Origin of the sequence: Nocardia jiangsuensis (assembly GCF_042650385.1) — a bacterium.
Taxonomy (GTDB): Bacteria; Actinomycetota; Actinomycetes; order Mycobacteriales; family Mycobacteriaceae; genus Nocardia; species Nocardia jiangsuensis.
In genome coordinates, this window is sequence record NZ_JBHSAX010000017.1 from 3685 (window position 1) to 59702 (window position 56018).

The following is a 56018-nucleotide window of genomic DNA, read 5'->3' on the forward strand; positions in this document are numbered from 1 at the left end:
GGTGGCGCTGCCCGGTGGCGGCGCGGGAAACGAGCCGTCCGAAATCTTATCGCGCTGGCGCCGCGCGGACCCGACGGATCAACCCGCGAGCGCCGCCGGACGTCCGGCGAAGCCGCCGTCGGTGGCCCGCGCGGCGAACTCCAGGATGGTCGGGCGGGAGTCGTCGGCCCGCCAGGCCACCGCGAGTTCGCACGGGGGCAGCCCGGCGACCGGCCGCGCCGCCAGCCCCGGCCAGCGGTACATCGGCACGTTGTTCTCGGCGAGCAGGCAGACCCCGAGGCCGAGGCTCACCGCCTCCAGCCGATCCTCCGGGGTGGTCGCCTCGGCGCCGATCCTGGCCTGGCGGCCGTGCCTGGCGTCGTTGCCGACCCAGAAGTCGCGCACCGCGCCCGCCTCGGCGGGCAGCGCGACGAAGATCTCGTCGGCGATGTCGGTGAACTCGATCCGGTCCTGGTCGGCGAGCGGGTGCGTCTCCGGCAGCAGCACCCAGCGCGGCTCGCTGCGCAGCACCTGCCAGCGGTACCGGTTCGGGTCGGGGAGCGGGAGCCAGACCAGGGCCAGATCGGCCTGTCTGCCCGCGAGCCCGCTGGAGCCGTCGGTCCAGGAGGCGGCGTGGAGCGCGAGCCGATGCCCGCTCGCCGATTCCAGCTCGTTGAGCAGGCCGCGGCCGAGCGCGGACTGGATGCCGACCCGGAGCACCTCGCCGGCCTCCTGCAGCGAGGAGTTGGTGTTCTCCCAGAGCTCGAGGATCTTGCGGGCGCCGTCGAGCAGCTCCTTGCCCGCGACGGTGAGCGCGACGCTGCGCTGATTGCGATCGAAGAGCACCACGTCGAGCTGACGTTCCAGCTGACGGATCTGACGCGACAGGGTGGGTTGAGCGATGTGCAGCCGCTGAGCGGCGTTCGTGAAATGCAATTCCTCAGCGACGGCGACGAAATACCGCAGATCGCGCAAGTGCGGGTCCATAGCTACTTGCTATCAGAATTCGTGTCCGATTTCCAGCCTAATCAAGCCTCGAAGTTCGGACTGACTCAGAAAAACAGTCGTCAGGTTTGTTAGCTACAGCATATGGCGTATAGCGGTCGCCTGCACGCCGCGCCGGGCGAATCGATGGCATTCGGTCTTCTGTCCAACTCGGCGTCCTACTGTGCGGTATTGACCAGGCGGAATGTGAAAATCTGCAAAGTCGCACGGCGCCTGCGGCGGTCGCCGTGGGAACCCTGGCGACCGCTCAGTGAAGTCCGGCGATGTGGCACCGTTCCGGAAGTGGCCCAGCCCTCTGTGATATATATCACAGGGGGCTGGGGCTGGACGGGAGCGGGTTCAGACCGTGCGCGCGCGGTCCTCGTACGCCTTGCGCTGGGCGCTGTCGACGTCCTCCAGGAAGGTGTGCGAGGCGCCGAGCGAGCGGGCGATGGCGTCGCCGACCGGCTCCGGCAGGAAATTGACGAATCGGGAGATCGCCCCGGCGACCTTCGTCACCCGCACCTTCGACCTCGGCTTGACGATCAGCGCGGCGATGGCCGCCGCGATGTCCTCCGGCTCGGCCGGCGGCATCACCTTCGGCGTGCTGACCCCGGAGCCGAGCTCGGTCTTGGTCAGCGTCGGCAGCACCGAGGAGAAGTGCAGCCCGGTGCCGCGGTACTCCTCGCGCAGGGTGTCGGTGAAGCCGAGCACCGCGTGCTTGCTCGCGTTGTAGGTGGCGAGCCCGGGGATGTGCGATTCGCCGGCCAGCGAGGCGATGTTGATGACGTGGCCGCCGCCGCGCGGCAGCATCCTGGCCGCGGCCAGTTTGGAGCCGAGGATCACGCCGTAGACGTTGATGTCCAGGATGCGCCGGGTGAGCGCGTCCGGCTCGTCGACGAGCCGGCCGGTCGGCATGATCCCGGCATTGTTGACCAGTACGTCGATCGGGCCGAGCTCGCGCTCCACCTCGTCCAGGAACCGGGTGAACGACTCCTCGTCGGTCACGTCGAGCTTGCCGTAGACCTCGAAGTCGTGGTCGGTGCCCGACTGCTTGACGGTGGTCTCGTCGATATCGCCGATCGCGATCTTCGCGCCCTGCTCGCGCAGCGCACGGGCGGTGGCGAGGCCGATGCCACGCGCCCCGCCGGTAATCACGACGACCTTGCCGCGGACGGCACTGCTCACTTGCTTCCTCCTTGGATCTTGCGGACTCCTGCCAGGTCGAACCGGCGCTTGCCGCGGGCGCCCGCCGCGCGCATCGCGCCGAGCGCGACCATCAGCTTCGGCATCTGGTAAGGGAACCAGGTCAGCTCCTTCTGCGCGGTCGGCAGCAGCGGGGTGGTGATCGCCTTCTGCCTGCAGTACTTGCGCACGCCGGCCGCGCCGCCCCAGCGGGCGCCGATCCCGGACTGCTTCCAGCCGCCCATCGGCAGCGCGAAGTTGAACAGGTTGGCGAAGACGTCGTTGATGTTCACCGCACCGGCGTTCAACTGCCGCGCGACCCGCTCGCCGCGGGCCTTGTCCGCGGTCCAGACCGAGGCGGAGAGGCCGTACTGGGAGTCGTTGGCCAGCCGGATCGCCTCGGCCTCGTCGGCCACCTCGACCACCGGGAGGGTCGGACCGAAGGTCTCCTCGCGGATGCAGGCCATGGAGTGGTCCACGTCGAGCAGCACGGTCGGCTGGAACAGCGTGCCCTGGCCGGTTCGCTTCCCGCCGGTGGCCACCCTGGCGCCCGCCGCGACCGCTTCGTCGATGTGCCGCTGCACGATGGCCACCTGCGCCTCGTTGGCCAGCCCGCCGACGTCGTGCTTCGACTCCCTGCCGTCCAGCCCCTGCCGCAGCGCGGCGACCGCGTCGGTGAGCTTGGCGACGAACTCGTCGTACACCGGCGCCTCGACGTAGACCCGCTCCACCGAGATGCAGACCTGCCCGGAGTTGAACATGCCGCCGAAGGCGACGCCGTGCGCGGCCCGGTCCAGGTCGGCGTCGGCGAGCACAATCGCCGGGTCCTTGCCGCCCAGCTCCAGGCTGTACGGCACCAGCCGCTCGACGCAGGCCGCCGCGATCTTCTTTCCGGTCGCGGTGGAGCCGGTGAACTGGATGTAATCGGCGTTCGCCACCACCGCGGCTCCGGTCGCGCCGCCGCCGGTGACCACGGCGAAGACCGGAGGGGCGCCGATCTCGGCCCAGCCGCGGGCCAGCTCCAGCGCGGAGAGCGGGGTCACCTCGGAGGGCTTGAGCAGCACGGCGGCGCCCGCGGCCAGCGCCGGGATGACGTCCAGTGCGGGCATGGCCAGCGGGAAGTTCCACGGGGTGATCACACCGACCACCGGGTACGGCGAGTACACCGTGGTCAGCCGCTTGACCCTGGCCAGCGGGCTGTGCGGGGACGGGTGGTCGTCGGCGAGGAACTTGCCCGCCCGGCGCGCGTAGAAGCCGATCAGGTCGGTGGCGAAGGCCGGGTCGATGAGGGCGTCGGCGCGCGGCTTGCTGGTCTCCGACTGCAGCACGTCGGCCAGCTGCTCGGTGTTGTCGATGATCCAGTCCTGCAACTTCATCAGCCATTCCTTGCGCCCGTCGGCGCCGATGGCCTCCCACTCGGGCTGGAACAGCCGCAGCTCCCTGACGGCCGCGGCCACCTCGGCGGCGGACTGGTCCGGCACGGTGCCGACCAGGTCGCCGGTGCCCGGATTGCGCACCTCGATCGCCGGTGTCTCGGCCTCGATATCGGTCACGGCTGTACTCCCACTCCGTCGGGTACTGCGGAAAACGCTGTGAATCAGCTCACTGACCTATGAGGGTGACACAATCGGAGGTGACATTCTTGGCCCGATCCGTCAACGGAGTGGCGCCGGGTTGTGTCAGCGGCACAAAAGAGGGAGCGGCGGATGTCTTCCGGCACGCGCGACGAGATCGTCAGGGACTGGCTGGCCGAGTACGCCTTCGAGACCATGCGCACCCAGACCCTGGACCAGGTGGTCGAGCGGCTGGACGCGGTGATCGTCGACCGGGTGCCCGAGCTGCGCGACCACGACATCCGGCGTGATCTCACCGCGAGCACGCGGGCGCACGCCCGGCTCATGCTCGGCGGACTGACCAGCGACAGCTTCGACGTCCCGCTGCCGGAGGAGGTGCACGCGCTCGCCAGGACCATCGCGCAGCGCGGCTACGACCTGCGGCTGCTGCTCCGGACCTACCACGTCGGGCTGGAGGCGGTGCTCGACTACCTGCGCGAGCTGTTCGACGAGCGGCGGGCGCCGCCGGAGATCGAGCGCACGGTGCTGGTCCTGACCTTCGAGCGCGCCACCCGATGGGTGAACACCTCGGTGGAGCTGCTCACCGAGACCTACCTCGCCGAGCGCGAGCAGGTGCTGCGCGCCGCGCTGAACCGCAGGGCGGAGACGGTGCGCGCGCTGCTCGCCGGCGACGACCTCGACCCGGAGCAGGCCGCCGTGCGGCTCGGCTACCGGCTCAATCAGCAGCACCTGGCCTTCGTGCTGTGGAGCGACGAGCCCTTCGGCGGCGAGGGCGACGTGATCGGCGGGCTGGATCGGGTCGCGCACCGGATCGCCGCCGCGCTCGGCACCAACCGGCTGCTCACCGTCGCCTCCGGGGCGAGCGGGATGTGGGCGTGGGCCGGGCTGGACGACGGGCAGGCCGCCGGGCTCGCCGGGCCGGAGGAGCCGGTGCTGCTGGCCGAGCGGGAGATCGAGCCGCCGGTGCGGGTGGCGTTCGGGGTGCCCGCCCCCGCCGTGGCGGGCTTCCGCCGCGGGCACCGGGAGGCGGTCTCGGCCAGGCAGGTGGCCGAGCGTTCGGGGGCGCAGGTCACCGGGTACCGGGCGGTGGAGATCGCCTACCTGGCCGGGGTGGACCGCGCGGCGATGCGCGGGCTGGTCCGGCGCGAGCTGCGGGCACTCGCCGGGCGGGACGCGGCAACGGCCCGGCTGCGCGAGACGCTGCACGCCTACCTGCGCAACCAACGCAGCCCGGAGGCGACCGCGCGGCAGCTCGGGGTGCACAAGAACACCGTGCGCTACCGCATCCAGCGGGTCGAGGAGCTGCTCGGATACCAGGTGCAGGAGCGCGGGCTCGCGCTGGAGGTCGCGCTCACCTGCGTCGCCGCCTACGGCCCCGGCGCGCTGGACTGAGCTATTCGGCGGCGTTCTCCGCGGTCTCGCGCGCGGCGATCCGGCGCAGCGGCGGGTCGGTGCTCGGCGGCACCCTGCGGTCCGGCAGCTCGGCGAGCAGCTGGGTGGTCGCCGCGGCGATGGCCGCGACCGCCCGGTCGACCGCAGGTTTTGTGGTGCTGCTCAGGCCGGAGACACCACCGACCTTGCGCACGTACTGCAGTGCGGCAGCATAGATCTCCTGCTCGGTGGCGGCTGGTTCCAGGCCACGCAGGACGGTGATGTTTCTACACATGGATGCACGATAGCCCCCTGGCACGCCCGGGGTCAGGCCAAGAAGCGCAACTGAACCAGCGACCTGTAGGGGAGCCCCTAGACTCGGAGTATGCCTTCCCGCGGTAAAGCGACGTTGACACCCTTTCCGTACGAGGAGCTGGACAATCGCGAAGAGGACCACTGGTCCGGGGCGCAATTGGACGACGACCGGTTGCGGGCGCTCGCCCTCGGTGCCTTCTACTCGGCGCGCTGGGACGCCTTCCACGACGGGCTGCTGCTCGGCCCGGAGCGCGAGCACCCGCTCGGCGACCGCCGCGAGCTCGCCATCGACACCCTCACCGGCGCCTGGGGCATCACCGACGGCACCGAGGCGCAGGCATCGATGGAGCAGCTGCTCAAGGGCATGCACGCCCCGCTCTACGCGCTGGTGCACCCGCTGGTCACCGCGGCGCTGACCGCGGGGGAGCGGGACCGCTTCGGCGAGCGCGCCGACCGGCACCGCGCCTTCCTCCGGCAGGTGGCCGCCTTCCGCGGCATGGAGAACCCGGAGGCGCTGGTCCGCGACTACGACATCTGGTGTCAGGCGATCAAGATCGGCTTCACCTCGCACCTGGCCCGCCCGGTCGCCACCTGCATCCACGCCTGGGACCTGGCCAGGGTGACGGCGGTGGCCAGGATGGCCTACACCGCCGGCTACCTGGAGGCCGACGTCGCCTGGAGCTACATGGCCCGCGCACTGCCGCTGGCCCAGCGCAAGTACCGGAACTGGCGCCAGTTCGGCGACGCCTACCTGGCCGGCTGGACCTACTGGCAGGCCTGCGAGGACCTCGCCGTGCTCAAGGACGGCGGCGTCGACCGCAGGATGGAGCTGCTCCGGCTCTGGACCCGCCCGACCAGCCCGTGGCGCCGGATCGAGCTGCACCCGCGCGCGGCGGCGAAGGACCTCTCCGCCTAGCGGCTCAGCAGCGGTCGGGCAGCGAGCGCAGGATCCCGCGGCCGAACCGCTGGAACTGGCTCTCGTCCACCATGCCGAGCGAGTGCCGCTCGACGAGCAGCTCCCACTCCGCGTAGAGCGTGGAGACGCCGGGGTCGGGCGGTGCGATGGCGCCGTGCGCCGCCTCCAGCCGGACCGCGAAGTTCACCGCGCGCGCCATCCGCTCCAGGTCGGCCCGCTCGCCGGCGACGAACTCGAGCGTCAGGAAGCCGTCGTGCACCGAGAGCACGGTGCGCAGGTCGTTCTCCCGGTCGGTGCCGGTGCGCGCCCAGAGCACCGCCGGGACCGGCAGCTCGTGCGCGACCCGCAGGTCGAGCGCGATGAAGAGCAGCCTGGTCGTGGTCGCCGCGAGCAGTCCGTGGCCCGCCTCCGGCACCCGCGCGGCGACCACGGCGGTCTCCAGCAGGTACTCCTCCGGCGTGACGTAGCGCTGCAGCGCCGCGATCGCCTGGCTCGCGCCGCGCCGCGGCGTCATCCGCTGGGTGGCCGTGTCGACATCGGCCCGCTCCGGGCCGGTGCGGCCCCAGGTCGGGGCGGGCGGCTCCAGCTCGGGCTGCTCGATCTCGACCCGGCGCGCGGCCAGGATCTGGGTGTTCAGCTGGGCGACGATCTCGGTGGCGGCCGGCACGTCGTGCTCGGCGATCAGCACCGGCAGCGGGGTGCGGTCCGCGGGGACGCCGACCAGCAGCGGTGCCGGGTCGCGCAGGTAGATCTCGATCACGACGGCATCGTCCGCGCGCCGGTTCAACCGTGCCTTGAGCAGGTCGGAGATCGGGACGTCGAGGACTGCCTCACCCTCGGTTCCCGGTCGCAACACCACCAGCCGGCCGCGTCCGTGCCGCAGGATCGCGGTGGGCGTCCGTAATTCGACTATGTCCATACCCCCTGCGCTCGTTCGATTCGATCGCGCGCCCGGGTTACTTTTCGGCCACGCGATTCGCCGCTCCGGCCGGAGGGCGGTGAGGCTGTGTCGTCGCTCACCATAGGCCGGACATGCCATGATTGTTGCCACTTGCAATAAGCCGGACGGGGCTCCTCGGGAACCAACGCGGCGCCCCGGCCGTTGACCACATCGACTGCACCAGCAGCCGAACTGTGCATGTATGCGAGTAGACCGTACGCGGTAACGTGGCATATCCGCATCCGAACCCGCCCGCCAGCGGTGGGTGGAGCGGGGTGGCGCGCGCGAAGCCCGCATCGCTAGGCACAACCGGAGACACCGGAAAGGACTGGCCGCCCGGCCTACGCTCTATGAACCGCAAGACAGTGTTCCGCACCCTGGCCATAGTCTCGGGCATTCTGCTGGTCGTCTACGCGTTCAGCTACTTCGGTAACGACACCCGCGGCTGGAAGAGCGTCGACACCTCGGTGGCCCTCAGCCAGCTGGCGGACAAGCCGAATGTCAAGAACGTGCAGATCGACGACCGGGAGCAGCAGCTCCGCATCGAGCTGAACAGCGGCAACGACGCGACCGGCGGCGAGTCGCGGATCCTCACCAAGTACCCCGGCGGCAGCGAGACCTCCGCGCAGATCTTCGACGCGGTGCGGCAGTCCGGCGCCCCCTACAACACGGTGGTCAAGCAGGAGAGCTGGTTCACCCAGATCCTGCTGTTCGTGCTGCCGATGGTGATCCTGCTCGGCCTCTTCATCTTCGTCATGGCGCGCATGCAGGGCGGCGGCCGCGGCGGGATGATGGGCTTCGGCAAGTCCAAGGCCAAGCAGTTGAGCAAGGACATGCCCAAGACCACCTTCGCCGACGTCGCGGGCGCGGACGAGGCGGTCGAGGAGCTCTACGAGATCAAGGACTTCCTGCAGAACCCGGTGCGCTACCAGGCGCTCGGCGCGAAGATCCCGAAGGGCGTGCTGCTCTACGGCCCGCCCGGCACCGGTAAGACGCTGCTGGCGCGCGCGGTCGCGGGCGAGGCCGGGGTGCCGTTCTTCACCATCTCCGGCTCGGACTTCGTGGAGATGTTCGTCGGCGTCGGCGCCTCCCGGGTGCGCGATCTGTTCGAGCAGGCCAAGCAGAACAGCCCCTGCATCATCTTCGTGGACGAGATCGACGCGGTCGGCCGCCAGCGCGGCGCAGGCCTCGGCGGCGGCCACGACGAGCGCGAGCAGACGCTGAACCAGCTGCTGGTCGAGATGGACGGCTTCGGCGACCGCACCGGCATCATCCTGATCGCCGCCACCAACCGGCCCGACATCCTCGACCCCGCCCTGCTCCGCCCCGGCCGTTTCGACCGGCAGATCCCGGTCGGCAACCCCGACCTGGCCGGTCGCCGCTCGATCCTGCGGGTGCACTCGCAGGGCAAGCCGATCGCGGCCGAGGCCGATCTGGACGGGCTCGCCAAGCGCACCGTCGGCATGTCCGGCGCCGATCTCGCCAACGTCATCAACGAGGCCGCGCTGCTCACCGCCCGCGAGAACGGCTCGGTCATCACCGGCGAGGCGCTGGAGGAATCGGTGGACCGGGTGATCGGCGGCCCGCGCCGGAAGAGCCGGATCATCAGCGAGCACGAGAAGAAGATCACCGCGTACCACGAGGGCGGGCACACGCTCGCCGCCTGGGCGATGCCGGATATCGAGCCGGTCTACAAGGTCACCATCCTGGCCCGCGGCCGCACCGGCGGCCACGCCATGACCGTGCCCGAGGACGACAAGGGGCTGATGACCCGCTCCGAGATGATCGCTCGGCTGGTCATGGCGATGGGCGGCCGCGCGGCCGAGGAGCTGGTGTTCCGCGAGCCGACCACCGGCGCCTCCTCCGATATCGACCAGGCCACCAAGATCGCCAGGGCGATGGTCACCGAGTACGGCATGAGCGCACGGCTCGGCGCCGTCCGGTACGGCCAGGAGCAGGGCGACCCGTTCCTCGGGCGCTCGATGGGCGTGCAGTCGGACTACTCGCACGAGGTCGCCGGCGCCATCGACGAGGAGGTGCGCAACCTGATCGAGGCCGCACACACCGAGGCGTGGTCGATCCTGAACGAGTACCGCGACGTCCTCGACGTCCTGGCCACCGCGCTGCTGGAGCGGGAGACGCTGCACCGCAAGGATCTGGAGCAGATCTTCACCGAGGTGGAGAAGCGGCCGCGAATCACCGCGTTCAACGATTTCGGCGAGCGCGTCCCCTCGGACAAGCCGCCGGTCAAGACCCCGGGCGAGCTGGCCGCCGAGCGCGGCGAGAAGTGGCCGCCGGAGCCGATCGGTGCGCTGCCCGCACGGCCGCCGAACGGTGCGCACGCGGGCACCAACGGCGGACCCGCGGTGCCGAACGGCGCGGGGGCCGGCTATCAGGGCAGGCCGCAGGGGTACCAGGGCGGTCGCCCGCCCGCGCAGCCGCAGGGGCAGGGGTACGGCAGGCCCGGCGCCGGAGTCGCCGGAACGCACGGCTCGCGCCCGGACTACGGCGCCCCCGCGGGCTGGTCCGCGCCCGGCTGGCCGCCGCGCGAGGACGACCCGAGGCAGAGCAATCCGTACGGCCCCGGTGAGCAGCGCCCCGGGGTCCGGCCGTGGAGCCGGGAGGACCAGGCCCGCGGTTACCAGGGCGAGGCCGGCTACGGCGGGGAGCAGCCGGGGTACGACCAGGGCTACCCCGGTGAGCAGGGCCGCTACCCCGGCGACGAGGGCCGCCAGGAGAACCCGGACTGGGACGGACCGAACGGTCGCCGCTGATCGGTGGCCACTAGGCTCGGCACGGGGGTGTTCGGGTCTTTTGCCCGCACCGAGATAGGGAGGTGTCCGTGATGTCGGCCAACGAGAAGTCGGCCAGCCACAACGGCGGCGCCGGTGACAGTTCGAACGGCAGTGCCGTCGACCTGAGGAACGAGGACGGCGTGCGGATCGACGCACCCGCCGACGACGTGGTCGCGCTGCGGACCGGAAGGACGTTCGATCAGCCACGCGCCGAGGCCGCGGTGCGTGAGCTGCTGATCGCCGTCGGTGAGGATCCCGAGCGACCGGGGTTGCTCGACACCCCCGCCCGGGTGGCCAGGGCCTACCGCGAGGTCTTCGCCGGGCTCTACGACGATCCGGATGCCGTGCTGAACACGACGTTCGACGAGGGGCATCAGGAGATGGTGCTGGTCAGGGACATCCCGCTGTACTCGACCTGTGAGCACCACCTGGTGGCGTTCCACGGCGTCGCGCACGTCGGCTACATCCCCGGCCCGCACGGCCGGGTCACCGGGCTCTCCAAGCTGGCCAGGCTGGTCGACCTCTACGCCAAACGCCCGCAGGTACAGGAGCGGCTGACCAGCCAGATCGCCGACGCCCTCATGCGCAAGCTGGACCCGCGCGGCGCCATCGTGGTGATCGAGGCCGAGCACCTGTGCATGGCCATGCGCGGCATCCGCAAGCCGGGCGCGAGCACCACCACCTCGGCGCTGCGCGGGATGCTGCAGTCCAACCCCGCCTCGCGCTCCGAGGCCCTGGACCTCATCCTGCGGAAGTGAGCGCACGGTGACCGGGCTCGCCGGTATCGGCTCCCGCGCGGGCCGCTCCTGCCTGGTGCTCGGCATCGTCAACGTCACCAGCGACTCGTTCTCCGACGGCGGCCGCTACCTCGATCCGGAGCACGCCGTCGCGCACGGCATCGCGCTGTACGAGGCGGGGGCCGACCTGGTCGACGTCGGCGGTGAGTCCACCAGGCCGGGCGCGGTCCGGGTCGATCCGGCGACCGAGGCGGCGCGGGTGGTCCCGGTGATCGGCGGGCTGGTCGCGGTCGGCGTCCCGGTCAGCGTCGACACCATGCGGGCGAGCGTCGCGGAGGCGGCGCTCGCCGCCGGGGCCACCGTGGTCAACGACGTCTCCGGCGGGCGTGCCGACCCGGACATGGCCAGGGTCGTCGCAGCCGCGGAGGTGCCGTGGATCCTCATGCACTGGCGGGGCAGCACCGGTTTCCGGCACACCGGCCCGGCCGACCACTACGACGACGTGGTCGCCGAGGTGCTGGCCGAGCTGACCGCGCAGGTCGAGCTCGCGCTCGCGGCAGGCGTGCGCGCGGACCGGATCGTGCTCGACCCCGGGCTCGGCTTCGCCAAGAACGCCGAGCACAACTGGGCGCTGCTCGCCGCGCTCCCGCGGCTCGTCGGGCAGGGCTTTCCGGTGCTGATCGGGGCCTCGCGCAAGCGTTTCCTCGGCACGCTGCTCGGCTCCGAGGCCGGGCCGCGCCCGCCGGACGGCAGGGAGTCGGCCACCGCCACCATCTCCGCGCTGGCCGCGCAGCGCGGCGCCTGGGGCGTCCGGGTGCACGACGTGCGCGGCTCGGCCGATGCCATCGCCGTCGTCGACGCCTGGCAGCGCGCCGCCCATCCCCTCACCCCTGGAGTTCGCTGACGTGGACCGAGCCGACCTTTCCCGCATCGAGCTGCGCGGCCTCACCGCCTTCGGCAGGCACGGTGTCTTCGAGCACGAGCGCAGGGACGGCCAGGACTTCGTCGTCGACCTGACGCTCTGGGTCGACTTCACCGCGGCCGCCGCCTCCGACGACCTGGCCGCCACCGTCGACTACGGCGCGCTGGCCGGGCGCGCGGTGGAGATCCTGCGGGGCGAGCCGCGCAACCTGATCGAGACGGTGGTATCCGAGATCGCCGACGACGTCATGACCGACCCGCGGGTGCACGCCGTCGAGGTGGTGCTGCACAAGCCGTCCGCGCCGATCCCGCACACCTTCGCCGACGTCAGGGTGGTCACCGGCCGGGAGCGCGGATGAGCCGCGCGGTGCTGTCGATCGGCTCCAACCTCGGCGACCGGCTCGACCGGCTGCGCGGAGTGGTCGCCGGGCTCGGGCCGCGGGTCACCGCGGTCTCCCCGGTGTACCGGACCGCGCCGTGGGGCGGGGTCGAGCAGCAGGACTTCCTGAACGCCGTGCTGCTCGCCGACGACCCGGCCTACGAACCCGCCGATTGGTTGCGCCACGGCGCCGCGCTGGAGGATGCCGCCGGCCGGGTGCGCGAAGTCCACTGGGGTCCGCGCACGCTCGATGTCGACGTGGTGTGGTGCGGTACCGCGGCCGGGGCGGTGCGCAGCGACGATCCCTGGCTCACGCTGCCGCACCCCCGGGCGCACCGCCGCGCCTTCGTGCTCGCGCCCTGGCTCGACGTCGAACCGGAGGCGGAGCTGACCGCCGACGGAGTGACCCGCCCGGTGCGCGACTGGCTGGCCGCGCTCGACCCCGCCGAGCGGGACGGCGTGCACCGCACCGGCGACGACCTCGGGGCGGCGGGCGCGCGGTGAAGCTGAAACCGGCCAGGATCTTCGATCTGGTGGTCACCGTGCTGACCGCCGCCATCGCCACCTGGATCATCACCAGGGTGGCCTACGGGCGATTTCCGCCGATCTCGGTGTTCGCGGGGGCGTCGCTGTACCCGGTCGCCGCGATCGAGGTCGCGCTGGCCTTCGTGATCAGGCAGCGGGTGCAGGACGACCGGATCGGGGCCGGGCCGCGCAGGCTGCACCCCATCACCGCGGCGCGGGCGGTGGCGCTGGCCAAGGCGTCGATCCAGGTCGGTGCGCTGGTGTCCGGGATCTGGCTCGGCTTCCTGCTCTGGGTCTTCCCGCGCAGCGGGAGCCTCGACGCCGCCGCGGCCGATGCCCCGAGCGCGGTGGTCGGGCTGATCGCCGGGGTCTGTCTACTGGCGGCGGCGCTGTGGCTCGAGTATTGCTGCCGGGCGCCCGACGACCCGACCGACGAAGCGGCAACTACTTAGCAAACGTTTCGAATGGAAATAATCACCGAGGCGGTGTTCGGCGCAGATCAACCCGGCTACCCTTGCGGACATGGTTTCACCCTCCCGTAGCAGCGCTTCCCGTCGACGGCGGGATGATGCGGGAAAGTTCTTCGTCGGCATCCTGGTCCTGCTCGGGCTGGTTGCCAGTGTTTTCCTGGTCTTCAGCAACAGCCTGCAGTACGCCAGGGTCGGGCTGGTCGCCGCGCTCTGGGCCGCGGCCATCGGCGCGCTCGCTGCCACGCGTTATCGCAAGGAATCCTCGGTCGACCGGGCGAAGGTTCGGGACCTGCAGGCCGTCTACGAACTCCAGCTGGAGCGCGAGGTCTCGGCACGGCGCGAGTACGAGCTCGGCGTCGAATCGCGGGTCCGCCACGAGGTCGGTGCGGACGCCGCCGAGCTGGCCGCGCTGCGCGGGGAACTGGCGGTGCTGCGCGCCAATCTGCAGCGGCTCTTCGACGGCGATCTGCCGGGGCAACGCCCGGCGCTGCACGCTGACGCCACCCGGGTGCACGAACTTCCCGGCCGATCCGCCGGAGCGGCGAACGGTAGCTCGTCGAATGCCGAATGGCCGACCCCGGTCTTCGAGCCGGGACATCCGGCCCCGCCGAGCTTCGCCACCCCCTACGACGAGCCGGTCACCGCCGAGACGGCGACCGTGCCCGAGGAGGACCCGGACCGCGCCCCCGGCTGGTCGGGCGCCTTCACCGAGGCCCCCGCCGACCCACCGCACGGCTCCACCGTCTGGTCCCCGCCCGCGCAGGGCGTGGAGCAGCCCAAGTGGCCGTGGGAGGTCAAGCAGCCGGACGGGAGCGTCGAGGACGTGCCCGGCCGCCGCGCCCCCGGCCCGGACGACGACGCGGACACCGGCCCGCAGCGCGCGGTGCCGCCGCGGCTGAGCAAGCCCGCGGGTGCCCCCGCGGCCGGAAGCGGCGCGGCCGGTGCGCGGCCTTCGGCGAGCAAGCCGGGGCCTCCGGCCTTCGGGAGCAAGCCGGGGCCTCCGGCTTCCACGAGCAGGCCGGGGACCCCGGCGTCGACGGGCAAGGCGGCGGGGGCGTGGCCGACCGCGGACAGAGCGACGGGTTCGCGGACGACCGCTGATAGAGCGGCGGGGGCGCGGCCGACCGCGGATGAAGCGGCGGGTTCGCGCGCGACCGCGGACGGGTCGGCCGGCTCGCGGACGACCGCGGGCGACCCGGTCGGCGCGCAGGCGTCGGCGGGCAAGCCGGACCGGGAGCAGGCGGGGCCGCGGCTCACCTCGGCCCCCGACCCGCTCTCCGGCGCCACCACCGGCCCGGCAGTGAACCCGGCCCGCGCCTCGGTCGGCACCCCGACCTCGGCGGTCTCGGGCTCGCCGGCCACCCCCGACGCCGCGGTCACCTCCACCTACGGCCTGCCGAGCACCCCACCCGCCGACCCGGCGGACCCGGCCGCGACGCCGGGCAGGGCCGCAGGCGGCGCGATCGGAACCCCGAGCGCGCGCCGCCGCCGCAGGGCCGACACCGAGGAGGACCCGTCGACCCGGCGGCTCTCGGTCGCCGAGATCATGGCCAACCTGCAGTCGGAGCAGAAGCGCGGCAGCTGACCCGGGCTGCGGCGTAGATCACCCCCGCTCCCCGTGGCGTCCGCTCGGCGTCGCTCTATATCCTCGTGTCGTACCGTCCGGTACCCGCCAAGCGGGACTGGAACGACATCGAGAGGACAGTGTTGACCTCGAGAAGCGTGGATTCTGCTGCCACGCCCGGCTTCGACCCCGCGCCCGCACGCCTGACGGTGGGAATCGTCTCGGCGGGACGCGTCGGTTCGGCTGTGGGCGCGGCGCTCGAGCGCGCCGGGCACGTGGTGTTCGGCGTCGCCGCCATCTCCGGCGCCTCCATCCGGCGCGCGGCCACCCGGCTGCCCGACTCCGAGATCCTGCCCGCCGAGCAGGTCGCCGCGCGCAGCGAGCTGCTCCTGCTCGCGGTGCCCGACGCCGAGCTCTCCGCGCTGGTGGCCGGGCTGGCCGCGGCGGGCGTGGTCCGGCCGGGCACGATCGTGGTGCACACCTCCGGTGCGAACGGTGTCGGCGTCCTCGCCCCGCTCACCGAGCTCGGTGCGCTGCCGCTCGCCGTGCACCCCGCGATGACCTTCACCGGCCACGACGAGGATCTGGCCCGGCTCGGCAACGCCTGCTTCGGGATCACGGCCGCCGACGAGGTCGGCTACGCCATCGCGCAGTCGCTGGTCATCGAGATGGGCGGCGAGCCGGTGCGGGTGCCGGAGGAGCACCGGGCGCTGTACCACGCCGCGCTCGCGCACGGCAGCAATCATCTGGTCACCGTGATCCTGGACGCCGTCGACGCGCTGCGCGCCGCGCTCGCCGGGCCTGGGCTGCTCGGCCAGCAGGCCGTCGACGAGCAGCCGAACGGGCTGGCCGAGCGGCTGCTCGCCCCGCTCGCCTCGGCCGCGCTGGACAACGCGCTGCGCCGCGGCCAGTCCGCGCTCACCGGCCCGGTCGCCCGCGGCGACGCCGACGCCGTCGCCGCGCACCTGGCCGCGCTGGCGGCGGCCGACCCCCTGATCGCCGACGGCTACCGGGCGCTCTCCCTGCGCACCGCGCAGCGCGCCCGCTCCGCCCCCGCCCTGCTCGACCTCCTGGAAGGACGTCGCTGATGGACCCCAAGCTGCGCGGAACCTTCACCCCCGGCCGGCTCACCGTGCACCACGACCCCGCGGTACTCGGGCAGGTGGCACGGGCGCTGCGCGCCGTCGGCCGCACCGTCGCGCTGGTGCCGACCATGGGCGCGCTGCACGAGGGCCACCTCGAGCTCGTGCGCCGGGCCAAGCGCACCAACCAGGTGGTGATCGTCTCGATCTTCGTGAACCCGCTGCAGTTCGGCGCGAACGAGGACCTGGACCGCTACCCGCGCACCCTGGACGCCGACGTGGAGCTGCTCCGCGGCGAGGGCGTCGAGCTGGTCTTCGCGCCGTCGGCCGCCGACATGTACCCGGACGGCCCGCGCACCACCGTGCAGCCGGGGCCGCTCGGCGCCGAGCTGGAGGGCGCCAGCCGCCCGACGCACTTCGCGGGCATGCTCACCGTCGTCGCGAAGCTGCTGCAGATCGCGCGGCCGAGCGAGGCCTTCTTCGGTGAGAAGGACTACCAGCAGCTCACCCTGATCCGGGAGCTGGTCCGCGACCTGAACTTCGACACCACCGTCGTCGCGGTGCCGACCGTGCGCGAGCCGGACGGCCTCGCGCTCTCCTCCCGCAACCGCTACCTCGACCCGGCCCAGCGCGACGCAGCGCTCGCGCTCTCCGCGGCGCTGGCCGCGGGCAGCCACGCGGGCGGGCTCGGCGCGGCCGCGGTACTCGAGGCGGCCCGCGGCGTGCTCGACGCCGCGGCGAGCGTCGAGCTGCACTACCTGGAGCTGCGCTCCGCCACGCTCGGCCCGGCCCCGGCGAGCGGGCGGGCCCGGCTGCTGGTCGCCGCCCAGGTCGGCGCCACCCGCCTCATCGACAACGTCGCCGTCACGCTCGGCGCCCCGATCGACGGCCACCCCACCACCCCCGCGGCCACGGCGTCCGCGCAGTAGAGAGAGGCGACGACGCGATGTTGCGCACCATGATGAAGTCCAAGATCCACCGGGCCACCGTGACCCACGCCGACCTGCACTACGTCGGCTCGGTCACCGTCGACCAGGACCTGCTCGACGCCGCCGACCTGCTCGAGGGCGAGCAGGTCTGCATCGTCGACATCGACAACGGCGCCCGCCTGGAGACCTACGTGATCGCGGGCGAGCGCGGCTCCGGCGTCATCGGCATCAACGGCGCCGCCGCGCACCTGGTGCACCCCGGCGACCTGGTCATCCTCATCGCCTACGGGATGATGGACGAGGCCGAGGTGCGCGCGTACACCCCGCGCGTGGTCTTCGTCGACGACCGGAACCGGGCGGTCGAGCTCGGCTCCGACCCGGCGCACGCGCCCGCGGGCTCCGGGCTGCTCACCCCGCGCACCCTGACGACCGCCTGACATGCTGCTCGCCGTCGACGTCCGCACCACGAGCACCGAGATCGGGCTGTTCTCCGGTAGCGGCGGGCACGCGAGCCTGGTCCGGCAGTGGCGGATGCGCACCGACCCGCTGATGACCGCCGACGAGTTCGCCATGTACCTGCGCGGGCTGGTCGGGGCGCGGCTGGACGAGGTGATCGGGGTGGTCGCGCTGGCGACCGTCCCGCCGGTGCTGCGCGAGCTGCGCACCATGCTGGAGCGGTACTACGAGAACGTCGCGCACGTGGTGGTCGAGCCGGGGGTGCGCACCGGCATCCCGCTGCTGGTGGACAACCCCAAGGAGATCGGCGCGGACCGGATCGTGAACGCGCTCGCCGCCTACCACCGGTACGAGGGCGCGGCCATCGTCGTCGACTTCGGCACCGCCACCACCGTCGACCTGGTCTCGGCCAAGGGGGAGTTCCTCGGCGGGGTGCTCGCGCCCGGCGTCGAGATCGCGAGCGAGGCGCTGATCGAGCGGGCCGCGCTGCGCCGGGTCGAGCTGGCGCGGCCGCGCGGCGTGGTCGGCAAGAACACCGTCGAGGCCATCCAGTCCGGTGCCGTCTTCGGTTTCGCCGGGCTGGTGGACGGGCTGATCGACCGGGTGCGCGACGAGGTCGCCGCCTTCGCGGGCAACGACGTCACGGTGGTCGCCACCGGTGCCGTCGCGCCGCTCATCGTGCCCGAGTCGGAGACCATCGACCACTACGAACCGCACCTGACGCTGACCGGGCTGCGGCTGGTCTACGAGCGCAATCAACAGCGGAAGCGGGGCTGACGTGGCCGAGCGCACAGCCGCTGGTGCGGCTCCCGTGGCGCTGCTAAGCTGACCGCCGTGATCAACGGCACGCGCCCCCAGGAGTGTTGTCGAGGCTGACCGCCTCGACCGTTCGAGGCATCGCGACCTCGACCGTTCACGACTTCTGGAGATCCGCTCGTGCGTTCTTCCGTTCTCTCCCTGCCTCGCTCCTACACCGTGGCCCGTGACGCCAAGTCCGCGTTGCCGCCGGTCGACCGCTCGACGGCGCCCGCCCTCCCGACTCGGCTGCGCCCGGCCGACCTGCTTCGCATCACCGACGAGGGCGCCGAGGACGTGCTGGCGGGGCGGTACGACCACATACTGCCGGACGGCGGGCAGTGGCCCGTCGAGGAGCGCTGGGCCGGCAGGCTCAGCTCCGACGACGAGGTCGACGTCTGGCTGATCAGCTGGACGCCGGGCAAGTCCACCGAGCTGCACGACCACGCGGGCTCGCTCGGCGCGCTCACCGTGCTCAGCGGTGCGCTCGCCGAATACCGCTGGAACGGAAGCGAACTCGGGCACCGCACGCTGGAGGCGGGCGACCAGGGGTCGTTCCCGATCGGCTGGGTGCACGACGTCATGCGGGCCCCGGAGGCCCCGGTCGCCGACCCGGCCGCCGAACCGACGCTGAGCGTGCACGCGTACTCGCCGCCGCTCACCGCCATGTCCTACTACGAGGTGACCGGCCACGGCACGCTGCGCCGCACCCGTACCGTCCTCACCGATCAGCCCGAAGGTGATATGTGATGGCCACGCTGACCATCGACCAGATGCTGCAGAACGCCCGCGCCCGGCTGCGCAGGCTGCCATCGCACGAGTACCCGGCCGCGCTGGAGCGCGGCGCCGTCCCGGTCGACATCCGCCCGCAGGCCCAGCGGGCCAGGGAGGGCGCGCTGCCCGGCGCGCTGGTGATCGAGCGCAACGTCCTGGAGTGGCGGCTCGACCCGAGCAGCACCGCGCGGATCGCGCTGGCCACCGATCACGACGTGGAGTGGGTCGTCGTCTGCTCCGAGGGGTACACCTCCAGCCTGGCCGCCGCCGCGCTGCAGGAGCTGGGGTTGCGCAATGCCACCGACCTCGAGGGCGGCTACCGCGGGCTGGAGGCGGCGGGGCTGCTGCACGCCGGGATCCGGGTGCCGCACTTCGCCAGGGAGGTCGCCTCCCTGGCGACGCTCTGATTTATCGCCGGTCCCGCACCCCCGCTAGGGTTGGGGCTTGTGAGCACCGCGAACAGGTCATCGGCAGTGGGGTCCATCGATCCCGACGTACCCGAGCAGATGCGCATTCGCCGCGAGAAGCGGGAGCGGCTGCTCGCAGCGGGGCACGAGCCCTATCCGGTGATCGTGCCGCGCACGCACACGCTGGCCGAGATCAGGGCCGCCTATCCGGAGCTGGAAGCCGATACCGCGACCGGGCTGCGGGCCGGTGTCGCCGGGCGCATCATTTTCCTGCGAAATACCGGCAAACTCTGCTTCGCGCAGCTGCAGGAGGGCGACGGCACCACACTGCAGGCGATGATCAGCCTCAACGGGGTCGGCGCGGATTCACTCGCCGCCTGGAAGGCCGATGTCGACCTCGGCGACTTCGTCTTCGTGCACGGCGAGGTGATCTCCTCGCGCACCGGCGAATTGAGCATCATGGCCGATTCCTGGTCGATGTCGGCGAAGGCGCTGCGGCCGCTCCCGGTGGCGCACAAGGAACTCGGCGAGGAATCCAGGGTGCGGCAGCGCTACGTGGATCTCGTGGTGCGCCCGGAGGCCAGGCACAATGCCCGCACCCGGGTCGCCGTGGTGCGCGCGCTGCGCTCCGCGCTGGAGCGCCGAGGCTTCCTCGAGGTGGAGACGCCGATGCTGCAGACGCTGCACGGCGGCGCGGCCGCGCGCCCCTTCGTGACCCACTCGAATGCCCTCGACATGGACCTCTACCTGCGCATCGCGCCGGAATTGTTCCTCAAGCGCTGTGTGGTCGGCGGGCTGGAGAAGGTCTTCGAGATCAACCGCAACTTCCGCAACGAGGGCGCCGACTCCACGCATTCGCCGGAGTTCGCCATGCTGGAAACGTACGAGGCCTACGCCACCTACGACGAGTCGGCCCGCATGATCCGGGAATTGGTGCAGGAAGTGGCGCAGGAGGCGCTCGGCACACAGCGGGTGATCCTGGCCGACGGCACCGAATACGACCTGTCGGGCGAGTGGACCACGGTCGAGATGTATCCTTCCCTCTCCGATGCGCTCGGAACCGACATCACACCGGAAACCACGGTGCCGGAATTGATCGACCACGCCGAGCGGGTCGGGCTGGAAATTCCGCAGGGCAAGGGCTATGGCCACGGCAAACTCGTCGAGGAACTGTGGGAACACACCTACGGCGACAAGCTCTATGCCCCGACATTCGTGCGCGACTTCCCGGTGGAGACATCACCGCTCACCCGGCAGCACCGGACCCGCGCCGGCGTCACCGAGAAGTGGGATCTGTATGTCCGCGGCTTCGAGCTGGCTACCGGATATTCGGAGTTGGTCGATCCGGTGATCCAGCGGGAACGCTTCATGGATCAGGCGCGGCTGGCCGCGCAGGGCGACGACGAAGCCATGGTTCTGGACGAGGACTTCCTCACCGCGATGGAACACGGGATGCCGCCGACGACCGGAACAGGGATGGGAATCGATCGCTTGTTGATGGCGCTCACCGGTCTCGGAATCCGGGAAACGATACTCTTCCCAATTGTGCGACCGGTCACCCGCTGAGCCGTTCGTTTGCATGTAGGTTGCCGTCTTGGAATTCTGTGAATTCGAGGTATTCTTGCCTCGGGTATTCGGCCTGGTACCAGGGTCGCACGATTTCGAGAGGACGTTCATCTCATGGCAAAGAAGGTCACTGTAAGCCTGATCGATGATGTCGACGGTGAGTCCACCGCGGACGAGACCATCGAGTTCGCAATCGACGGGGTGTCGTACGAGATCGACCTGTCGACGTCGAATGCGGCGAAGCTGCGGGACGGGCTGGAGGAGTGGGTTTCGAGTGCGCGCCGGGTGAGCGGTCGGCGCCGGGTGAAGGCGGCCGCCACGGGCGCGACCGCCGCGCCGAAGAACCGCGTTCCGATCGATCGCGAACAAAGCGCGGCAATTCGTGAGTGGGCGCGCCGGAACGGCCACAAGGTTTCCGCCCGCGGCCGCATCTCGGCCGACATCACCGACGCCTACAACAAGGCCGCCAAGGCCTGAACACCTCGGCGACGAGCCGCTGCCAGGGTGAATCGTGCGACACTCCGGCAGCGGCTCGTCGGCGTGCCGAGCTCTTCGTCTTGCCCAGGAGACCTCCGACGCGGCACCATGAGAGCCGTTGTGACCGTCATCGGCGGTACGGGGAGAGATGAGGTATCGGGCGCGGTGACCGGAACGGGCGGCTCCTTCCTGCGTTTCACCGACGACACCGGGCGCCAGCACGAGCTGGAGCTCGCACCGGAGAACCAGCGGATCACCATCGGGCGGGCCCCGCAGGCCGACGTGGTGCTGAGCTGGGACGCCGAGGTGTCGCGGCTGCACGCCGCGGTCGAGTACCTGGGTTCGCAGTGGACCATCGTCGATGACGGGCTCTCCCGCAACGGCACCTTCGTCAACGGTGAGCGGCTGGTCGGCAGGCGCAGGCTGATGGCGGGCGACCGGATCCGGATGGGCACCTCGCTGCTCTCCTTCCACGACTTCACCGGCGGGGTGGACGACGCGACCCGCACCTCCACCGCCGCCATCCCCACGCTGCGCTCGCTCACCGACACCCAGCGCTCCGTGCTGGTCGCGCTGTGCCGGCCCTACAAGAACGGCACCGGGTTCGCCACCCCGGCCTCCAACCAGCAGATCGCCGAGGAGCTCTTCCTCAGCGTCGACGCCATCAAGACCCACCTGCGGGCGCTCTTCGCCAAGTTCGGGGTGGAGGATCTGCCGCAGAACCAGAAAAGGGTGCGGCTGGCCGGGCTCGCCATGCAGAGCGGGCTCATCTCCGATCGGGATCTGTAGACGATCCGGTAGGTGCCCGAGCTTCTGACGTATGGAGCGCGGGCCCGCGCGGCGGTTGACTCGAAGCCGGAAGTTCCACCACCGGCAGGAGAAGTCACATGAACGGCATTCGGATCGCCACTCTGATCGCGGCGGTCGTCGGCACCGGCCTGGTCGCCGGGTTGTTCTACGCGTACGCCATCTCGGTGCTGCCCGCGCTGCGGCAGACCGACGACCGCGTGCTGCTCGACGTCATGCAGCGGATCAACGTCGTCATCATCAATCCCTGGTTCCTGATCGCGTTCATCGGGAGCATCGGATTCACCGGGCTCGCCGCGGTGCTGCACCTCGGCTCCGAGTACCGCGCGGTGCTGGGATGGATCGCAATCGGATTGGCGCTCAACGTGTTCGCATTCGCCGTCACGATCGCGCTGAACGTTCCGCTGAACAACATGCTCGACGCGGCGGGCGATGTGAACTCGATCGCGGATCCGGCCGCGCTGCGCGCCGAATACGAATCCCCCTGGGTGCGTTGGAATGTACTGCGCGCGGTTCTGCACACCGCCGCGTTCACGGTGCTCTGCGGCGCGCTCTTCGTCGCCGGAATTCGGCATGCCGAGCACGGCTGAGCGCGGTATACCGATTGCGGCAGAGACGTTTTCGACTGGAAGAGTGTGCCGAGGCGGTGGCGCGGGCAATTCTCGCACCCGCGCCGATTCGTACGCTTGTGCATTTTCCGCGGACGGGCGGCGCCGGGCGCGGTGAATTCCCGACCGGCCCGCGCGGCGGCCGCGGCGCCGGAAATTCCCCCACGAGGTGTCCGGGGAGCCCGCCGGGAACGATCCGGGCCGCCCCGGCGTTACACCTACGACAGCAGCCGGCGCCGCGGCGTGCGATCCGGCCCCCGACCCCGCCCGCCTCCCCGTTCGCTCACAGCGGAACGGGGTCGGAAACGAATCCCCGACCCGCGGCGTTGGCAAGGATGACCACCGAGTCACCGGGTCGCAATAAGGTGGACCGGAAGCGACACGACCCCCCGCCAACTAGAGTGGAGGCGGGGGCTGCAAGCCCCGGGCTTCATGGCAGGCTGACGTGACACCAGTCCAGCTGGAAGCGTCGATCGCCGGATTGTCGGAGCAGGAGAGTGAGGGAGCGATGTTCGAGAGGTTCACCGACCGCGCGAGGCGCGTCGTGGTCCTGGCCCAAGAAGAGGCCAGGATGCTCAACCACAACTACATCGGCACCGAGCACATCCTGCTTGGGTTGATCCACGAGGGCGAGGGCGTCGCCGCCAAGTCCCTGGAATCCCTCGGCATCTCGCTGGAGGGTGTGCGCAGCCAGGTGGAGGAGATCATCGGCCAGGGCCAGCAGGCCCCGTCCGGGCACATCCCGTTCACCCCGCGTGCCAAGAAGGTGCTGGAGCTGAGCCTGCGCGAGGCGCTGCAGCTCGGCCACAACTACATCGGCACCGAGCACATCCTGCTCGGGCTCATCCGCGAGGGCGAGGGCGTCGCCGCCCAGGTCCTCGTCAAGCTGGGCGCCGACCTCAACCGGGTGCGTCAGCAGGTCATCCAGCTGCTCTCCGGGTACCAGGGTGGCAAGGAGGCGGTCGAGTCCGGCACCCGCGGCGAGACCGGCACCCCGTCCACCTCGCTGGTGCTCGACCAGTTCGGCCGCAACCTGACCCAGGCCGCCCTGGAGGGCAAGCTGGATCCGGTGATCGGCCGGGCCAAGGAGATCGAGCGGGTCATGCAGGTGCTGAGCCGCCGCACCAAGAACAACCCGGTGCTGATCGGCGAGCCCGGCGTCGGCAAGACCGCCGTCGTCGAGGGGCTGGCCCAGGCCATCGTCAACGGCGAGGTGCCGGAGACGCTCAAGGACAAGCAGCTGTACACCCTCGACCTGGGCTCCCTGGTCGCGGGCAGCCGCTACCGCGGTGATTTCGAGGAGCGCCTGAAGAAGGTGCTCAAGGAGATCAACACCCGCGGCGACATCATCCTCTTCATCGACGAGCTGCACACCCTGGTCGGGGCGGGCGCGGCCGAGGGCGCCATCGACGCGGCCTCGATCCTCAAGCCCAAGCTGGCCCGCGGTGAGCTGCAGACCATCGGCGCCACCACCCTCGACGAGTACCGCAAGTACATCGAGAAGGACGCCGCCCTGGAGCGCCGGTTCCAGCCGGTCCAGGTGGGCGAGCCGACCGTCGAGCACACCATCAACATCCTCAAGGGGCTGCGCGACCGGTACGAGGCGCACCACCGCGTCTCCATCACCGACGGCGCGCTCGTCGCGGCCGCCACCCTGGCCGACCGGTACATCAACGACCGGTTCCTCCCGGACAAGGCGATCGACCTGATCGACGAGGCGGGCGCGCGGATGCGCATCCGCCGGATGACCGCGCCGCCGGATCTCCGCGAGTTCGACGACAAGATCGCCGACGCCCGCAGGGAGAAGGAGTCCGCGATCGACGCGCAGGACTTCGAGAAGGCCGCGCGGCTGCGCGACAAGGAGAAGCAGCTCGTCGCCAAGCGCGCCGAGCGGGAGAAGCAGTGGCGCTCCGGTGACCTGGACGTCGTCGCCGAGGTGGACGACGAGCAGATCGCCGAGGTGCTGGCGAACTGGACCGGCATCCCGGTCTTCAAGCTCACCGAGGAGGAGACCACCCGGCTGCTCCGCATGGAGGACGAGCTGCACAAGCGGATCATCGGCCAGGAGGACGCGGTCAAGGCGGTCTCCAAGGCGATCCGCCGCACCCGTGCCGGGCTGAAGGATCCCAAGCGCCCCTCGGGCTCGTTCATCTTCGCCGGCCCGTCCGGTGTCGGTAAGACCGAGCTCTCCAAGGCGCTGGCGAACTTCCTCTTCGGCGACGACGACGCGCTCATCCAGATCGACATGGGCGAGTTCCACGACCGCTTCACCGCCTCGCGGCTCTTCGGTGCCCCTCCCGGGTACGTCGGCTACGAGGAGGGCGGGCAGCTCACCGAGAAGGTGCGCCGCAAGCCGTTCTCGGTGGTGCTGTTCGACGAGATCGAGAAGGCGCACCAGGAGATCTACAACACGCTCCTGCAGGTGCTCGAGGACGGCCGCCTGACCGATGGCCAGGGCCGCACGGTCGACTTCAAGAACACCGTGCTGATCTTCACCTCGAACCTCGGCACCTCGGACATCTCCAAGGCGGTCGGGCTCGGCTTCGCGCAGTCGAACGCCGCCGGCTCGAACTACGAGCGGATGAAGCTCAAGGTCAACGACGAGCTGAAGAAGCACTTCCGCCCGGAGTTCCTGAACCGCATCGACGACGTGATCGTCTTCCACCAGCTCACCAGCGAGCAGATCGTCATGATGGTGGACCTGATGATCAACCGGGTCGCGACCCAGCTGCGGAACAAGGACATGGAGATCGAGCTCGCCCCACAGGCCAAGAGCCTGCTGGCCAAGCGCGGGTTCGACCCGGTGCTCGGTGCCCGTCCGCTGCGCCGCACGATCCAGCGCGAGATCGAGGACCAGCTGTCCGAGAAGATCCTCTTCGGGGAGCTCGGTGCGGGGCAGACGGTCGTCGTCGACGTCGAGGGCTGGGATGGTGAGGGGTCCGGTGAGGATGCCAAGTTCACCTTCTCCACGAAGGCGAAGTTGACCAAACCGGTCGTCGCGGAGTCGGAAGCCGTGCTCGCCGCCGCCGGTGAGGGTTCTTCCGTCGATCTCTCCGGCGAGTAGTCGTCAGCTCGGGAAGGCCCGCTCCCCTCCGGGGGAGCGGGCCTTCCCCGTTGTGCGGGGGTTCGGGGGCGGAGCCCCCGAGTGATCAGTTCTCTTCTTTTTCCGGGCCGGGAACGGCGGCGAGGCGGGCCTGGGCGGGGAGGCGCGCCGCCACCCGGAACCCACCACTCGGGCGCGGCCCCGCGGTGAGCGCACCGCCCAGTTCGTGCGCCCGCTCCCGCATACCGATGATCCCGTCCCCGCCGCGCGGCCCGGGGACCCGCGGCGGCGGAGCGGCGGGCCGGGTGTTGTCGACGGTGATGTCGACCGAATCGGCGGCATACCGAAGCGTCACCGTCGCCTCTGCCCCCGGCGCGTGCCGCTGCACGTTGCGCAGCGACTCCACGACGATCCCGGCCCCGACCGCATCGATCGCCGCGGGCAGTGGCGCAGCGGTGCCGATCACCCGGTACGTCACGGCGACCCCGGACGAGCGAGCCCGCTGCATGATCCCGTCCAGATCATCGAGGCTCGGCGCATCCGGCTTGGGCGCAGGCCTCGGCGCCGCGGGAACCTCGGCGGGCTCCGCCCGCCGAGCCTCCTTCTGCGGCCGAGCCAGGAATCCGGCCGTCCGCCCGAGCAGCCCCTCGTCCCGCACGGGACGATCGTCACCCGCCTCCGGCTCCTCCGCCCGCACCCCGGTCCGGCGCAGACTGCTCAGCAGCTCCTGCGCGTCCTCGAGCGCGGCCCTGCTCGCCGTCTTCACCGCCGCGAGCGCCACCACCACCTGCTGCGGCTTGCGCTCGGCCAGCTCCAGCGCGAGCCCGGACTGCTTGTTGATGGCGGAGAGGCTGTGCACGACCACCCCGTGCAGCTCCTCGGCGAGCGCGAGCCGCTCGGCAGCGCTCTCCCGCTCGCGCAGCGCGATGCCCTCCCACGGCTCGGCCTCCTCCAGCCGCTGCGCGTAGCGCACCAGCTCGGCGCGCTGGCGGAGCAGCTCGGCGGTGCCCGCCAGCGCGACCGCCCAGCCGAGCGCGCCGAGCGCCTGCCAGCCGTGGGTCTCCCGGCCGAGCAGCGCGGGCAGCGGCCAGACCATGCACAGGTAGGCCACCGGTATCGCCGGGTAGGTGTAGCGCGGCGGCGCTACGGCGGCCGCGGCGAGGAAGGCGGCGGCGGGCGCGGCGAGCGCCGGGAGATAGTGCTGCCCGAGCAACGGGTAGGCGATCGCCACCGCGAACACCACGTACAGCACCGGCAGCGGGTGGTATCGGCGCAGTACCAGCGCGACCGGACCGGCGATGAGCAGCGCGGTTCCGAGCGCGTCCAGCGGGTCGGTGGCGACCTCTCGCAGGTCGAGCGCGAAGCCGATGGCGAGCTGCAGCACCGCGACCCCGCCCGCGAGCCCCCAATCCCACACCACCGAACCGCGATTCGTCTCACCTGGCGCTCTCACCCCGCCAGACTATGCGCCGCGGCCGCACGGCGCGGCAGGAGTACACACCCCCGCCGCGTACTCCGGGCACACCGCCGGTGACCACGGGTATGGTCTCGGGATGGTCGATCAGTCGATTCGTCTTCCGGATCTGTCCGCCCGGCCGCACGAGCTCGCGGTGGAGCGGGTCATGTCCGCCTCGGCCGGCCTGCTCTTCGCGGCGTGGACCAGGGGCTTCGATCTGTGGCTGGCAGAACCTGATTCGCTGCTGCTGTCCGGTGCGGTGAATACCCCGTTCTTCTTCGAGACCGAGAACGGCGGCGTCCGGCACCCGCACTACGGCCGGTTCCTGCGGCTGGAGAACGAGCGGCTGGTGGAGCTGACCTGGGTGAGCGCGGATACCCGCGGCGCCGAGACCGTGGTCTCGGTGCAGTTCGTCCGGCAGCCGCGCGGCATCCGGCTGCGGCTGCGGCACTCCGGCTTCGCCGATCCGGGCGCAAGGGACGCGCACCGGGATGCGTGGCCCGCCGTGCTGGAGCAGCTGGACAAGCGGCTGAGCGCGGTCGGGTAGTACCGCGCCGCCGGGGCGAGTAGGTTCGTCGCGAACCCCCGCACTCCCTCCCGAAAGGATCGTGATGCCAACTCGTAGCGCGCGCACCGCGTGGACCGGCGGCCTGCAGGACGGCTCCGGCCAGGTCGAACTGGCCAGCTCGGGCGTCGGCAAGTACGACGTGTCGTTCCCGAAGCGCTCGGCCGACGACGCCGGCGGCGCCACCAGCCCCGAGGAGCTCATCGCCGCCGCGCACTCCTCCTGCTACGCCATGGCGCTCTCCGCACAGGTCGCCGCCGCCGGCGGCACCCCGGAGAGCCTCGACGTCACCGCCGACGTCACGCTCGGCCCCGACCCGGACGGCGGCTTCCGGATCAGCCGGATCGCGCTGACCGTGCGCGGCAGGGCGGCGGGCATCGACGCCGACCAGTTCGCCACCGCGGCCGCCGAGGCCAAGGCGGGCTGCCCGGTGAGCAAGGCGCTGGCCGGCGTCTCCGACATCACGCTGGACGCGACCTTCGAGTCCTGACCGGTACGGCGGCGCCGCCGGCTCGGGCGAACCAGCGCCGCGCGGCCGGGGTGTACATGGCAGCCACCGCGACCAGCACCGCGAGCACGTGCACCGCGCGCACCGCGGCGAGCAGCAGCCCGTGCGGTCCGAGCGCGGCGAAGGGGTCGGTGAGCGAGTCCGCGGAGAGCAGCCTGGCCGCGGGCTCCACGACCAGCGATGCCAGCCCGGCGACGCCGATGCCGACGGTGAGCAGCCCCCGCGCCCAGCGGTCACCGTGCACCATGCGCAGCACCACCGCGAGAACCAGCAGGTAGAGAGCGCCTCGCCAGAGCAGCGGGGCGGCGCCGGTCTCATCGATCCGGGCCAGCCCCTCCAGGACCCCCGCGGCGAGCGCGGTGAGGAATCCGGCGCAAGCCACCCGGACCGGGCGCGGCGCCGCCGGACCGGTGGCGGGGATGGAAAGCGAACGGGCAGTGTCGGCCATGACGCCGACACTGCCCGCTCCGACGCGGACCGCGGATCACGCCGCGGTAGCGACCTCTTCCCGTACCGGGGTACGGGGTCCGGCCGCGAACTCGGTGAGCGCCGCGAACAGCAGCCCGAGCGCAACCCACAGCGTGCCGGAGACCGCGAGCGACGAGACCCGGAACTCCCACAGCAGGCTCGCCGGGAAATCCGCCCCGACCTCGTCGACGCCGGGGAGCAGCACGTAGCCGAGGGTCACGACGACGACGAAGGCCGCGACCCCGCCGATCAGCCGCACGGAGTGCAGCTGATCGGCCAGCAACCGGTAGCCGTAGGCCGCCGCGGCGACCGCGACCAACCCGAGCAGCACGGCAGCCACCCAGAGCCAGGTGCGGTCGTCGATGGTCTCCGGATCGCCGACCGCGGGCGGATTCGCCGGGTACTTGAAGAACGGAACGAGCACGACGGCGAGCCAGCCGGCCAGTGCGACCGCGAGGCCGAAGAGCGGCCCGCCGCCGAACCGCCGCAGCAGGTACACCGCCGCGCCGACGATCACGCCGAACGCCGCACCGGCGAGGCCGAGCGCGAGGAACTGCCCGAACTTCTGCCCGTCCCGGCTGACCAGCGCCTCGTCCTCGTCGTGCGAGTGCCCGGCCGGTTCGCCGGTGTGCGGATGGGCCGCCGCGGCCGCCTCCTCGATCGCGATGGCCGCGTCGACCTTCGGCTCACCGACGAAGTAGCCGACGGTGGCCGCGAGCAACCCCGCGATCACCCCCGCGAGCAGCCCCCGCAGCAGCAGGGTCCGCAGGGGTTCGGTCAGTGGCACGGAAGCCCCAGCAGGTGCCGTCCGTCGTGCATCAGCTCGTGCAGGTACATCCCGGAGCGGGAGACGGCACCCTGGTCGAAGCCGACCAGGTAGAGCGTGAGCAGGGCGAGCAGGACGACGCCGACCGTGACCAGGATGGTGGCGAGTGATTCCGATACCCGGGATGCGGGCGAGTGCGCGATGGCCATGCGAGTCCTCCTGGGGTGTACGCGACCCCGTCGTTTCGACGCGACGGTGCCGGTGTCTGGCTCTGAACAGTGGCGCGACCGCTCCGGAGTCTCACCGGATTACCGCAACACCCTCGCTGCTTCCCCGGAAACTGTGACATCGCAAAACCCCCCTCGTCAACAGCGTGACGAGGGGTGATCGCAACCGGGGTCAGCCCTGCGGCTTGCCTGCCACGTCGAGCACGACCTCGAACTCCAGCAGCGACGCGCCGGTCGCCACCGGCTTGCGCGCCTCGCCCGCGTGCGCCTCCCGCGCCGGGCCGTCCCGCCAAGCGGCGAACGACTCCTCGGACTCCCACTGCGTCACCACGAAGTACCGGTTCTCCCCGGCCGTGGGGCGGAGCAGCTGGAAGCCGAGGAACCCGGGGGAGTTCTCCACCGCGTGTGCCCGGTGCGCGAAGCGCTTCTCCAGCTCGGCGCCCGCGCCCTCGGGAATCTCGATCGCATTGATCTTCACAACAGCCATGGTTCCAACGTAGCGGCTCGCGCCGCCTACGCTCGGTGCCCATGCTCTACGACGAAGGCGGCACGGGGGTGCCCATCCTGTTGCTGCACGGGCTGATGGGCAGCGCGCGAACCTGGAGCGATCAGCTCGGGTGGCTGCGCGAGTTCGGCCACGTGTACACCTTCGACGCCGCGGGGCACGGGCGTCCGGCCCCCGCCGAGCTCGGCACCGAGGCCTTCGTCGCCGATCTGGCCGCGGCCACCGCGGCGATCGCGGACCCCATGGTGCTGGTCGGGCACTCGATGGGGGCGCTGCACGGGTGGGTCTTCGCGGCCGCCCACCCGGAGCGGGTGCGGGCGCTGGTCGTGGAGGACATCGCGCCGGATTTCCGCGGGCGCACCGCGGCCGGGTGGGCGGCCATGATCGACGGCTGGCCGCAGCCCTTCCCGGACGAGGCGGCGGTGCTGAGCTATTTCGGCGATGTCGCCGGGCGGTATTTCCTGCGCGCATTCCGGCGGGACGGCGACGGATATCGGCTGCACGGGGCCGTGTCGACATTCCGGGATATCTCCGAGGAGTGGGGCGGCCGCGATTTCTGGGCGCAGTGGGAGGCGCTGCGAATTCCGGCCCTGCTGATCGAGGGCGAATTCACCATCACGCCCGCCGGACAGATGCGGCGCATGGCCGAGCGGGCAGGCACCCGCTACGTGTGGGTCGCGGGCGCCGGGCACCTGGTGCACGACGAGCAACCCCAGCGCTACCGCGAGGAAGTGGAGTCGTTCCTGCGTGACGTGCTCACCCGCGGATAGCCCGGACGGCGCGGCGGACTCGCGCTCCGAGAGAGCGACGAGCGGCGCTTCGCGTGCGGTGGCCCCGGTGCGCTGCGGGGCAGCGTACGGTGCCGGGGCCGGTGGCTACCGGCTTCCCTCGCCCGCCAGGGCGAACAACCCCTCGGCGGTCTGCTCGATCAGCCCGTCCACCAGCAGCGAATCCAGCGCGCGGGCGCGCTGCCCCGGATCCCGCGGCCAGGCCAGGTCCAACCGCAGCCGCTCGACCGGCCCGTCGGCGGCGCGCAGCACGTCGAGCAGGCGGCCGCGCGCCTGCCGGTCGGTGCCCTCGTACTTCTGCGTCTTCCGCACCACCTCGGCGGCCGGACGCCCCGCGGCGACCCATGCGCAACGCGGCAGCGGGCATGCCGCGCAGGCGGGGGAGCGGGCCGTGCAGACGGTGGCGCCCAGCTCCATGAGCGCCGCGGAGAAGACGGCCGCACGCTGCACCCGGGCGGGCAGGAGCGCCTCGGTCTCCGGCAAATCGCGCGGCGACGGGTTGCCCGCGTCACCGAGCCCGTGCACCGCGCGCGCCACCACCCGGCGCACATTGGTGTCGACGACCGGCACCCGCTGCCCGTAGGCGAAGCAGGCCACCGCGCGCGCGGTGTACGCGCCGATGCCGGGCAGCGCGAGCAGCAGTTCCACGTCGTCGGGCACCTCGTCGCCGTACCGCTCGGCCAGCACCGTCGCGCACTCGTGCAACCGCAGCGCCCGGCGCGGATACCCGAGCTTGCCCCAGGCCCGCAGCACCTCCCCCTGCGAAGCGGCCGCCATGGCCGACGGCACCGGCCAGCGGGCCACCCATTCCCGCCAGATCGGCTCCACCCGCACCACCGGCGTTTGCTGCAGCATGATCTCGCTCATCAGGATCTGCCACGCCGTCACCCCGGGCCCGCGCCACGGCAGGTCCCGCGCGGTGGCGGTGTACCAGTCGATCAGCACACCGGTGTCGATCGCTCCGTACTCCGGCAGCGTGCGCGCGGCAGCGCCCTTCCTCACGGTTTCCCACCTCGTCCTGCACAATGGTCGCTATGCCTGGTTCCAACCCGATCAGCTCGTGGAAGTCCCTGCGCGAGGGTAACGACCGCTTCGTCAACGGCACGCTGCAGCATCCCGGCCAGGGAGTGGCCGACCGTGCCAAGCTCGTCGGCGGGCAGCATCCGTCCGCGATCCTGTTCGGCTGCGGCGATTCTCGCGTCGCCGCCGAGTTGATCTTCGATCGCGGCCTCGGCGACATGTTCGTGGTGCGCACCGCTGGTCACGTGGTCGACGGCTCGGTGCTCGGCTCCATCGAGTACGGCGTCGCGGTGCTGGACGTCCCGCTCATCGTGGTGCTCGGCCACGACAGCTGCGGTGCCGTGAAGGCCACCATCGACACCCTGGACGGCGGCGCCGTGCCCGGCGGTTTCATCCGAGACGTGGTCGAGCGGGTCGCGCCATCGATCCTGGCAGGCAGGCGCGAGGGGCTCTCCACCGTCGACGAGCTGGAGGCGCGGCACGTGGTGGAGACCGGCAACCTGATCACCGAGCGCTCGGCGATCGTGGCCGAGCGGGTCAAGGCGGGCACGCTCGCCATCGCCTGCGTGAACTACAAGCTCGCCGAGGGCAAGGCCTGGCTGCACCACGTGATCGGGGACATCGGCGAAGCCGTCTGAACACGGTCCCGGACATCCGCCCAGGTAGGCCTGGTCCCCGGCGGCCGGGAGCGGCCGACACGCCGAGGCCCTCGGCCCACGATCCAAGCGCTGCGCTTACCGTTGAGGCGTGCTGGAACCCACTGGGCCGCTGCCTCCCGAGATCTACTGGCGACGTCGTGTTTTCGCCATCGGCATTCTGGTCCTCGCGCTCGCGCTGGTGATCTGGCTGGTGGTGATGGTCGCCAGGGGTGGCACCTCGCCCGGCGGCACGGCCGCGACGAGCACGACGACGGAGTCGAACGCGCCCGCGGGCGGCTCGGGTGCGAGCGCGGCGAGCAGCTCGGCCGAGTCGGATGTGGCGCCGTGCTCGGACCAGTCGCTCGCGGTGAAGGTGAGCGTCGGCCAGCCGACCTACCGCAGGGGCGAGCAGCCGGTGTTCGGCATCGTCATCACGAACATCTCCGCGGCCCCGTGCAGCAGGGACATGGGCTCGGGCATGCAGCAGATCTCGGTGCAGACGCTCGACGGCACGCGCAGGCTGTGGAACAGCGTGGACTGCTACCCCGACGGCCAGCCCGACATCAGGACGCTGGAGCGCGGCCAGCAGGCGGCCTTCACCGTGACCTGGTCCGGCTCGACCTCGCAGCCGAACTGCGCGGGCGAGCGGGTGCCGGTGCCCTCCGGCGCCTACGCCGTGCTGGCGCAGCTCGGCGGGGTCCGCAGCACCGCCGAGCCCTTCAACATCGGCTGAGCGGCGCTCGGCCGGGTCCGCGGCCGCCGGGCCCGACGGCAGCCGGGTCACCTGGCCGCGGCGGTGGCCGGCTACCCGGCCGGACCGGGCGGCGGGCTCAGCCGACCTCGGCGACCTCCGCCGGGGCCGGGCGCGCCCGCCGGATCCCGGCCAGCCGCAGCGCCGAGCGCACGTCGGCGACCTCGTGCACCTTCATGCCGGTCTTGCGGGCATCGAAACCGGGCGGAACCAGCGCGGTGGTGAAGCCGAGCCGCTCCGCCTCGGCCAGCCTGCGCGCGGCATTGGTCACCCGGCGCACCTCACCGGCCAGCCCGACCTCGCCGAGGATCACCCACCCCGGCGGCAGCGCGACATCCCGCGCCGCGCTCGCCAGCGCCAGCGCGACCGCCAGATCGGCCACCGGCTCGACCAGCCGCATCCCGCCGACGGTGGCGGCGTAGACGTCCTGCTTGCCCACGTACACCCCGCAGCGGCTCTGCAGCACGGCAAGGATCATCGAGACCCGGTTGTAGTCCAGCCCGCTCACCGCGCGCCGCGGCGCCGGTGCCTGGGTGTCGACGGTGAGCCCCTGCACCTCGCTCACCAGCGGGCGCTTGCCGTCCATGGCCACGGTCACCGCGGTGCCGGGCACGGTGTCGGTGCGGTGGTGCAGGAAGAGCCCGGAGGGGTCGGCCACGCCGACGATGCCGTCGTCGTGCAGCTCGAAGCAGCCCACCTCGTCGGCGCTGCCGAAGCGGTTCTTCAGCCCGCGCACCATGCGCAGCGTGGTGTTCTTGTCGCCCTCGAACTGCAGCACCACGTCGACCAGGTGCTCCAGCGTGCGCGGCCCGGCGACGCTGCCGTCCTTGGTGACGTGCCCGACCAGCAGCACCGCGACCCCGCTCGCCTTGGCCAGCGAGGTGAGCGCGGCGGCCACCGCGCGCACCTGGCTGACGCCGCCGATCACGCCGTCCTCGGCCGGGGCGATCATGGTCTGCACCGAGTCGACGACGAGCAGCGTCGGCCGCACCTGCTCGACGTGACCGAGCACGACCGCGAGATCGGACTCGGCGGCCAGGTAGACCCGCTCGTGCACCGCGCCGGTGCGGTCGGCGCGGAGCCGCACCTGCCCGGCCGACTCCTCCGCGGTCACGTACAGCGAGCGCTCGTCCCGCGCCGCGGCCCAGCGGTGCGCGACCTCGAGCAGCAGCGTCGACTTGCCCACCCCCGGCTCGCCGGAGAGCAGCACCACCGAGCCGGGGACGACGCCGCCGCCGAGCACCCGGTCCAGCTCGTCCACCCCGGTCGCCCGCGCCCTGGTGACCGTGGAGTCGATGCTGGTGAGCGGCGCCGCCGCGGTGCTCGGCAGCATCGCCCTGCGCGCGCCCGGCCCGGCGGCCGCGGCGATCGGCGCGGCCTCCTCGACGGTGCCCCAAGCCCCGCAGCCGGGGCACTTGCCCACCCATTTCGCCACGTCGTGCGAGCACGCGGAGCATCGGAAGGTCGGCTTGAGTTTGGCCACACCGGCACCTTACGGCCGGGCGCCGACAGGCCCACGAACGCGGACGGCCGCCGCACCGCGAGGTGCGACGGCCGCAGGCGGAACGGGGAGCGGTCAGTGTCCGCCCGCGCCCTCCTCGGCGGGGCCGGACAGGTCGGACAGGTGCCGGTCGACATACAGCCCGGCGTCCACCGGCACCGAGACCTGCACGGTGCCGTTCTCCTTGAAGTTGAACGACACGGTGTAGGTGAGACCGGGCGAGATCGGCTTGGTCAGCCCGGTGATCTCGATCTTGGCCGGCTTGGCCTCGGGATCGGTGCCGAGGGCGGGGGCGCCCTCGGTGTCGAGACCGGGCACCGCCGTCCCGCTCGGAGCCGGCGTGGTGGTGCTCGGGGCCGGGGTGGTGGTGCTGCTCGCGGCGCCGCCGTGCCCGCCGGGGCTGTGCGCCGCCTCGGCCGCCGCGACCTCGCCGGCGGCGACGACGATCTGGCTCGGCCCGACCACGACCCGGCTCTGCCCGGCGGGCGGGGTGATCCGCACCGGGCCGAGATCGGTGGTGATGCTGGTCAGCTCGTCGGTGACGGTGCTGCTGTTGTTGACGATGGAGAGCGCGATCACCGCCGAGCCGCCGACCTGGAGGGTCTGCGTCTCCTTCGGGTAGACGATGTGCACATTGAGCAGGGAGAGCTGTCCGACCTCGGCATGGGTGCCGTTGATGGCGGCCTTCTGATCGGCGGTCTGCGCGATCTGTCCGGCGCTGCACCCGGTGAGCGCAAGAGCGGCGCCCGCTGCCAGCGCGGCGCAGGCAGTCACAGCTTTCATGGCAATCACGGGTTGTCCTCCATGTCGACCGGGCTCGTCCCTCGGGGGGCAGAGTACTAACTAGGCAGCGTAGTAGTCGAGAGCCGGGCCCGCTGCGGCGGGCGGCGGTCCGGGCCGGACACGGGGCACCCGGCATCCGTTCGGTAACAGTTCCGCGGGCGGGATTGCGGTCCGCGCCACCCGGCAACTCCGATGCACCCTCAGGTACTGGCGATATAGCCTACGCGCACAACAGAATGCACACCGTTTCTCGCCTGTCAACCCCTGTGGTCTGCCCGTTGTGGCCCTGACCTGCACAGTTGATCGCACCGTTATCGAGCCGCATGTTAAACTGTGAACATCGAAAGGGGCACGGGACACATGATTTTTAAGGTCGGAGACACCGTCGTTTACCCCCATCACGGAGCGGCGCTGATCGAAGCAATCGAGACTCGCACCATCAAAGGCGAGCAGAAGGAGTATCTGGTCCTCAAGGTCGCCCAGGGCGATCTCACTGTTCGAGTCCCCGCGGCGAATGCCGAATATGTCGGCGTCCGGGACGTTGTCGGCCAGGAAGGCCTCGATCGGGTCTTCCAGGTTCTGCGCGCGCCGCACACCGAGGAGCCGACCAACTGGTCCCGCCGCTACAAGGCCAACCTGGAGAAGCTCGCCTCCGGCGATGTGAACAAGGTGGCCGAGGTGGTTCGGGATCTCTGGCGTCGTGAGCAGGACCGCGGTCTATCCGCCGGCGAAAAGAGGATGCTGGCGAAGGCTCGCCAGATTCTCGTGGGCGAGCTGGCGCTGGCCGAGGGCACTGACGGCGACAAAGCCGACATCATTCTCGACGAGGTACTCGCCGCGGCTTCCTGACCGCGAGCACGTAATTCTGTGAACAACGCCGACCGCGTCGTCGCGTTGGTGCCTGCCGCCGGCCGGGGTGTTCGTCTGGGTGAGAATCTGCCCAAGGCGTTCGTCCCGGTCGGCGGCACGCCCATGATCAAGTTGTCCGTTGACGGGTTGATCGCCTCCGGGGCGGTCGACGAAATCGTCGTGATGGTCCCGCCCGAGCTGGTAGAGAGCGCCGTTGCCCTGCTCCCCGGCTCGGTGCGGGTCGTCGTCGGCGGTTCGGAGCGCACCGATTCGGTGCGTGCCGGGCTGGCGGCCGCCGCCGACGCCACGCACGTCCTCGTGCACGACGCCGCCCGCGCCCTCACCCCGCCCGACCTCGTGCGCCGCGTGGTCGCCGCGCTGCGCGCCGGGCACGATGCCGTCATCCCCGCGCTGCCGGTGGTCGACACCGTGAAGAGCGTCGACGGCGACGGCATCGTCACCGGCACCCCGGATCGCGCCGGGCTGCGCGCCATCCAGACCCCGCAGGGCTTCGCCGCCGAACCGCTGCGCCGGGCCTACGCCGATCCGGCGCTCAGCGCCACCGACGACGCCGGGCTGGTCGAGCGGCTCGGCATCGCGGTGCACACCGTCGCGGGCGATCCGCTGGCGTTCAAGATCACGACCCCGCTCGATCTGATTCTGGCGGGCGCGGTGCGCGCGGGCGAACGGCAGGCGGTATGACGATGCGGGTCGGAATCGGCAGCGACGTGCACCCGATCGAGCCGGGCCGCCCGTGCTGGATGGCGGGATTGCTCTTTCCGGACGACGACGGCTGTTCCGGTCACTCGGACGGCGATGTCGCCGCGCACGCACTGTGTGACGCTTTGCTCTCCGCCGCCGGGCTCGGCGATGTCGGCGCCGTCTTCGGCACCGGCCGCCCGGAATGGGCGAATGTCTCCGGGGCCACCATGCTGACCGAGGTCCGCAGGCTGCTGGACGAGGCCGGATTCGCCGTCGCGAATGCCGCGGTGCAGGTGATCGGCGATCGCCCCAAGATCGGCCCGCGCCGCGGCGAGGCGCAGAAGGTGCTCGGCGAACTGCTCGGCGCCCCGGTCTCGGTCTCCGGAACCACCACCGACGGGCTCGGGCTCACCGGCCGCGGCGAGGGCATCGCGGCGATCGCCACCGCGCTGCTGCGGCCACGCTGAACCCCCGCGCGCCGCTCGGCGGCGTGTCCAGCGGAGCCGCCGCGTCGGCGGGGCTTTTATACCAGCTAAGATGAGCGCCCGTGACTCTGCGCCTCTACGACACCGACACGCGGACCATGCGCGATTTCGCGCCACTGGTCCCCGGCCGTGCGTCGGTGTACCTCTGTGGCGCCACCGTGCAGGGTCAGCCCCACATCGGTCACCTCCGCAGCGGAGTCGCCTTCGACATCCTGCGCCGGTGGTTGCAGGCGCAGGGCACCGACGTGCTCTTCATCCGCAATGTCACCGATATCGATGACAAGATCCTGCACAAGGCCGCCGAGGCGGGCCGCCCCTGGTGGGAGTGGGCCGCGACGCACGAGCGCGCCTTCGACGCGGCATACCGCACCCTCGGCGTGCTCCCGCCCTCGGCCGAGCCGCGGGCCACCGGGCACATCGGGCAGATGATCGAGCTCATGCACCGGCTGATCGACCGCGGCCACGCCTACGCCTCGGAGGGCAACGTCTACTTCGACGTGCTCAGCTACCCGCAGTACGGCGAGCTCTCCGGGCACCGGCTGGACGACGTGCACCAGGGCGAGAGCGCCGGCTCGGGCAAGCGCGACCCGCGCGATTTCACGCTCTGGAAGGCAGCCAAGCCCGGCGAGCCCAGCTGGCCCTCGCCGTGGGGCGCCGGCAGGCCCGGCTGGCACCTGGAGTGCTCCGCCATGGCCGAGTACTACCTCGGCGCCGAGTTCGACATCCACTGCGGTGGAATGGATCTCATCTTCCCGCACCACGAGAACGAGATCGCCCAGTCCAAGGCGGCCGGTGACGGCTTCGCCCGTTACTGGCTGCACAACGGCTGGGTCACCATGGGCGGCGAGAAGATGTCCAAGTCGCTGGGGAACGTGCTCAGCGTGCCCAATGTGCTGAAGCAGGTGCGCGCCGTCGAGCTGCGCTTCTACCTCGGCAGCGCGCACTACCGCTCCAAGCTGGAGTACTCGGACAAGGCGCTGCACGACGCCGCCGCCTCCTACCAGCGCATCGAATCGTTCCTGCTGCGGGTCGCCGAGCGCGGCGGCCCGGTGCCCGCGGCCACCTGGACCGATGCCTTCGCCGACGCACTCGACGAGGATCTCGCGGTGCCGCGCGCGCTCGCCGAGATCCACCACGTGGTGCACACCGGCAACAAGGCGCTGGAGGGCGGGCAGGCCGAGACCGCGCGCGAACTGGCCGCGCAGGTCCGCGCCATGCTCGCCGTCTTCGGCGTCGACCCCTTCGATCCGCACTGGTTCGCACCGAGCGACTCCGGCGCCGCCACCGGCGCCCTCGACGTCCTGGTGCGCGCCGAACTCGACCGCCGCCAGCAGGCACGCACCGACCGCGACTGGGCCACCGCCGACGCCGTGCGGGATCGCCTGCAGGCGGCGGGCATCGAGGTCACCGACACCCCCGCGGGCCCCGAGTGGAGCCTCGCCGACGTGCCAGGAAAGGCCGACTGATGGCAGGCAACTCACAGCGCCGCGGCGCTATTCGCAAGGGCACGACCAAGAAGGGCGCCACCGTCGGCTCCGGCGGGCAGCGCAGGCGCGGGCTGGAGGGGCGCGGGGCCACCCCGCCCGCCGAGGCCAGGACCAAGCATCCCGCCGCCAAGCGGGCGGCGCTCAAGGCGAAGGCGGACGCCAAGGGGCGGCCCGCGGGCAAGGGCGGGCGGACCACCGCCGGGCGCCGGGGTGACGACGGGCCGGAGATGGTGCTCGGGCGGAATCCGGTCGTGGAGTGCCTGCGGGCGGGGGTTCCGGCGTCGGCGCTGTACGTGGCGGTCGGGACCGAGAACGACGAGCGGCTCACGGAGAGCGTGAAGATCGCCGCCGATACCGGGATCTCCATTCTCGAGGTGCCGCGGACCGATCTCGACCGGCTCAGTGCCAACGGGCTGCATCAGGGTGTGGCGTTGCAGGTGCCCGCGTATCGGTACGCGCACCCGGACGATCTGCTGCAGCGGGCCCGGGAGTCGGGTGGGCCCGCGCTGCTCGTGGCGCTGGACAACATCACCGACCCGCGGAACCTCGGGGCCGTCGTCCGGTCCGTGGCGGCGTTCGGGGGCCAGGGGGTGTTGATCCCGCAGCGGCGCAGTGCCGGTGTCACGGCTGTCGCCTGGCGGACCAGTGCCGGGGCCGCTGCTCGGCTTCCCGTCGCTCGGGCCACGAATCTCACTCGTACGCTGAAGGATTGGGCCGGGCGGGGGATCCGGGTCGTCGGGCTCGATGCCGGTGGGACCACCACGCTGGACGACTTCGACGGGTCTGATCCGACGGTGGTCGTCGTCGGGTCAGAGGGCAAGGGGCTGTCGCGGCTGGTTCGGGAGAACTGTGACGAGATCCTGAGTATCCCGATGGCGGGGGATGTGGAGTCGCTCAACGCGTCCGTTGCCGCGGGGGTCGTGCTGTCGGAGATTGCGCGGCAGAGACGGCGGTAAAGGCGCTCCGGGGCCGTAGAATTCGAGCAATGGTGATACCGAACCAGCCGATCGGGCAGCCGGTCGAGCATCCCAACGCCACGGCTATCTTGTTTCTCGGGGCTGTGAGTATCTTGTGCTGTGGGTTGGCCGGTCCCGTGGCGTGGGCCTTGGGGCGGCGGGCGTTGGATCAGATCGAGGAGTCCGGGGGGGCTTTCGGTGGGCGGGCCCAGGTGATGGTGGGGTATGTGCTCGGGATCGTGGGGACTGTGTTGATGGTGATCTACGCGACCTTGTTCGTGTTGATCACCCTGGGCGGGAACGCTTGAGTTGTCCGGCCGAGCCTCGCTCGGCGGGTTCGTGAGACCCGCCCCTGTGCGCGGGGTCAGTCCAGGCTGGGTCTCGGGGGGACGTTGTCTCCCCAGGTGGGCCATTCCTCGGTGAGTTTGCCGGTCCAGTTGGGGCGGCGTTGTTCTTTGAAGGCCGACATGGCTTCGTTGCCGTCGATGCTGTGGGATACCTGTTGGTTGAGGTCTGTCTCGAGGCGGCCGACCATGTCGGGGGTCATGCCGAGGCCTTCCCAGAGGAGTCGCTTCGACAGGGCTACCGGGAGGGGGGCGGAGCCGCTCGCGATGTCGTGGGCTACCGCGAGGGCGGTCGGGAGGACTTCGCCGCCGGGCAGGGAGGCGTTGGCGATCCCCATGGCCTGGGCTTCCTCGCCGTCGAAGGTGCGGCCGGTGAGCATGATGTCCGCTGCGTTCGCCATGCCGACGAGCCTCGGCAGGGTCCAGTGGGCGGAGCCGTCGGCCAGGACGCCTCTTCGTACCTGATTCAGGCCGTAGATGGCGTCTCCGGCCATGTAGCGGAGGTCGCATTGCAGGGCGAGGGCGAGGCCTATGCCTACGGCGTGACCGTTGACCGCCGCTATCACGGGCTTGCGGACCTTCCAGGGCGGGGGGTCCAGGGTGCCGCTGACCTCGCCGACCCGGCTGGAGAGATCGGCCCCGGCGCAGAACGCGGGGGGCGTGCCGGTGATCACCACCGCGCGGATGGCGTCCTCGACGTCGCACCGCTGTAGCGCGACGCCGAGTTCGGTGGCCATCCCGGGGGTGAAGGCATTCTGCTGGGCCGGACGATTCAGGGTCAGCACGGCGATGCCCGCGGAGACATCGACGAGCAGTTCCGAACTCATGTCAGACGATGTTAGCCGACGGGGCTGCGGGAAACCCGGCGTCCGAACGGGTTGCCCGAAGATCGCCTCAGCGCAGGATCTTGCGGCCGATGGCGTACTTGTGCACCTCGGTGGGGCCGTCGTAGAGGCGGAAGGCGCGCATGTCGCGGAAGATCATCTCGACCACGGTCTCGTCGCTGATCCCGATGCCGCCGAGCACCTGGACGCAGCGGTCGGCCACCTTGAACAGCTCCTCCGAGACGAACGCCTTGGCGATCGAGCTCTCGTGCCGCGCCTTCTCGCCGCGGTCCATCAGCCAGCAGGCGTGCCAGATGGTCAGCCTGCACTGGTGCAGCGCGATCTCGTTGTCCGCCAACAGGAACGACACGCCCTGGTGCTCGCCGATCGGCTTCCCGAACGCCGTCCTGGTCTTGGCGTGCGCGACGGCGATGCTCTGCGCCCGCTCGGCCGCGCCGAGCCAGCGCATGCAGTGCGTGAGCCGGGCGGGGGCGAGCCGCAGCTGGGCGTAGCGCAGCGCCTGCCCGGCCGCGCCGAGCAGCGCCTCCCTCGGCAGCGTCAGGTTCTCGAAGCGGACGACACCGTGGCCGGCCACATAGTTGCGGTCCATGGTGTTCATGGTTCGCTCGATGACGATGCCCGGCGTGCCGCCCTCGGTGAGGAAGAGTGTCGGGCCCTCCGGCAGGTGCGGGTTCGGCGCAAGCCGGGCCATGATGATCCAGGTCTTGGCTCCGTTCGCGCCGGTGATCAGCCACTTGCGGCCGTTGAGCACGAAGTTCTCGCCGTCGAAGGTGGCCTCGGTGCAGAGCTGCGCCGGATCCGAGCCTGCGCCGTCCGGTTCGGTCATGGCGAAGACCGAGCGCTGGTGCCCGGCGATCACCGGGGCGAGGAACTGGTCCACCTGCCGCGGATTCGCGATCTTGCTCAGCAGATACATATTGCCCTCGTCGGGCGCGGCACAGTTCATCGCGACCGGCCCGAGCGTCGACCACCCCGCCGCCTCGTAGAGCACCGCCTGCTCGGCGTGGGTCAGCCCGCGCCCGCCCAGCTCCACCGGGGCCTGCACGGTGAGCAGGTTCTCCGCCCGCGCCAGCTCGACCAGCTCCTGGCGCAGCTCGTCGGTGGGGCCGTGCTGGGTGAGCCGCGGGTCGCGCTCGAACGGGACGATCCTGTCGATCACGAACTGGCGGACGCGATCGCGCTCAGCGGCGAGCTCGGCGGGAATCTCGAAGTCGATCATTGCGCACCATTCGGTCGGGGGAGACGTGCGCACGAGCATACGAAATCCGGCACGCCTGACTGAAGGCGGTTGCCATCAAACCGTGGCCGGTACCGGACGCCTGCGCGCGCCGCGCCGGCCGACCACCCGGCAGACCAGGTAGATGACGAACGAGATGGTGGTGACGAAGGTCGAGACCGGCACCCCGGGCGCCAGCGAGAGCAGAATCCCGCCCACCGCCGCCACCTCCGCGAAGAGCACCGCGAGCACCGTCGCCCGCACCGGGCTCGCGGTCACCTGCGCGGCCGCCGCGGCCGGGGTGATCAGCAGCGCGAGCACGAGCAGCGCGCCGACGATCTGCACGCCGAACGCCGCGGTGATGCCGAGCATGACCGCGAAGACCACCGAGAGCGCGCGCACCGGAACCCCGCGCGCCTGCGCCACCTCCGGGTCGGTGCTGGCGAAGAGCAGTGGCCGGTAGATCAGCGCGAGCACCGCGAGCACCCCGGCGGTGCAGGCGATCAGCAGCGTCAGCCCGCTGTACCCGACGCTCACCACCTGCCCGGTGAGCAGCGAGAACTTGGAGCCGGCGCGCTCCGGGCCGAGCCAGAGGAAGAGCACCGAGAGCCCGAGGCCGAAGGAGAGCACCACCGCGATCACCGAATCGCGCTCGCGCGCCCTGGTGCCGAGCACGCCGAAGAGCACCGCCGCGACCACCGAGCCGACGATGGCGCCGATCCCGACGCCGATCCCGGCGAGCAGCGCGGCGGCCGCGCCGGTGAGCGAGAGCTCGCTGGTGCCGTGCACCGCGAAGGACATCTGCCTGCTCACCACCAGCGGCCCGATCACCCCGGCGAGCAGCCCGAGCAGCGCGGCCGCGAGCAGCGCCTGCTGCACGAAGTCGTAACCGATCAGGTTGGCGGTGGTCGAGAAGTCGAAGGTCTTGGAGAGCACGCCGCCGAGCTTGTCGATCACGCTCGCGCCCCGTTCCGCGCCACCCCTGGCCCGAACTCCTCGGCGCCGTGGCAGTGCGCGCCCGCGGTGCCGAGCGCGTCCATGGTGTCGCCGGTGCCGACCACCACCAGCCGGCCGCGCACCCGCAGCACCTCGACGTCGGTGCCGTACAGCTCGGAGAGCACCGCGGAGGTCATCACCTCGTCCGGGGTGCCGATCCGGAAGCGCCCGTTCACCAGGTAGATCACCCGGTCGACCAGCGGCAGCACCGGGTTGATCTCGTGCGTCACGAAGAGCACGGCGGTGCCGCTGGTCCGCCTGCGGCGGTCGATCAGCTCGGCGACCAGCTGCTGATTGGCCAGGTCCAGGCTGAGCAGCGGCTCGTCGCAGAGCAGCACCCGCGGGTCGCCGACCAGTGCCTGCGCCACCCGCAGCCGCTGCTGCTCGCCGCCGGACATGGACTCCAGCGGGGCGTCGGCGTAGCCCTGCGCGCCGACGTCGGCGATGGCGGCGCGCACCCGGCGCGCGCGCTCGGCGCGGTTGCGCAGCCCGAGCCCCCAGCGGTGCCCGTCCACCCCGAGCCCGACCAGGTCGACGCCGCGCAGCTGCACCCCGGCGTCGATGGTCTTCTGCTGCGGCACGTAGCCGATGTGCGGGTTGCCGGTGCGCGCGGGCGCGCCCCCGATCGTCGCGCTGCCCCGGCTCAGCGCCAGCTGCCCGAGCAGCACCTTGAGCAGCGAGGTCTTCCCGGAGCCGTTCGGCCCGAGCACCACAACGAACTCGCCCGGTGCCACCTCCAGATCGAGTTCCTCCCACAGGGTTCTCGATCCGAAGGAGAGCCGGGCGTCGGAGAGCCGGACGGCGGGCGTGATCGCCCGGTCGACCGGGACGCCGGATTCGGTGGTCATGCCGTCCTCACGAGGGGCTCACCGCCGTGGCGAGCGCCTCGGCGTTGGCGGTCTGCCAGGCGATGTAATCCACACCGTCGGGCAGGGTTTCGGTCACCTCGAGCACCGGGATGCTGTTCTGCTGCGCGAGGCCGCGCAGGTCCTGGGTGATCCGGCCCTCGGTCTGCACGTTGTACACCAGCACGCGCACCTGCTTGCCGGTGAGCAGGTCCCTGGTGGCGGCGACGGCCGCGGGGGCCGGGTCGGTCTCCTGCTCGATCGCCTCCTGGAACTCCGCGGGAGTCAGGTCGCGCACCTTCGCGGCGCGCAGCAGATAGTAGGCGAGCGGCTCGGTCTGCAGCACCGGGGTGTCCGGGCGCGCGGTGGCGATCCGGTCGGTCACCGCGGTGATGCCTGCCAGCTTGCCCTTGAACTCGGCGGCGCGGTCGGTGTAGCCCTGCGCGTGCTCGGCGTCGAGCTCGCCGAGCTCGGCGGCGATCCGATCCGCGACCGTCGCCACGGTGGTCACGTCGTACCAGACGTGCTCGTTCTCCTCGGACTGGTCGGTGCGCACCGAGTACGCGTCCACCGACGGGGTGTCGCGGCCGTTCAGTGCCTGCTCCACGAACTCGTCGTAGCCGCCGCCGTTGAAGACCACCAGGTCGGCCTCGGCGATGTGGGCGGTCTCGCCCGCCGACGACTCGTGCGAGTGCGGGTCGGCGGAGGGATCGGTGATCAGCGACTCGACCTCGGCGTCCGGCCCGGCGACGGCAGCGGCCACGCTGCCCCACACATCGGTGGAGGCGACCACCGAGGGTTTGCCGGACCCGTCGGAGCCGCTGCCGCACGCGGCCAGGGCGAAGGCCGTCGCCACCCCGACGGCGAGACCGGCGGTGCGAAGGAAGAATCGGGTGGCCACGGGGCAGCTCCTGCGGGTAATGGAAACCGTTTCCGTTTCACTTTAGCAGGGGGAACGACCCGTCGCGCCCCGGGTGCCGGAAATGCGCGAGGCCCGTGCGAGTGGTGCTCGCACGGGCCTCGAAACGGGTCAGACCAGGACTTCCGCCTGCTGGCTCAGCAGCTGGGCGCAGCGCAGCAGCCCCAGGTGGCTGTACGCCTGCGGGTGGTTGCCCAGCGATCGCTCGGCCACCGGGTCGTACTCCTCGCTGAGCAGCCCGGTCGGCCCGGCCGCGGCGACCAGCTGCGCGAAGAGCGCTTCGGCGTCCGAGCGCTTGCCGATCAGCAGGTACGCCTCGATCAGCCAGGCCGCGCAGAGGTGGAAGCCGCCCTCGCCGCCGGGCAGCCCGTCGTCGTGGTGGTACCGGTACACCGTCGCGCCGCTGCGCAACTCCGCCTCGGTGGCGACCACGGTGGCGTGGAAGCGCGGGTCGGAGGGGTCGATCAGCCCGGAGAGGCCGATGTGCAGGGTGGCGGCGTCCAGGTCGGTGCCGTCGTAGGCGGCGGTGTAGGACTGCACCTCCTCGTTCCAGCCCTTGGTCTTGACCTCGTCGGCGATGGTGTCGCGGAGCACCGGCCACTCCGGGTCGATCGGGCGGTCGAACTTCTGCGCCAGGGTGAGCGCGCGGTCGACCGTCAGCCAGCCCATGACCTTCGAGTACACGTGGTGCCGCGGGTTACCGCGGATCTCCCAGATGCCGTGGTCCGGCTCCTGCCAGCGCCGCTGCACCGCGGCGACCATGTCCTGCACCAGCTCCCAGTCGGCGTCCGGGAGGGCGCGGGCCGGGTCGGCGATGCCGTGCCTGCCGCGCGCGGCGGCCAGGTTGGCGATCAGGTCGACGATCGGGCCGAACACGTCGAGCTGGACCTGCATGTTGGCCGCGTTGCCGACCCGCACCGGGCGCGAGCCCGCGTAGCCGGGGAGCTGGTCGATGACGGCCTCCGGCGGCAGCGTCTCGCCGTAGATGGTGTAGAGCGGGTGCAGCCGCTCGGGGCCGGGCAGCGTCTCCAGCACCCGGTGCACCCAGGCCAGGTAGGCGTCGGCCTCGCCGACCGAGCCGAGCGAGACCAGCGCCTGCGCGGTGAGCGCGGCATCACGCAGCCAGCAGTAGCGGTAGTCCCAGTTGCGCACGCCGCCGATGTCCTCCGGCAGCGAGGTGGTCGCGGCGGCCAGGATCGAGCCGGAGGGGGCGTGCACCAGGCCGCGCAGGGTGAGCGCGGAGCGCTTCATCAGATCCGGCTTGAGCGGCGGCAGCTCCAGCCCGGCCGCCCAGTCCGCCCAGTACTGCTCGGCCGCCGCCCGCCGCTCCGGCTCCGGGGTCATGGCCGGGGTCAGGTCCTCGGTGCCGCAGCGCAGTTCGAGCACGACCGGGGCGACCGACGGGTCGACCACGGCGTAGGCGAAGTCGTGCGAGCCGTCGCTGCGGATCTCCCACTGCACGCCGGGCGAGCGCAGCACCATCGGGTCGTTGGTGCCGAGCACCCGCAGCCCGGCCGGCTCGGCCTCGATGCTCACCGACACCTGCCCGAACTCGGGGCGCGGGGCGAAGGTGATCACGGCCTTGGCGGTGCCGGTGATGACGCGGGTCAGGTCGGTGCGGTCCGGCGCGACGTCGTGCGGCAGGTAGTCGACGACGCCGAGGCTGGCCCAGCGCGTCTCGACGGTCATGGTGCCGTCCACGTAGCGCTGCGAGAGCGGGAGTCCGGGGCGCTCGGGGGCGATGGTGAAGTGGCCAGCCTGCGGGCCGCCGAGCAGGTGCGCGAAGACCGCGGCGGAATCCGGCTCGGGGTGGCAGAACCAGGTGACGGTGGCGTCCGGGGTGAGCAGCGCGACCGAGCGCGGGCTGGCCAGCATGGTCAGCCGCTCGATCCGCGGCGCGCTGGCGCCCGCCAGCCAGGTGCGGCGCTCGTCGAGCAGGAAGGCGAGCGCGCGCGAGACGTCCTCGGTGCTGTCCACCCGGTAGCCGGCCAGGCTCTCGCCCGGCCCGACCTTGATCCCGACGTCCGGGCCGGAGAGCACCCGGAACGCCTTCTCGTCGGTGACGTCGTCGCCGAAGAAGACCGCGGCCGACGCGCCCTCCTGGTGCCGGATGGTGTCGAGCGCGTAGCCCTTGTCGGTGGCGACCACCGCGAGCTCGATCACCTCCTTGCCCTCGGTGACCTGGATCCCCACCCAGCAGGCGGCGCCCTGGCGCACCTTGTCGAGCGCGCGCCTGCCCACCTCGGGGCTGGCGTTGCGCACGTGCAGCGCGGAGCTGGCCGGCTTGTTCTCGACGGTGGTGCCCGGGTTGTCGTCGGCGATCGTGCCGAGCTCGGCCTGCACCTCGCGCAGCAGCTGCTTCGCGTCGCTGTCGATGGCGTGCACGAAGCCGACGTCGAACTCCGAGCCGTGGCTACCGATCAGCTGCACCTCGACGGGGAGCCGGGAGAGCGCCGCGAGATCGCGCAGGGCCCGGCCGGAGATCACCGCGGCGGTGGTGCCGGTGAGCCCCGCGAGCGCGCGTAGCGCGTTCACCGATTCGCGGTGGGGAAACGCCTCCGCCGGGTCGGACACGATGGGCGCGATGGTCCCGTCGTAGTCCGAGGCCACCAACAGCCGCGGCACGCGCGCGACCGTCGACAGAGCACGGCGAAGTTCCAGTGGCAGATCCTGTGCGCTCACGCATCCAACCTTGAGATCGGAGGGGGATGATTCCGGGCGCGGGAAACAATACTGAATCGTCTGCGCCGCGCCCACGCGCGTACGGGGTTTCCGCCCGCGCCTCACGAACGCCGGTGTACGTGCGCGCGAACGCGGCGGATTCGCACTCGCGCTACCTGTGGTTGTACCCCGTCAGCGGGGTCTTCGCACGGGGAGAAGCTGTGGGCCCGCTCGCAGACTTCGCCGCCTCGCCGTCCGTCGCCATCCATGGTGCGCGCCCCGGCATACTTCGCGCAACTGGGGTTCCCGGGGTGCTGTGCCGGTGGCCGTTGTGTGCGGCGCGTGGCCGTGGGGGCCGGTCGCCTCAACGTTCCAGGCGATGCTGCTGATCCTGTTCGGGATCGCGATCCGCGAGGCGTGGCGCCGCAGGCTCGCACCGGCGCGCGCGGCGTAGCTCCGGGACCGCGCCGGCCCCCGCGAGCGCAGCTCGCCCGCGGCCGGCTAGATGCTGCGTTCGCCGAGGAGCAGGTCGACGGTGAGTTCGAGGCGCTCGCTGACGTCGGTGGCGGAGGCGCGGCGGGTGAGCCAGGCGACCAGGTTGGAGAGCCAGACGTCGCTGATGACGCGGGCGACGGCGAGCTGGCGCTCGGTGGGCTCACCGTCGTTCATGGCGCGGGCGAAGACCCGGTCCATGACCTTGCCGACCCGGTCCACCTCCGCCGCCGCTGAGGCGTCGGCGAACATGAAGGCGCGGGTCATGGCCTCGGTGAGCAGCGGGTCGCGCTGCATCATGCGGGTGATGTTGGTGAGCAGGGCGTGCATGCGCTCCTGCGGGGAGCCGCCGGAGAGCGGCTTGCGCTTGCCCTCGAACTGCTCGAACTCGCGGGCCAGCGCGGAGACCAGCAGGTGCACCTTGGACGGGAAGTACCGGTAGAGCGTGCCGACCGCGACGTCGGCGCGCTCGGCGACCGCCCGCATCTGCACCGCGTCGTAGCCGCCCTTGGAGGCGAGCGCCAGCGTCGCGTCCAGGATCCGCTTGCGCCGCTCCCGCTGCGCGGCGGAGCTGAGTTCGTCCTCGCTGAGGGTCGTGACCGGTCCGGTACGCGGCGCACCCGGGTCGGGCTGCTGCGATCGCGAGGGGCTGGCCATCGATGAACGTCCTTTCGGGCATTGCGCTGCGCGCCGGGCCTGCTCTTGACTTCCGCCCGGCAGGGATATTAGAACATGTTCTAGGTGTGGCAGTCACGCCGGGAAGGCGGTCATGAGTGTGACCATCGCCACCACTGACGAGCACAAAGCCGTCCAGGAGTCGATGCGCGGGTGGTCCGGATCGGTCCGGCCGATTGCAACAATGCGCTCCGGCGCGGCCGGCTACTGGCGTGGCTACTGGCCGGCACTGACCGATCTCGGGATCTTCCGGGTCGCGGTCGCGGAGGAGGCGGGCGGCGCCGGCGGGTCGGTGACCGATCTCGCGGTGCTGGTCGAGCAGGCCGCGCACGATCTCGTCGGCGGCCCCGTGTTGACGACGGCGGTGGCCCAGCTGGTCACCGCCGGCGCGCTCGACGAGGAGCTGCCCTGCGGACTGGCGCTCGACGGCATCGGCGGCGCGGAGCAGAGCCTACCCGCCGCCCCCGACGGTGCTCCGCTCACCGGCGTCTGGGAGACGGTGCTCGGCGCCACCCCGGATGCCGCCGTGTTGCTGCCGGTCGCGGCCGACGACGGCGCGCGCTGGGTGCTGCTCCCGCCGGACACCGAGGGGCTGCGGATCGAGCCGCTCGACTCCGCCGACCCCGGCTCCCCGCTGGCGCGGGTGCACCTCACCGAGGTCGCGGTCCCCGCCGAGCGGGTATTCCGCGCGCCGTACGCGGTCGGCGACCTGGTGCTCGCGCTGGCGACGGCCGAGCTCGCCGGGATCACCGGATGGTGCCTGGAGACCGCCGCCGACTACGCGCGGACGCGCACCCAGTTCGGCAGGCAGATCGGGTCGTTCCAGGCGGTCAAGCACATCTGCGCGTGGATGCTCTGCCGCACCGAGCTGATCCGCGCGGTCGCCGCCGACGCCGCCGCAGCGGTGGACGAGGGCGGGGCCGAGCTGCCGATCGCCGCCGCCATCGCGGGCGCCATCTCGCTGGACGCCGCGGTGCAGACGGCGAAGGACTGCATCCAGGTGCTCGGCGGGATCGGCTTCACCTGGGAGCACGACGCGCACTTCTACCTGCGCCGCGCGCTGCTGCTCAAGCAGTTGCTCGGTGGTGGCGAGCGCTGGCGTGCCAGGGTCACCGAGCTGACCCGCGCCGGGCACCGCCGCACCACCGGCGCCGAGCGGATCCTCGCCGCGGACGGAGTGCTTGCCGAGGCGGTCGGAACCGGCACTGTCGCCGGCGGTCCCGCGGCCGCATCCGGTGCGAGCGCCGCCGGGTCCGGCGCGGCCGCCGACGCTGGTGAGCCGGCCGCAGAGGGCGAGATCGCCGCGGTCGGCGGCGAACTCGCCGCGGAGGTAGCCGCCATCGCGGCGCTCCCCGCGGAGGAGCAGCGCGCGGCGCTGGCCGAGGCGGGCATGATCATGCCGCACTGGCCGCGCCCGTACGGCCGCGCCGCGAACCCTATGACCGGCCTGATGATCTCGGAGGAGCTGCGCCGCGCCGGCGTCGCCGTCCCCGACCTCACCATCGGCGGCTGGGCCGTCCCCACCCTGCTCCAGCACGGCAGCGCCGAGCAGGTCGAGCGGTTCGCCTGGCCGACGCTGCGCGGCGAGGTGATCTGGTGCCAGCTCTTCAGTGAGCCGGAGGCGGGCTCCGACCTGGCCGCCCTGCGCACCACCGCCAAGCGCACCGATGGCGGCTGGCTGCTGCGCGGCCAGAAGGTCTGGACCTCGCTCGCGGACAAGGCGAACTGGGCCATCTGCCTCGCCCGCACCGACCCGGACGCCCCCAAGCACAAGGGCATCTCGTACTTCCTGCTGAAGATGGACTCCCCTGGCCTGGAGATCCGCCCGCTGGTGCAGATCACCGGCGAGGCCCGCTTCAGCGAGGTCTTCCTGGACGACGTCTTCGTCCCGGACGAGGGCCTGGTCGGCGACCTGAACAATGGCTGGAAGATCACCCGCGCCACGCTGGCCGCCGAGCGGGTCGCCATGAGCGGCAGCGGAATCGGCACCGCGCTGGAGGAGCTGGTCGCCAAGCTCCCGGCGACCGGCCCCGGCGCGGAACTGCGCAACGACAAGCTGGGCGCGCTGATCTCGGACGCCATCGCCGGATTGCTGCTGGAGCAGCACGCCGCCGTGCGCATGCTCACCGGTTCCGACCCGTCGGCGCAGAGCAGTGTGCGCAAACTGGTGGGTGTACGGCATCGCCAGGCGGTCGCGGAGTTCGCGGTCGAGGTGGCGGGCACGGTCGGCGCGCAGGAGACCGCTGAGGTCAAGGAGTTCCTGCTCACCCGGTGCCTGTCCATCGCGGGCGGCACCGAGCAGATCCTGCTGACCGTCGCCGGTGAGCGGATCCTCGGGCTGCCGAGAGAGCAGACGTAGGGACGGGGACGAACGTGGATTTCACCAGGGACGAGAGTCAGGACGCGATCGCCGAGGTGGTCGTGAGCCTGCTGGAGCGCAATTCGGCGCGGGATTTCGAGCTGTGGCCGCGGCTGGTCGATTCCGGCCTGCTCGCGGTGCCGCTGCCGGAGAAGCTCGGCGGCGCGGGCATGGGGCTGGCCGAGGTGTCGGTGCTGCTCACCGAGCTGGCCACCGACGCGGTCGCGGTACCGGCGCTGCCGACGCTCGGCTTCGGCGTCGTGCCGCTGCTGGCGGCGCTGCCGGACGAGCCGGCGGAGCGGGTGTTCGGCGCGGTCGCCGATGGCGCGGTGCTCACCGCCGCGCTCAGCGAGCAGGCGGCGCCGTTCACCGTTGAGCCGGAGACCAGCGCGGTGACCGAGGGCGGCTCGGTGGTGCTCACCGGCCGCAAGGTCGCCGTTCCGTACGCGGCGGAGGCGCGCTGGCTGCTGATCCCCACCGACGCCGGGGTCGCACTGGTCGAGGCGGACACCCCCGGCCTGGAGCTGACCCCGAGCCCGGCCTCCGGCGGCAACCCGGAGGCCACGGTCCGGCTGACCGGCGTCACCATCCCGGCGGCGCAGCTGCTCGCGCTGCCGCTGCCGGTGCTGCACCGGGCCGCGGTGGCCACCATCGGCTCGGTGGCCGACGGGTTGCTGCGCGGCGCGCTCGCGCTCACCGCCGAGCACGTCCGGGTGCGGCACCAGTTCGGCAGGCCGCTGGCCCAGTTCCAGGCGGTGGCCCAGCAGATCGCCGATCTGTACGTGGTCTCGCGAACCGTCGGCGCCGCCGCACAGTCGGCGAACTGGGCTCTGGCGCAGGACGATTCGAGCCCGGAGCACCTGGAGCGGATCGACGATGACCTGGAGGTGCTCGCGTACACGGTCGCGTCCGAGCTGCCCGCCGCCATGCAGAAGTGTCACCACCTGCACGGCGGGCTCGGCGTGGACATCACCCATCCCATGCACCGCTACTACTCACAGGCCAAGGATCTCGCCCGCTGGCTCGGCGGCGCGTCCTTCCGTCTCGATCGATTGGGGGCCAGATGTACATCGACCTGACCATCGAGCAACGCAGGCTGCGCGCCGAACTGCGCGCGTACTTCGCCGATCTGGTGACGCCGGAGGAGCACGCCGAGATGGCGGTGAACCGGCACGGTGACGCCTACCGCGCCGTCGTGCGCCGGATGGGCCGGGACGGCCGGCTCGGCGTCGGCTGGCCCAAGGAGTACGGCGGCGGCGGCTTCGGCGCCGTCGAGCAGCAGATCTTCTACAACGAGGCGGTGCGCGCCGACGTGCCGCTGCCGCTGGTCACGCTGCTCACCGTCGGCCCGACGCTGCAGAGCTACGGCACCGAGGAGCAGAAGCGGAAGTTCCTGCCCGGCATCCTCTCCGGTGACATCCACTTCGCCATCGGCTATTCCGAGCCGGAGGCAGGCACCGACCTGGCGGCGCTGCGCACCAGCGCGGTCCGTGACGAGGCCACCGGTGACTGGGTCGTCAACGGCCAGAAGATCTTCACCACCGGCGCGCACGAGGCCGATTTCGTCTGGCTGGCCGCCCGCACCGGCAGCCCCGAGTCGCGGCACCGCGGCATCACGATCCTGATCGTCGACACCACCGACCCCGGCTACTCGTGGACGCCGATCATCACCAGCGACGGCGCGCACCACACCAACGCCACCTACTTCGACAATGTCCGGGTTCCGGCCGGGATGCTGGTCGGCGAGGTGGACCGGGGCTGGCGGCTGATCACCACCCAGCTCAACCACGAGCGGGTCGGGCTCGGCCCGTCCGGCAAGATCGAGCAGCTCTACGACCGGGTGCGCGAGTGGGCGCGGCCGCGCGGCGTGCTCGGCAAGCCGGACGTGCAGCGCTCGCTGGGCCGGATGCACGCCATGGCGCGGCTCAACGAGCTGCTGAACTGGCAGGTCGCGGCCTCGGCCGACCGCGCGGACGCGGATCCGAACGATGTCATCGCCGACGCCTCGGCCACCAAGGTGTACTCCACCGAGGCGCTGCAGGAGGCGGGGCGGCTGGCCGAGGAGATCGTCGGCGGCTACGGCGACCCGGCCGAGCCGGAGACCGCCGCGCTGCTCACCTGGCTGGACCGGCGGACCAAACAGAACCTGGTGGTGACCTTCGGCGGCGGCGTCAACGAGGTCATGCGCGAACTCGTCGCCTCCTCGGGGCTGAAACTGCCCCGGGTACCCCGGTAACGAAGGGAATCTGCGTGAGTACTCCGGAAGCGATCCGGGTCGCCGCCGAGGAGATCAGGGCCAGGGGCGAGTCGTCGCCGCGAGCCGGGCGCGACCCGGTGAACCGGCCCATGATCAACAACTGGGTCGAGGCGCTCGGCGACCGCAACCCGATCTACGTCGACGACGCGGCCGCCCGCGCCGCCGGGCACCCCGGCATCGTCGCCCCGCCCGCCATGGCCCAGGTCTGGACCATGCTCGGGCTGACCGGCGACCGCCCGGCGGACGACCCGATGACGGCCACCAACGAACTGCTGGACGCCGCAGGCTTCACCTCCGTCGTCGCCACCAACTGCGAGCAGACCTACCACCGCTACCTGGTCCCCGGCGAGCAGGTGACCGTCACCAGCCGGCTCGACGAGGTGGTCGGCCCGAAGCGCACCGGGCTCGGTGAGGGCTGGTTCCTCACCTACACCATCACCTGGCGGGTGGGTGACGAGGTCGTCACCGAGATGCTCTGGCGGCTGCTGAAATTCGCGCCGGGAACGGCGAAACCGGCCGTGCACACGGGGCAACGGGTCAAGCCGCTGGTCTCCCAGGACACCGAATTCTTCTGGTCGGGGACGAAGGCCGGGGAGCTGCGGATCCAGCGGAAGCCGGACGGCACGCTGCAGCACCCGCCGATCCCGGCCATCTGGCAGGACAGGACCGAACCGGTCGACTACGTGGTGGCGAGTGGCCGCGGCACGGTGTTCAGCTACGTCGTGCACCACGCGCCCAAGGTGCCCGGCCGGACGCTGCCCTTCGTGGTGGCGCTGGTGGAGCTGGAGGAAGGGGTGCGGATGCTCGGCGAGCTGCGCGGCATCGAACCGGATCGGGTGCGCGTGGACCTGAAGGTCGAGGTCGGCTTCGAGCAGCTCGACGACGAGACCGTGCTCCCCTTCTGGCAGGTGCTCTCATGAGCGTCGAGGTCGGCACCGTGCTGCCTGAGCTGGCGATCCACGCCGACCCCACCTTCGTGATCAGCACCGCGCTGGCCACCCGCGATTTCCAGGACGTGCACCACGACCGGGACAAGGCGGTGGCGCGCGGCTCGAAGGACATCTTCGTCAATATCCTCACCGACACCGGGCTGGTACAGCGCTTCGTCACCGACTGGGCCGGGCCGGAGGCCATCGTGCGCTCCATCGAGCTGCGGCTCGGTGTCCCGCTGTACGCGGGTGACACCCTCACCCTGCGCGGCGAGGTCACCGCGGTCGACGGCGACGACGTGCACCTCGCGGTGACCGGCAGCGACAGCCTCGGCGACCACATCACGGCGAAAGTCGTCATCACGAAACGGGGCTCGGCATGAGCGGACTGTCAGGGAAGGCCGCGATCGCCGGGATCGGCGCCACCGACTTCTCCAAGGAGTCCGGCCGCAGCGAGCTGCGCTTGGCCGCCGAGGCGGTGACCGCCGCGCTCGCCGACGCCGGGCTCACCCCCGCCGACGTGGACGGCCTCACCACCTTCACCATGGACACCAACCTGCAGGTGGCGGTGGCGCGGGCGGTCGGGATTCCGCAGCTCACCTTCTTCAGCCACATCGGCTACGGCGGCGGCGCCGCCTGCGCCACGGTGCAGCAGGCGGCCATGGCGGTGGCCACCGGGGTGGCCGACGTGGTGGTGGCGTACCGGGCCTTCAACGAGCGCTCGGTGTCACGGTTCGGGCAGTTCTCCGCCTCGCTGGCGGCGGCGCCGACCTCGTCCGGGATCGACGCCGGGTGGTCGTATCCGCACGGGCTAGGCACCCCGGCGGCGCAGGTCGCCATGGTGGCGCGGCGGTACATGCACGTGTACGGGGCGACCAGCGCGGACTTCGGGCGGGTCGCGGTGGCCGACCGCAAGCACGCGGCGGTGAACCCGAACGCCTTCTTCCACGGCAAGCCGATCACGCTGGACGACCACCAGAACTCGCGCTGGATCGCCGAGCCGCTGCACCTGCTGGACTGCTGCCAGGAATCGGACGGCGGGGTCGCCCTGGTGATCGTCAGCGCCGAGCGGGCGAAGACGCTGCCCAACCCGGCCGCGGTGATCACCGCCGCCGCCCAGGGGAGCGGCGCCGACCAGTACGTGATGACCAGCTACTACCGGGACGCGCTCACCGGGCTGCCGGAGATGGGGCTGGTCGGCGACCAACTCTGGGCGCAGAGCGGGCTCCGTCCGGACGATATCCAGACGGCGGTGCTCTACGACCACTTCACGCCGTTCGTGCTCATGCAGTTGGAGGAGCTGGGGTTCTGCGGGCGCGGGGAGGCGCGGGACTTCATCGCCGACGGTGCGATCGAGCTCGGCGGGCGGTTGCCGTTGAACACGCACGGCGGGCAGTTGGGGGAGGCGTACATCCACGGGATGAAC

At 71.6% G+C, this 56018-nt stretch carries 57 protein-coding genes and 1 riboswitch (1 of these 58 running past the window's edge); of the genes, 37 read left to right on the forward strand and 20 right to left on the reverse strand.

Annotation, left to right across the window (positions count from 1 at the left end):
* Positions 1–78 precede the first annotated feature (78 nt).
* From ACFO0B_RS19365 to ACFO0B_RS19375, 3 genes are all read right to left on the reverse strand, one after another.
* Positions 79–966: a LysR family transcriptional regulator gene (locus ACFO0B_RS19365; RefSeq protein WP_378613928.1), complete on the reverse strand. Its 888-nt coding sequence runs from the start codon at positions 964–966 to the stop codon at positions 79–81.
* Between the two features lie 357 nt (positions 967–1323).
* Complete coding sequence (locus ACFO0B_RS19370; protein WP_378613929.1) at positions 1324–2151, reverse strand: SDR family oxidoreductase; 828 nt, start codon at positions 2149–2151, stop codon at positions 1324–1326.
* Positions 2148–3701 (reverse strand): aldehyde dehydrogenase family protein, encoded by a 1554-nt coding sequence (locus ACFO0B_RS19375; protein ID WP_378613930.1) that lies wholly within the window; start codon positions 3699–3701, stop codon positions 2148–2150. The genes ACFO0B_RS19370 and ACFO0B_RS19375 overlap by 4 nt, the downstream gene beginning before the upstream one ends.
* Positions 3702–3854: 153 nt before the next feature.
* Between ACFO0B_RS19375 and ACFO0B_RS19380 the strand changes: the two genes are divergently transcribed.
* Positions 3855–5114 (forward strand): PucR family transcriptional regulator, encoded by a 1260-nt coding sequence (locus ACFO0B_RS19380; RefSeq protein ID WP_378613931.1) that lies wholly within the window; start codon positions 3855–3857, stop codon positions 5112–5114.
* 1 nt (position 5115) lies between these two features.
* Here the strand turns inward: ACFO0B_RS19380 and ACFO0B_RS19385 are convergent, their stop codons facing one another.
* The gene (locus tag ACFO0B_RS19385) at positions 5116–5388 is read right to left on the reverse strand and encodes a DUF2277 domain-containing protein (protein ID WP_378613932.1); all 273 of its coding nucleotides are present in this window, start codon (positions 5386–5388) and stop codon (positions 5116–5118) included.
* Positions 5389–5478: 90 nt separating this feature from the next.
* Between ACFO0B_RS19385 and ACFO0B_RS19390 the strand changes: the two genes are divergently transcribed.
* Positions 5479–6324 (forward strand): DUF1266 domain-containing protein, encoded by an 846-nt coding sequence (locus ACFO0B_RS19390; protein ID WP_378613933.1) that lies wholly within the window; start codon positions 5479–5481, stop codon positions 6322–6324.
* 4 nt (positions 6325–6328) lie between these two features.
* Here ACFO0B_RS19390 and ACFO0B_RS19395 read toward each other — a convergent pair whose 3' ends face one another.
* The gene (locus ACFO0B_RS19395) at positions 6329–7243 is read right to left on the reverse strand and encodes a hypothetical protein (protein ID WP_378613934.1); all 915 of its coding nucleotides are present in this window, start codon (positions 7241–7243) and stop codon (positions 6329–6331) included.
* A gap of 371 nt (positions 7244–7614) precedes the next feature.
* Here ACFO0B_RS19395 and ftsH point away from each other — a divergent pair, with 371 nt between their 5' ends.
* From ftsH to ACFO0B_RS19485, 18 genes are all read left to right on the forward strand, one after another.
* Positions 7615–10038, forward strand: coding sequence for an ATP-dependent zinc metalloprotease FtsH (gene ftsH, locus ACFO0B_RS19400; protein ID WP_378613935.1), 2424 nt, complete (start codon positions 7615–7617; stop codon positions 10036–10038).
* A 71-nt stretch (positions 10039–10109) separates the two neighbouring features.
* Positions 10110–10817, forward strand: a complete 708-nt coding sequence (gene folE / locus ACFO0B_RS19405) for a GTP cyclohydrolase I FolE (protein ID WP_378613936.1) — start codon at positions 10110–10112, stop codon at positions 10815–10817.
* A gap of 7 nt (positions 10818–10824) precedes the next feature.
* The gene (gene folP, locus ACFO0B_RS19410; protein WP_378613937.1) at positions 10825–11700 is read left to right on the forward strand and encodes a dihydropteroate synthase; all 876 of its coding nucleotides are present in this window, start codon (positions 10825–10827) and stop codon (positions 11698–11700) included.
* 1 nt (position 11701) lies between these two features.
* Positions 11702–12076: a dihydroneopterin aldolase gene (gene folB / locus ACFO0B_RS19415; RefSeq protein WP_378613938.1), complete on the forward strand. Its 375-nt coding sequence runs from the start codon at positions 11702–11704 to the stop codon at positions 12074–12076.
* A complete protein-coding gene (folK, locus tag ACFO0B_RS19420) occupies positions 12073–12600 on the forward strand; it encodes a 2-amino-4-hydroxy-6-hydroxymethyldihydropteridine diphosphokinase (protein WP_378613939.1) in 528 nt (175 codons plus the stop codon). Before folB ends, folK begins: the two co-directional genes overlap by 4 nt.
* Before the next feature lie 2 nt (positions 12601–12602).
* Positions 12603–13073: a DUF3180 domain-containing protein gene (locus ACFO0B_RS19425; RefSeq protein WP_378614556.1), complete on the forward strand. Its 471-nt coding sequence runs from the start codon at positions 12603–12605 to the stop codon at positions 13071–13073.
* 70 nt (positions 13074–13143) lie between these two features.
* Positions 13144–14676 carry a DUF6779 domain-containing protein gene (locus tag ACFO0B_RS19430; protein ID WP_378613940.1) on the forward strand — a complete coding sequence of 511 codons (1533 nt, stop codon included), beginning with the start codon at positions 13144–13146 and terminating at the stop codon, positions 14674–14676.
* A gap of 137 nt (positions 14677–14813) precedes the next feature.
* A complete protein-coding gene (locus tag ACFO0B_RS19435) occupies positions 14814–15743 on the forward strand; it encodes a Rossmann-like and DUF2520 domain-containing protein (protein WP_378613941.1) in 930 nt (309 codons plus the stop codon).
* A complete protein-coding gene (panC, locus tag ACFO0B_RS19440; RefSeq protein WP_378613942.1) occupies positions 15743–16666 on the forward strand; it encodes a pantoate--beta-alanine ligase in 924 nt (307 codons plus the stop codon). The genes ACFO0B_RS19435 and panC overlap by 1 nt, the downstream gene beginning before the upstream one ends.
* Before the next feature lie 17 nt (positions 16667–16683).
* Positions 16684–17103, forward strand: a complete 420-nt coding sequence (panD, locus tag ACFO0B_RS19445) for an aspartate 1-decarboxylase (RefSeq protein WP_378613943.1) — start codon at positions 16684–16686, stop codon at positions 17101–17103.
* A gap of 1 nt (position 17104) precedes the next feature.
* Positions 17105–17899 carry a type III pantothenate kinase gene (locus tag ACFO0B_RS19450; RefSeq protein WP_378613944.1) on the forward strand — a complete coding sequence of 265 codons (795 nt, stop codon included), beginning with the start codon at positions 17105–17107 and terminating at the stop codon, positions 17897–17899.
* A gap of 222 nt (positions 17900–18121) precedes the next feature.
* Complete coding sequence (locus tag ACFO0B_RS19455) at positions 18122–18667, forward strand: cysteine dioxygenase (RefSeq protein WP_378614557.1); 546 nt, start codon at positions 18122–18124, stop codon at positions 18665–18667.
* Between the two features lie 8 nt (positions 18668–18675).
* Positions 18676–19098: a rhodanese-like domain-containing protein gene (locus ACFO0B_RS19460; RefSeq protein WP_378614558.1), complete on the forward strand. Its 423-nt coding sequence runs from the start codon at positions 18676–18678 to the stop codon at positions 19096–19098.
* 99 nt (positions 19099–19197) lie between these two features.
* Positions 19198–20664 (forward strand): lysine--tRNA ligase, encoded by a 1467-nt coding sequence (lysS, locus tag ACFO0B_RS19465; RefSeq protein WP_378614559.1) that lies wholly within the window; start codon positions 19198–19200, stop codon positions 20662–20664.
* A gap of 114 nt (positions 20665–20778) precedes the next feature.
* Entirely contained in the window at positions 20779–21141 is a 363-nt protein-coding gene (locus ACFO0B_RS19470; RefSeq protein WP_378613945.1) for a histone-like nucleoid-structuring protein Lsr2, read from the forward strand.
* Positions 21142–21306: 165 nt separating this feature from the next.
* Positions 21307–21930, forward strand: a complete 624-nt coding sequence (locus ACFO0B_RS19475; protein WP_378613946.1) for an FHA domain-containing protein — start codon at positions 21307–21309, stop codon at positions 21928–21930.
* 98 nt (positions 21931–22028) lie between these two features.
* Positions 22029–22538, forward strand: a complete 510-nt coding sequence (locus tag ACFO0B_RS19480) for an anthrone oxygenase family protein (RefSeq protein ID WP_378613947.1) — start codon at positions 22029–22031, stop codon at positions 22536–22538.
* Positions 22539–23064: 526 nt separating this feature from the next.
* Positions 23065–25620 (forward strand): ATP-dependent Clp protease ATP-binding subunit, encoded by a 2556-nt coding sequence (locus ACFO0B_RS19485; RefSeq protein WP_378613948.1) that lies wholly within the window; start codon positions 23065–23067, stop codon positions 25618–25620.
* 85 nt (positions 25621–25705) lie between these two features.
* On the opposite strand, the gene ACFO0B_RS19490 is transcribed toward ACFO0B_RS19485, so the two are convergent.
* The gene (locus ACFO0B_RS19490) at positions 25706–27052 is read right to left on the reverse strand and encodes a sensor histidine kinase (RefSeq protein ID WP_378613949.1); all 1347 of its coding nucleotides are present in this window, start codon (positions 27050–27052) and stop codon (positions 25706–25708) included.
* Positions 27053–27152: 100 nt separating this feature from the next.
* On the opposite strand from ACFO0B_RS19490, the gene ACFO0B_RS19495 reads away from it, so the two are divergent.
* Positions 27153–27602, forward strand: coding sequence for an SRPBCC family protein (locus tag ACFO0B_RS19495; protein ID WP_378613950.1), 450 nt, complete (start codon positions 27153–27155; stop codon positions 27600–27602).
* Positions 27603–27666: 64 nt separating this feature from the next.
* Positions 27667–28110, forward strand: coding sequence for an OsmC family peroxiredoxin (locus ACFO0B_RS19500; protein ID WP_378613951.1), 444 nt, complete (start codon positions 27667–27669; stop codon positions 28108–28110).
* Here the strand turns inward: ACFO0B_RS19500 and ACFO0B_RS19505 are convergent.
* From ACFO0B_RS19505 to mhuD, 4 genes are all read right to left on the reverse strand, one after another.
* On the reverse strand, positions 28082–28576 hold the full coding sequence (locus ACFO0B_RS19505) for a hypothetical protein (RefSeq protein ID WP_378613952.1): 495 nt from the start codon (positions 28574–28576) through the stop codon (positions 28082–28084). The two genes, ACFO0B_RS19500 and ACFO0B_RS19505, sit on opposite strands and share 29 nt — an antisense overlap.
* 36 nt (positions 28577–28612) lie before the next feature.
* A complete protein-coding gene (locus tag ACFO0B_RS19510) occupies positions 28613–29383 on the reverse strand; it encodes a CbtA family protein (RefSeq protein ID WP_378613953.1) in 771 nt (256 codons plus the stop codon).
* Positions 29374–29571 carry a CbtB domain-containing protein gene (locus ACFO0B_RS19515; RefSeq protein ID WP_233015676.1) on the reverse strand — a complete coding sequence of 66 codons (198 nt, stop codon included), beginning with the start codon at positions 29569–29571 and terminating at the stop codon, positions 29374–29376. The genes ACFO0B_RS19510 and ACFO0B_RS19515 overlap by 10 nt, the downstream gene beginning before the upstream one ends.
* Positions 29572–29601: 30 nt before the next feature.
* A riboswitch (cobalamin riboswitch) is annotated at positions 29602–29728 on the reverse strand.
* 33 nt (positions 29729–29761) lie between these two features.
* Positions 29762–30076 (reverse strand): mycobilin-forming heme oxygenase MhuD, encoded by a 315-nt coding sequence (gene mhuD / locus ACFO0B_RS19520; RefSeq protein ID WP_233015677.1) that lies wholly within the window; start codon positions 30074–30076, stop codon positions 29762–29764.
* 41 nt (positions 30077–30117) lie between these two features.
* Here mhuD and ACFO0B_RS19525 point away from each other — a divergent pair, with 41 nt between their 5' ends.
* A complete protein-coding gene (locus tag ACFO0B_RS19525) occupies positions 30118–30864 on the forward strand; it encodes an alpha/beta fold hydrolase (protein WP_378613954.1) in 747 nt (248 codons plus the stop codon).
* Between the two features lie 105 nt (positions 30865–30969).
* Here ACFO0B_RS19525 and ACFO0B_RS19530 read toward each other — a convergent pair whose 3' ends face one another.
* Positions 30970–31884: an A/G-specific adenine glycosylase gene (locus ACFO0B_RS19530; RefSeq protein WP_378613955.1), complete on the reverse strand. Its 915-nt coding sequence runs from the start codon at positions 31882–31884 to the stop codon at positions 30970–30972.
* A 32-nt stretch (positions 31885–31916) separates the two neighbouring features.
* Here ACFO0B_RS19530 and ACFO0B_RS19535 point away from each other — a divergent pair, with 32 nt between their 5' ends.
* Positions 31917–32540 (forward strand): carbonic anhydrase, encoded by a 624-nt coding sequence (locus ACFO0B_RS19535; RefSeq protein ID WP_378613956.1) that lies wholly within the window; start codon positions 31917–31919, stop codon positions 32538–32540.
* 109 nt (positions 32541–32649) lie between these two features.
* Positions 32650–33273: a hypothetical protein gene (locus ACFO0B_RS19540; RefSeq protein ID WP_378613957.1), complete on the forward strand. Its 624-nt coding sequence runs from the start codon at positions 32650–32652 to the stop codon at positions 33271–33273.
* Between the two features lie 97 nt (positions 33274–33370).
* Here the strand turns inward: ACFO0B_RS19540 and radA are convergent, their stop codons facing one another.
* On the reverse strand, positions 33371–34774 hold the full coding sequence (gene radA, locus ACFO0B_RS19545) for a DNA repair protein RadA (RefSeq protein WP_378613958.1): 1404 nt from the start codon (positions 34772–34774) through the stop codon (positions 33371–33373).
* 93 nt (positions 34775–34867) lie between these two features.
* A complete protein-coding gene (locus ACFO0B_RS19550; protein ID WP_378613959.1) occupies positions 34868–35575 on the reverse strand; it encodes a hypothetical protein in 708 nt (235 codons plus the stop codon).
* A gap of 360 nt (positions 35576–35935) precedes the next feature.
* On the opposite strand from ACFO0B_RS19550, the gene ACFO0B_RS19555 reads away from it, so the two are divergent.
* The 6 genes from ACFO0B_RS19555 (at position 35936) to ACFO0B_RS19580 (ending at position 40362) form a co-directional block, all read left to right on the forward strand.
* Positions 35936–36424, forward strand: coding sequence for a CarD family transcriptional regulator (locus ACFO0B_RS19555; protein WP_233015683.1), 489 nt, complete (start codon positions 35936–35938; stop codon positions 36422–36424).
* Between the two features lie 18 nt (positions 36425–36442).
* Complete coding sequence (gene ispD / locus ACFO0B_RS19560) at positions 36443–37126, forward strand: 2-C-methyl-D-erythritol 4-phosphate cytidylyltransferase (protein WP_378613960.1); 684 nt, start codon at positions 36443–36445, stop codon at positions 37124–37126.
* Positions 37127–37128: 2 nt separating this feature from the next.
* Positions 37129–37593 carry a 2-C-methyl-D-erythritol 2,4-cyclodiphosphate synthase gene (gene ispF / locus ACFO0B_RS19565; RefSeq protein ID WP_378614560.1) on the forward strand — a complete coding sequence of 155 codons (465 nt, stop codon included), beginning with the start codon at positions 37129–37131 and terminating at the stop codon, positions 37591–37593.
* An 80-nt stretch (positions 37594–37673) separates the two neighbouring features.
* Positions 37674–39077, forward strand: coding sequence for a cysteine--tRNA ligase (gene cysS, locus ACFO0B_RS19570; RefSeq protein WP_378613961.1), 1404 nt, complete (start codon positions 37674–37676; stop codon positions 39075–39077).
* A complete protein-coding gene (gene rlmB, locus ACFO0B_RS19575; protein WP_378613962.1) occupies positions 39077–40054 on the forward strand; it encodes a 23S rRNA (guanosine(2251)-2'-O)-methyltransferase RlmB in 978 nt (325 codons plus the stop codon). Before cysS ends, rlmB begins: the two co-directional genes overlap by 1 nt.
* Before the next feature lie 29 nt (positions 40055–40083).
* A complete protein-coding gene (locus ACFO0B_RS19580) occupies positions 40084–40362 on the forward strand; it encodes a DUF4190 domain-containing protein (RefSeq protein ID WP_378613963.1) in 279 nt (92 codons plus the stop codon).
* Between the two features lie 56 nt (positions 40363–40418).
* On the opposite strand, the gene ACFO0B_RS19585 is transcribed toward ACFO0B_RS19580, so the two are convergent.
* The 7 genes from ACFO0B_RS19585 to kstR form a co-directional block, all read right to left on the reverse strand.
* Positions 40419–41225, reverse strand: coding sequence for an enoyl-CoA hydratase/isomerase family protein (locus tag ACFO0B_RS19585; protein ID WP_378613964.1), 807 nt, complete (start codon positions 41223–41225; stop codon positions 40419–40421).
* 67 nt (positions 41226–41292) lie between these two features.
* Positions 41293–42462, reverse strand: coding sequence for an acyl-CoA dehydrogenase family protein (locus ACFO0B_RS19590; RefSeq protein WP_378613965.1), 1170 nt, complete (start codon positions 42460–42462; stop codon positions 41293–41295).
* A 75-nt stretch (positions 42463–42537) separates the two neighbouring features.
* Positions 42538–43416 carry a metal ABC transporter permease gene (locus ACFO0B_RS19595; protein WP_378613967.1) on the reverse strand — a complete coding sequence of 293 codons (879 nt, stop codon included), beginning with the start codon at positions 43414–43416 and terminating at the stop codon, positions 42538–42540.
* The gene (locus ACFO0B_RS19600) at positions 43413–44303 is read right to left on the reverse strand and encodes a metal ABC transporter ATP-binding protein (protein ID WP_378613968.1); all 891 of its coding nucleotides are present in this window, start codon (positions 44301–44303) and stop codon (positions 43413–43415) included. Before ACFO0B_RS19600 ends, ACFO0B_RS19595 begins: the two co-directional genes overlap by 4 nt.
* A gap of 7 nt (positions 44304–44310) precedes the next feature.
* Entirely contained in the window at positions 44311–45201 is an 891-nt protein-coding gene (locus ACFO0B_RS19605) for a metal ABC transporter solute-binding protein, Zn/Mn family (RefSeq protein WP_378613969.1), read from the reverse strand.
* A gap of 129 nt (positions 45202–45330) precedes the next feature.
* On the reverse strand, positions 45331–47901 hold the full coding sequence (gene otsB / locus ACFO0B_RS19610; RefSeq protein ID WP_378613970.1) for a trehalose-phosphatase: 2571 nt from the start codon (positions 47899–47901) through the stop codon (positions 45331–45333).
* A gap of 480 nt (positions 47902–48381) precedes the next feature.
* Positions 48382–49029 (reverse strand): cholesterol catabolism transcriptional regulator KstR, encoded by a 648-nt coding sequence (gene kstR / locus ACFO0B_RS19615; protein ID WP_378613971.1) that lies wholly within the window; start codon positions 49027–49029, stop codon positions 48382–48384.
* A gap of 112 nt (positions 49030–49141) precedes the next feature.
* On the opposite strand from kstR, the gene ACFO0B_RS19620 reads away from it, so the two are divergent.
* The 6 genes in view from ACFO0B_RS19620 to ACFO0B_RS19645 are tightly spaced (at most 14 nt apart) and all read left to right on the forward strand, a layout consistent with a single transcriptional unit that may run on beyond the window.
* The gene (locus tag ACFO0B_RS19620; protein WP_378613972.1) at positions 49142–51406 is read left to right on the forward strand and encodes an acyl-CoA dehydrogenase family protein; all 2265 of its coding nucleotides are present in this window, start codon (positions 49142–49144) and stop codon (positions 51404–51406) included.
* A gap of 14 nt (positions 51407–51420) precedes the next feature.
* Positions 51421–52485: an acyl-CoA dehydrogenase family protein gene (locus tag ACFO0B_RS19625; RefSeq protein ID WP_378613973.1), complete on the forward strand. Its 1065-nt coding sequence runs from the start codon at positions 51421–51423 to the stop codon at positions 52483–52485.
* A complete protein-coding gene (locus tag ACFO0B_RS19630; RefSeq protein ID WP_378613974.1) occupies positions 52470–53642 on the forward strand; it encodes an acyl-CoA dehydrogenase family protein in 1173 nt (390 codons plus the stop codon). Before ACFO0B_RS19625 ends, ACFO0B_RS19630 begins: the two co-directional genes overlap by 16 nt.
* 14 nt (positions 53643–53656) lie before the next feature.
* Positions 53657–54583, forward strand: coding sequence for a bifunctional MaoC family dehydratase N-terminal/OB-fold nucleic acid binding domain-containing protein (locus tag ACFO0B_RS19635; protein ID WP_378613975.1), 927 nt, complete (start codon positions 53657–53659; stop codon positions 54581–54583).
* A complete protein-coding gene (locus tag ACFO0B_RS19640; RefSeq protein ID WP_378613976.1) occupies positions 54580–54975 on the forward strand; it encodes a MaoC family dehydratase in 396 nt (131 codons plus the stop codon). Before ACFO0B_RS19635 ends, ACFO0B_RS19640 begins: the two co-directional genes overlap by 4 nt.
* Positions 54972–56018, forward strand: the 5' portion of a protein-coding gene (locus ACFO0B_RS19645) for a lipid-transfer protein (protein ID WP_378613977.1). Its footprint extends 126 nt past the window's final position; only the first 1047 of its 1173 coding nucleotides appear in the window; its start codon is at positions 54972–54974; its stop codon lies off the right edge, out of view. Before ACFO0B_RS19640 ends, ACFO0B_RS19645 begins: the two co-directional genes overlap by 4 nt.

Coding starts and splice junctions, on each gene's coding strand:
- ACFO0B_RS19365 (WP_378613928.1), bottom strand. CDS start 966: ATGGACCCGCACTTGCGCGATCTGCGGTATTTCGTCGCCGTCGCTGAG.
- ACFO0B_RS19380 (WP_378613931.1), top strand. CDS start 3,855: ATGTCTTCCGGCACGCGCGACGAGATCGTCAGGGACTGGCTGGCCGAG.
- ACFO0B_RS19385 (WP_378613932.1), bottom strand. CDS start 5,388: ATGTGTAGAAACATCACCGTCCTGCGTGGCCTGGAACCAGCCGCCACC.
- ACFO0B_RS19390 (WP_378613933.1), top strand. CDS start 5,479: ATGCCTTCCCGCGGTAAAGCGACGTTGACACCCTTTCCGTACGAGGAG.
- ACFO0B_RS19395 (WP_378613934.1), bottom strand. CDS start 7,243: ATGGACATAGTCGAATTACGGACGCCCACCGCGATCCTGCGGCACGGA.
- ftsH (WP_378613935.1), top strand. CDS start 7,615: ATGAACCGCAAGACAGTGTTCCGCACCCTGGCCATAGTCTCGGGCATT.
- folE (WP_378613936.1), top strand. CDS start 10,110: ATGTCGGCCAACGAGAAGTCGGCCAGCCACAACGGCGGCGCCGGTGAC.
- folK (WP_378613939.1), top strand. CDS start 12,073: ATGAGCCGCGCGGTGCTGTCGATCGGCTCCAACCTCGGCGACCGGCTC.
- ACFO0B_RS19430 (WP_378613940.1), top strand. CDS start 13,144: ATGGTTTCACCCTCCCGTAGCAGCGCTTCCCGTCGACGGCGGGATGAT.
- panC (WP_378613942.1), top strand. CDS start 15,743: ATGGACCCCAAGCTGCGCGGAACCTTCACCCCCGGCCGGCTCACCGTG.
- panD (WP_378613943.1), top strand. CDS start 16,684: ATGTTGCGCACCATGATGAAGTCCAAGATCCACCGGGCCACCGTGACC.
- ACFO0B_RS19450 (WP_378613944.1), top strand. CDS start 17,105: ATGCTGCTCGCCGTCGACGTCCGCACCACGAGCACCGAGATCGGGCTG.
- lysS (WP_378614559.1), top strand. CDS start 19,198: ATGCGCATTCGCCGCGAGAAGCGGGAGCGGCTGCTCGCAGCGGGGCAC.
- ACFO0B_RS19470 (WP_378613945.1), top strand. CDS start 20,779: ATGGCAAAGAAGGTCACTGTAAGCCTGATCGATGATGTCGACGGTGAG.
- ACFO0B_RS19480 (WP_378613947.1), top strand. CDS start 22,029: ATGAACGGCATTCGGATCGCCACTCTGATCGCGGCGGTCGTCGGCACC.
- ACFO0B_RS19485 (WP_378613948.1), top strand. CDS start 23,065: ATGTTCGAGAGGTTCACCGACCGCGCGAGGCGCGTCGTGGTCCTGGCC.
- ACFO0B_RS19495 (WP_378613950.1), top strand. CDS start 27,153: ATGGTCGATCAGTCGATTCGTCTTCCGGATCTGTCCGCCCGGCCGCAC.
- ACFO0B_RS19500 (WP_378613951.1), top strand. CDS start 27,667: ATGCCAACTCGTAGCGCGCGCACCGCGTGGACCGGCGGCCTGCAGGAC.
- ACFO0B_RS19505 (WP_378613952.1), bottom strand. CDS start 28,576: ATGGCCGACACTGCCCGTTCGCTTTCCATCCCCGCCACCGGTCCGGCG.
- ACFO0B_RS19515 (WP_233015676.1), bottom strand. CDS start 29,571: ATGGCCATCGCGCACTCGCCCGCATCCCGGGTATCGGAATCACTCGCC.
- mhuD (WP_233015677.1), bottom strand. CDS start 30,076: ATGGCTGTTGTGAAGATCAATGCGATCGAGATTCCCGAGGGCGCGGGC.
- ACFO0B_RS19525 (WP_378613954.1), top strand. CDS start 30,118: ATGCTCTACGACGAAGGCGGCACGGGGGTGCCCATCCTGTTGCTGCAC.
- ACFO0B_RS19535 (WP_378613956.1), top strand. CDS start 31,917: ATGCCTGGTTCCAACCCGATCAGCTCGTGGAAGTCCCTGCGCGAGGGT.
- ACFO0B_RS19550 (WP_378613959.1), bottom strand. CDS start 35,575: ATGAAAGCTGTGACTGCCTGCGCCGCGCTGGCAGCGGGCGCCGCTCTT.
- ACFO0B_RS19555 (WP_233015683.1), top strand. CDS start 35,936: ATGATTTTTAAGGTCGGAGACACCGTCGTTTACCCCCATCACGGAGCG.
- ispF (WP_378614560.1), top strand. CDS start 37,129: ATGCGGGTCGGAATCGGCAGCGACGTGCACCCGATCGAGCCGGGCCGC.
- rlmB (WP_378613962.1), top strand. CDS start 39,077: ATGGCAGGCAACTCACAGCGCCGCGGCGCTATTCGCAAGGGCACGACC.
- ACFO0B_RS19580 (WP_378613963.1), top strand. CDS start 40,084: ATGGTGATACCGAACCAGCCGATCGGGCAGCCGGTCGAGCATCCCAAC.
- ACFO0B_RS19585 (WP_378613964.1), bottom strand. CDS start 41,225: ATGAGTTCGGAACTGCTCGTCGATGTCTCCGCGGGCATCGCCGTGCTG.
- ACFO0B_RS19590 (WP_378613965.1), bottom strand. CDS start 42,462: ATGATCGACTTCGAGATTCCCGCCGAGCTCGCCGCTGAGCGCGATCGC.
- ACFO0B_RS19600 (WP_378613968.1), bottom strand. CDS start 44,303: ATGACCACCGAATCCGGCGTCCCGGTCGACCGGGCGATCACGCCCGCC.
- kstR (WP_378613971.1), bottom strand. CDS start 49,029: ATGGCCAGCCCCTCGCGATCGCAGCAGCCCGACCCGGGTGCGCCGCGT.
- ACFO0B_RS19620 (WP_378613972.1), top strand. CDS start 49,142: ATGAGTGTGACCATCGCCACCACTGACGAGCACAAAGCCGTCCAGGAG.
- ACFO0B_RS19630 (WP_378613974.1), top strand. CDS start 52,470: ATGTACATCGACCTGACCATCGAGCAACGCAGGCTGCGCGCCGAACTG.
- ACFO0B_RS19640 (WP_378613976.1), top strand. CDS start 54,580: ATGAGCGTCGAGGTCGGCACCGTGCTGCCTGAGCTGGCGATCCACGCC.